The organism is Nonomuraea sp. SBT364 (genome assembly GCF_001083785.1).
Taxonomy (GTDB): Bacteria; Actinomycetota; Actinomycetes; order Streptosporangiales; family Streptosporangiaceae; genus Nonomuraea.
The window spans coordinates 1-54,333 of the sequence record NZ_LAVL01000008.1; the positions used below are offsets into that span (position 1 = coordinate 1).

Below are 54,333 nucleotides of genomic sequence, written 5' to 3' on the forward strand. Positions count from 1 at the left end.
CGGCATCCCGCTGGCCGCCGGGGCGACGGCCTGCGGGGCCGGGGTGGGAGCCGGGCCGGGGGCGCGTGACAGCCCGACGCCCACCACGGCCGCGACCACCGCCGTGACCGCGACCACCGGCACCGCCCAGCCCGGTGCCGTCCAGCCCGGCACCACCGCGGAGCCCCCCTTCCCCGCTCCGGCGGCGGCCGCTTTCCCCGCCCCGGCGGCGGCCGTGCCGTGAGTGGTCCAGGTGGCCGCTTCCCAGGTGAGGGGGAACAGGGCGATCGGGAGCGCGGACCGCAGCGTGGCGTTGAGGTCCAGCAGCTCGGTGTGCGCCCGGGTGCAGCCCGGGCAGGAGGCCAGGTGCGCGCGGAGCGTCCGGGGCAGGCGGCCGTTCTTCTTGCGGACGACCGTCGCCAGCGGCTCGGCGTACTCGCGGCACTCGGGGGCGCCGGTGACGTGGGCGGCCAGGTACGCCTTGCGCAGTCCTTCGCGGGCGCGGAAGGCCAGCACACCCACGTTGCCGGGGGTGATGCCGAGGATCTTGGCGACCCGCTCCGGCTCCTCGTCCTCGATCAGCGTGTGCCACAGCACGGTCTGCCAGCGCGGCGGCAGCGAACGGTAGGCGCGGGTGACGAGGTCGTCCGGCGGCTCGGGCCCGGCCGCCGTCAGCTCGTCCTCGCGGAACTCGCCGGTGAGGACCAGCCGCTGGTCGGAGCGCGCCCACTCCGCCGCGGTGTTGCGCGCCACCGCGTACAGGTACGGCCGCCACCCGCCGGTCGGGCCGGCCGCGCCGGTGCGGACCGTCCGCAGGGTGCGCGCGAACGCCTCGCTGGCCAGGTCCTCGGCGGTGTGCGGGTCGCGGCACAGGCGGCGGGCGAAGGCCAGGACGGCCGCGTGGTGCCGCTCGTACAGCTCGGAGACGGCACGGCTGTCCCCGGCCCTGACCTGGCGGGTCAGGGCCGCGTCCGCGCTTTCCGGTCCGTTCACTTACCTAATTATGAATTTGAGTGATTTCTTGGGATATGCAGCCTTCGCGTGCACGTTGGCGTTCTTCGTGGGGGAGGCGACGAGGCGGGTGGCCCTCGTGGTCGCGCTCTTCAGCGTCACGGCGCCGCCCGGCTGGCGTTCGAGCAGCCAGCGCTGTCCCTTGCTCGCCTTCCCGCACGCGGCCAGGACGACCGAGCGCTTGCCACCGTTGACCCGGCCCAGCGCCAGGCAGCGGTCCCGGTGGCGCACCTGCACGGTCTTGCCGACGGGCACGACCCGCCACGTCGTCCCGCACGAGCCGAGCCGGACCCGGGTCCGGGTGGCGGTCAGGCAGGTGCCGTACGAGCTCTTGAAACGGACATTGCGGGCGGGCGCGGGAGGCTCGACCGGGTCGAGCGTCCCGACCGGGGTCCGGGCCCCGTCCGGCGACGGCGTCCTGGTCGGCGACGGTGTCCCGGCCGGTTGCGGGGACGTGGCAGGCGTGGCCGCCGGAGCGCTCGTCGGGGCGCTCGTCGGGGCGGGGGAGGCGGCGGCCTTGACGCCCAGCAGCTCAGCCACGAACGCGGCCTTGCCCTCGCTCACCACCGGCGCGCCGTCCCGGTTGTCCTTGACGGCCAGCTTCCCGCCGGCGCGCGCGGCGAAGCCGGTCTGCTCCTGGCCCGCCTGCGGCAGCCACTGCTGTGACCGGTCCCGCTGCACACACGGGCGGGTCACCACTGTGCCGGCTCCTGTGCCGGGCGTCGTCAGGCAGTGGCCGGTCGCGGCGTTGCGGATCGTCAGGTAGCCGTCGGCGTCGATGCTCCGCTGCCACGTCTGCGCCGCGCTCGGCGCGCACGCGCGCTGCACGACCTGCGCCGCGCCGCCGTCCAGGCACCTGCCGCCGTCGACCACCCTGATGCGGAACTCCCAGGTGGGGCTCGGCCGGTCCTGGATCAGGTACGGGCTGAACGCGACGTTCCTGATCTTGTCCAGCGGCGGCTGCCGTACCGGCGTCGGCTCGAAGTAGCGGAAGTCGTCGATCCGGCACGAGTCGAGGTGGTAGTTGGAGGCCAGGTCGCTCGTGCATTCCTTCCTGCTGCCCATGTCGCGGCAGACCGGGTCGTTGCCGTTCGGGGCGCCTCCGTCGCAGTGCGAGAGGCCGAAGCTGTGGATGAGCTCGTGGGTGAGCCCGGCCTCGCTCCAGCACCAGCGCGGCAGGATGGCGTTGCCGGTGCTGAGCCCGGCGTTGGCGCCGCCGCCGGTGCACGAGTCGGTGATCTCGTTGTCCCGGACGAGATACAGCGGTTTGACCCGGTTGGTCTGCCACAGCTTGCGCACCAGAGCCGGCTGGGCGGCGAGGTTCTCGCCGAACGCCTTGCCCATCTCGGCCCGGTTGCGGCCCTTGGCGAACGGCAGCTTCGCCACGATCGGGCGGCAGTCGCCGTCCTGCGCGAACCGCAGCCGCCGCGAGACGCCGAACCGCCGCGCACTGGAGTCGATCGTCTGGTCGGTCTCCCAGATCGTGTTCAGCAGCGCGGCGCCGTCAGTGTCGTACGCGTCCTGTCCGGGCTGGTGGACGTAGATCGGCAGCACCCATCCCTTGTCCGGTGCGTCCGTTCCGTCGCAGGCGAACCGGGCCTGCGGCGCCGCCGCGGCGGCGGGCACGGGAATGGCCAGGGCGCCCGCCGCCATGGCCAGCAGCATCAGGATGGACCTGATCGCGTTCATCCGAACTCCTTTCACTCAACGAGGAAGGAGTCAGGCGGCCCGCCTGGATTACGCGACTTCGAGAATTATTTCGCGCCGCGGACCTTGGCGTAGTGGCGGGCGGCCCGGGCCCGGTTGCCGCAGCCGCCCGAGCACCATTCGCGCCGTGGGGCGTCGCGGACGAAGTACAGCACGCAGCCGGGGCCCTGGCAGGCGCGCAGGTCGTGGCGCGCCGGCCCGGCGAACAGGGCGACGGCAGCCTGGGCCAGCGCGGAGAGCGCGGCCGCGACCGGGCGGCCGGCGGTGTTCACCGTCAGGTGCGGCTCGGGGCCGGTGCGCAGCTCGCGCCAGTGCGGGGCGCGGGCGGCGTGGCGGTTGAGCGTCGCGACCGTGTCCGGGGCGGGGTCGTGGCCGGCCACCGTGGCGGCCGCGAGGGCGCGGATGACGTCCCGCAGCTCTCTGGCGTGGCGCAGATCGCCTTCGGTCACGTCCTGAAGGTCGGCGTCCGAGAGGGGGACGGTCAGTCTGGCGCGCAGGTCGCGCAGCCACGCGGCAAGGTGCTCGACGGTGTCCAGGCCGTCCTTGACCTGGCCGCGCACCGCGTAGGTCGTGTTGCCGAGCTCGATCGGCGGCAGCTCCCCGAGCTGGGGAGCGCCTCCACCGGTGAGGTGTGCCACATCCACTCTTCTAACGCTACCCGCCGCTTGACACCGTAAGAACCCTCCGCCATATTTCTAACGGTTACCAGAGCTTCCAATCGTTAGAATTGTCTCGGAGGACTCGTATGAGCGCACCGGCCCTGCGGACCGGGCATGTCGGCCTGAACGTCACCGACCTGGCCCGCTCCACCGCCTTCTACCGGCAGGTCTTCGATTTCGAGGTCTTCGGCGAGCAGACGGACGGGGACCGCAGATACGCCTTCCTCGGGCGGGACGGCACCCTGGTGGTCACCCTGTGGCAGCAGAGCGGCGGCACGTTCGCCGTGGACCGGCCGGGGCTGCACCATCTGTCGTTCCAGGTGCCCGACATCGAGGCGGTCCGCCGCGCCGAGGCCACGCTGCGCGGCCTGGGCGTCCAGCCGCTGCACGACGGCGTCGTGCCGCACGGGGAGGGCGCCTCGTCCGGCGGCGTGTTCTTCACCGACCCGGACGGCATCCGCCTGGAGATCTTCGCGCCGACCGGCGCCGACACCGCACCCGCGCCCACGCAGGGCGCTCCGACGTGCGGCTTCTTCTGACAGTCCGCATCCGGGTCCGGGCCGCGCAGTGCGGCCCGGCCGGTCACGAAAGGAAGCGACCGTGCTCCACCAGGGCGAACACGCGGTGCAGCGCAGGGCCGGTCTGACCACCGGCGGATGGGGATCGGCCGGAGTCGGCGCGGTCATCCCGCCGGTGGCCGCGGACTTCCTGCGCCTGCAGCGTCTTGCGGTGATCGCGGCCGCCGACGACACCGGCGCGGCCTGGGCCGGTCTGATCGCCGGTCCGCCCGGGTTCGTCACCGCCCCCGACGACCGCACCGTCGTCACCGACCGGCTGCCCGGCGCGGGCGATCCGCTCGCCGGCCTGTTCGAGGCCGAGCGGGACGTCGGCATGCTCGTGATCGAGCCGGCCGGGCGCAGGCGGATGCGGGTCAACGGCCGGGCCGTCAGGGACGGCGACCGGCTCGTGACGCACACCCAGCAGGTGTACGCCAACTGCCCGAAATACCTTCAGACCCGTACGTATGTCGACGAGCCGCCTCCGGCGGGCAGGACGGCGGCCGTCACCCACGAGCTGACCGCCGACCAGCAGCGGTGGATCACCGCGGCCGACACCTTCTTCGTCGGCACCTACGCGGCGGGACAGGGCGCCGACGCGTCCCATCGCGGCGGCAACCCCGGGTTCGTCGCCGTCACCGGCGACCGGCGGCTCACCTGGCCCGACTACACGGGCAACTCCATGTTCATGACGCTGGGCAACCTCGCGCTCGAACCCCGCTGCGGTCTGCTCTTCCTCGACTGGGACAGTGGGAACACGCTGCAGCTGACCGGCCGCGCCCACGTCGACTGGGACCCCGGCCGGGCCGCCGCCGTGCCCGGCGCCCATCGGCTGGTCGACTTCGACGTCGAGCAGGCCGTACAGATCACCGGAGGGCTGCCGCAACGCTGGTCGTTCGGCAAGTTCTCCCGCTTCAACCCGGCGCGGACCGTGGAGAGGAGACCGTGATGCGCGTCCACGTCGACATGGCCCTGTGCCAGACCCACGCCCAATGCGTGTTCGCCGCCCCGGAGGTGTTCGGCCTCGACGATGACGACGAACTGGTGTACGAGGCGGCGCCCGGTGACGACGCCTGGCCCGCCGTCGAGGAGGCCGCCCGCGCCTGCCCCGTACAAGCGATCTTTCCCGACGCGGACTGACCCCGCGCCCGGCGCCCACATCGAGGAGCACAGATGACCCGCCCGCCCGTCCCGCCCTTCACCGAAGAGAGCGCCCGAGCCAAGGTGCAGGCCGCCGAGGACGCCTGGAACACCCGCGACCCGCAGCGCGTGGCACTCGCCTACACGCCCGACTCGATCTGGCGCAACCGCGACGAGTTCGCCACCGGCAGGGACGAGATCGTCGCCTTCCTGACCCGCAAGTGGGACAGGGAGCTCGACTACGCGCTCCGCAAGGAACTCTGGGCCTTCACCGGTGACCGGATCGCCGTCCGCTTCCAGTACGAATGGCATGACGACGGCGGCCGGTGGTGGCGCAGCTACGGCAACGAGCTCTGGGAGTTCGACGCGGACGGGCTGATGCGGCGGCGCGAGGCGAGCATCAACGACCTCCCGATCACCGAGGAGCAACGCCGGATCTTCGGCCCGCGCCGGGACGACGAACGGGGCGTGTCCTTCCCGCTCGCCTGAATTTCATGAAATAGCCCGCATTTCCGGCTGGTTGACCTCGTGAAGAGATCACGCGAGTCAGGAGATGGGATGACATCACCGGGCGATCCGTTCAGCACAGGTGGCGACCAGGAACTCGGCCGGCTGCTGGACCGCTTCCAGCAGGACGTGGCCGCGATCGAGGGGTTGAGCGGCAGGATGGCGGCGGTCAAGGGCCGGGGCGAGGCGGCGCAGGGCCGGGTGGTGGCCGAGGCGACCCAGACCGGGGCGCTCTGCGGGCTCACCATCGACCCGCGCGCCATGCGGCTCGGCTCCGCGGAGCTGGCGGCGGCGGTCCTCGAAGCGGCGGGGAATGCCGCGCGGGCCGCCGAACGGGAGGCGGGTGACCTGGTGGCCCCGTTCCTCGCCGGCACCGTGCTGGACGGCGAGGACGGCGGGACGCGGCGATCTTGAGGGTCAACCCCGGCCGCGCGAGCATCTACGGGTTCGGCGCCCTCGGCATCGCGGGCTTCGTCTTCAAGATGCTGGCCGTCGACTACCCGGAGGGTGACCCGGCCAAGGCCCGCCAGGCCGCCGCGGTGTGGGCCCGGCTGGCCGAGCGCGTCGAGCAGAGCCCGGACAAGACGTTCGCCGCCGCCGGGTCGGTGTGGCGGAAGAACAGCGGGGACGGGGTGGACGCCTTCAAGACGGCGGTCACCTCGGGCCTGTATCCGCAGCCGCCCAAGGCCGGCTACGCCGCCCAGCTCGCCCAGCGTTGCCGGCAGAACAGCCGGGCCTGCGCCGAATACGCCGAGGTGATCGAGACGGCGCGGCACACGTACTGGACGCTGGCCCTGGCCAACTTCGCGAGCTTCATCTTCATCACCACCTTCCCCTGGCAGGCCGGGACGGCGTACCAGATCACCCAGTTCCTGATGCGGCGGGCGCAGGCGGGGATGCTGGCCAAGCTGCTGGAGCACAGCGTCGCCAGGATCGTGCTGAGCAAGCTGACGGAGTACACGATCGGCAGCGTCTTCTTCGCGGCCGGGGACGTGAGCGTGGTCGCCGGCGTGAAGGCGCTGCGGGGGGACGACCCCGGATCGCTCCAGGAGAACGCGACGCAGGCGCTCAAGGAGTTCGCCGCCTCCGTCGCCTTCTACGGCGCGTACGACGCCGCCGCGCCCCTGGCCGCCAAGATCAGCCAGAACGCCGACGTCCGGGCCTTCCTGAGCCGGCTGGCCGGAGGCTCGCTCGGCTACGGCCCCTCCTACGACGCCATGAACGGGCAGGAGGGCGCCGAGCTGATCCCGACGTGGAAGGAGACGCTGGGCCGGGCGCTCCTGTACTTCACGATGGCGCACAAACCCGCGGGCTGAGAGGACGGCATGGACATCCACAAGCATGTGATCCGATCGGCGGCGGAGGCGTTCGATCTTGAGCGGGAGGAGCTCGGGCGGTTCGTCGGCGAGGTGGCCGGGGAACTGGAGGCCATCGGCGCCTTCTGGGGCGACGACGACCTCGGCGTCACCTTCGTCAAGGGGGAGGGCGGCGGGTCCGGGTACGAGGCGGTCACCGGTCAGCTCATGGCGGGCGCCGACGTGCTCGTGAACGCGCACAGGGAGATCGCCGGGCGGCTGGGCCTCATGAAGGACAACGTCCAGGTGGGGGACTGGAACCTGGTCGCCGTCATCCTCTCGCGGCTGCCGCCCGCCGACCCGGACCGCCCCGTCTGGGGTACGCGCTGAACCGGCCGCCGGGTCAGCGGAGCGGATAGCCGTACCGGAGCATGCCCGGGGCGGTGAAGGCGGTGACGATGCGGCGGCGGCCCGGTCGCATCGCCGTCCGCCATTCCTCGTCCGCCTTGAGAGGCACCACGCCCGTTCGGATGCGCATCGGGTTGCCCGCCACGCTGTGGTCGGCGGGTAAGTCGATCGTGCCGTCACCGAGGAACGGCGTCCCGGCCGACGGCAGCCCGGCGAACTCCAGGACCCTGGCCAGTTCGCGGTGCGGCCGGGCGACGAAGTCCTCGTACCGCATGAGCGTCCACGGGGTGCTGGTCAGGCGGAAGGACTCGATGGCGGCGTTGAAGGCCAGCCACTCGGCGGCGGTCTGCGCGGGGGAGTGGGTGGCCATCAGCCGCCCGCCCTTGTCGGCGCGCCGGACCTTGCGCGACCAGGAGTGGACGACGCCGTGCGGGCCGCGGACGAGCTGCACGATCCGCAGGTCGATGCCCGGCACCCGGCGCAGCAGCAGCGCCGAGGTGGGGAACTTGGAGGAGTCCACGATCACCGAGCTGCCGCTCACCTCGCTGATGCCCCGGTAGACCGTGGCCATGGTGTCGGCGTAGCGCTGGACGCGCCGGGCGAAGGGGCCGTCGGCGCCGGGCAGCACGTGACGCGGGACGTGCCTGATGCGCATGACCGAGTGGTGCAGCCCGGCCATCTCGGCGGCGTCCACGTTCTGCCAGCCGTCGAACGCCGCCCGGCCGACCTCCTGCCAGAACTCGCATGTGGCGAACCGCCGCCTGCACCCGCAGAGCTGGTTCTTGGTCACGCCCTGGGTCCACAGGTAGCGCAGTTCGCCCACGCACGACGCGCCCTCGGCCGCGCCCAGCGCGCGGGACACCAGCGTGCTGCCCGACCTGCCGTGACCACCGAGGAAAAGGATGCGGATGGGGCGTTCAGCGGCCAAGGGGGTCATAAGGCCATAAACCTAAGGGATCAGCCGCCGGTTCACGGGACATGTGCTCCGTTAAGTCGGAGCTCCAGCAGCACGTTTCGGATCACGTACGAAACTTTCATCTCGATGTATGGCCAGGTTGTGCTGGCGAGCGTGCTGCCGGGACTGCGCGGCCACTCCGGGTTCATTGACAAGTTGTCAAGACCGAGCCGATACTTTCGCTAATTCTCCGATAGTTTCAAGGAGGAAGCGTCCCATGACCGACGCCCCCGCACCCCCCAGAGGCCGCATCAGACGGTTCGTCACCCGCGCCTGCGTCGTGGCGGTGGCCGCGGCCACGGCGATGCTGCCCGGCATCGCCCACGCGGCCATCACGACGAATCAGACGGGCACCAACAACGGCTACTTCTATTCGTTCTGGACCGACAGTTCCGGGACCGTCTCCATGGAACTCGGATCCGGCGGCAATTACAGCACCTCGTGGCGCAACACCGGCAACTTCGTCGCGGGCAAGGGCTGGAGCACCGGCGGACGCAGATCCGTGAACTACTCGGGCAGCTTCAATCCGTCAGGAAACGCGTACCTGACCCTCTACGGGTGGACGAGAAATCCGCTCGTGGAGTATTACATCGTCGACAACTGGGGCACCTACCGGCCCACCGGAACGTACAAGGGCACGGTCACCAGCGACGGCGGCACGTACGACATCTACCAGACGACGCGGTACAACGCCCCCTCGATCGAGGGCACCAGAACGTTCAACCAGTATTGGAGCGTCCGGCAGTCGAAGAAGACGGGCGGCACCATCACCTCCGGCAACCACTTCGACGCCTGGGCCCGTTACGGCATGAACCTGGGCAGCCATGACTACATGATCCTGGCGACGGAGGGATACCAGAGCAGCGGCAACTCCAACATCACCGTCGGCGGCTCCGGTGGCGGCGGCGGAGGCGGTGGCGGCGGTGGCGGCGGTGGTGGTGGCTGCTCCGCGACGCTGTCCGCCGGCCAGCAGTGGAGTGACCGCTACAACCTCAACGTCTCGGTCAGCGGCTCCAGCAACTGGACCGTGACGATGAACGTGCCGTCCCCGGCGAAGGTGCTGTCCACCTGGAACATCAGCGCCACCTATCCCAGCGCCCAGGTGCTGACCGCCAGGCCGAACGGCAACGGCGACAACTGGGGCGTGACGATCCAGCACAACGGCAACTGGAACTGGCCGACGGTCTCCTGCAGCGCGGGCTGACCCTCCGGACCCGTGGCGCGGCGGCCCACGCCGCCGCGCCACCTCCTTCCGCAACGGTCGTACGGGTCAGCCGCAGGTGTTCGCGCGTATCGACTCGACGGGCCAGCCGGTGATTCCCGTGTGCGAGGTCTGCCCGACCGGTACGCAGGGGCCGACGACGAGGATGGGCCCGGCGACGGGCGACGGATGCCGCTGGAGGACGACGACCTGGTGCTTGCCGGTGCCGGCGGAGCAGTGGCTGCTCGCCCACATCCCGGCGACGCTGTACTGGGTGGTGCATCCCAGCGGCGCGGCGGCGGCCGGGGAGGCGAGGAGGACGGCGGGGCCGAAGGCCAGGGCTGCGGCGCCCGCCAGAGTGGCGGCACGACGACGAAGGCTCATACGAGTCTCCTGGGGGGTGGGGTTTCTTTTAGGAAACTTTCCTAAAAGTGAGGCTAGATCGCCACCTGATCACCGTCAAGACCGCCCGCCTCCCGGGGTTCCGAACGCCCGCGCTCGAACGCGCCCGCGAAGCCCTCCTCGCCCAGCGCCCCGCGGGCGGCGGCGGTGATGCGGTCCACGTCGCCGCGTTCGGCCGGCGGCAGCGGCGCGCCGACCGACTCGCGCAGCGCGGTGGCCTCGCCCAGCAGCCGGGCCGCCTCGGCGGGCCGGCCGGCCAGCGCCTCTACCCCGGCCAGGCCCTCCAGCGCGAGCGCCACCGACCGCCTGTCGCCGGACTTGCGGGCCGCCGCCAGCCCGTCCAGATGCAGGGCCCGCGCGGCGGCCTCGTCGCCGCGCAACTCCGCGACGAAGCCCAGTTCGGCGAGGATCAGCGACAGAGCGATGTCAGCGCGCAGCCGCCGGTCCCAGTCGAGCCACGTGCGCAGGTGCGCCTCCGCCGCGTCGAGCTTGCCCTGCCGCCTGGCGCTCAGGGCCAGGCCCAGCCCGGCGAACTCCTCCCCGATCGTGTAGCCCTGCTCGGCGGCCTGCCGCCTGGCGCGCTCGTGCAGCTCGTCGGCCTGGGCGTGGTCGCCGGTGAGCAGGGCGATCCGGCCGAGCGACGACAGCGCGTCGGACACGTCCGTCCACAGTTCGAGCTCCTCCGCCATGCGCAGCGCCTCACGATGCAGCCGGGCGGCGCTGTCGTACGCGCCGGCGATCTCGGCGTGCCAGCCGAGCGCGAACGCGCTGTGAAGCTGACCCCAGCGGTCACCCAGCTCGGTGAACAGGGCCCTGCTCTGCTCGCCGTACGTCTTCAGCGCGGCCAGGTCGCTGCGGAGCAACGCCTGCCGGGCCTGGGTGCCCAGGGCGGCGGCCGTCCCCCACTGGTCGCCGATCGCCCGGAACAGCGTCAGCACCTCGTCGGCCGTGCACTGCTCGCCGATGCCGATCCGGGCGAAACGGTGGAACCACTCCGCCCGCGCCCGGCCGGTCAGCGCCTCCAGGTCGTGCGGCCGGGCGGGCTCGGGCTCCGGCTCCTGCGGCGGCTCGCCCATGCGCAGGGTGAAGGCGGCGTGCCAGAGGATCGCGGTGCCCGCGTCGTCGTCCGGGCCGCCGGCCGCGAGGGCGCGGGCGAGAGATCTGCGGCCCTCGCCGAGCCTGCCGCGCAGCACCCAGTACCAGGCCAGCGCGTTGGCCAGCCGCAGCGCACCGCCGTGCCGCACGGCGGAGTCGAGCGCGGCACGGAGGTTGGCGGTCTCGGCGTCGAGGCGGTGCAGCCATTCGCGCTGGGCCGGGCCGCGCAGGTGCCGGTCGGCGGTCACGGCCAGGCCGGTGTAGTAGTCGCGGTGCCGGGCCTCGATCTCCGCGAGTTCCCCGGCCTCGCGCAGCCGCTCCCCGCAGTAGTCGGCCACCGACGCGAGCAGCCGGTAGCGCAGCCCCCGCTCCCCGGCGGTGACGGCGACCAGCGAGCGATCCACCAGCCCGGACAGCAGGTCCAGCACGTCCAGGCCGTCCTGGCCGCACACCGCCTCGGCCGCCTGCAGCGTCCATCCGTCCGCGTGCACGGCCAGCCGGCGCAGAACCGCGCGCTCGTCCCCGGAGAGCAGCTCCCAGCTCCAGTCGATCATCGCCCGGAGCGTGCGCTGCCTGGCGGGGGCGTCGCTGTGCCCGGACCCCAGCACCCGGAACCGGTCAAGCGCCGGCGCCCCCGAGCCCTCCAGCGCGCCCAGCCGGGCGGCCAGCTCGTGGACGCCCAGCGTGCGCACCCGGGTGGCAGCCAGCTCCAGCGCCAGCGGGATGCCGTCGAGCAGCCGGCAGATGGCGACGACCGCCTCGGCGTTGCCGTCGTCGAGGGTGAAGCCGGGCAGCCCGGCGGCCGCGCGGGAGACGAACAGCTCGACCGCGCCCGGCTCCGCCAGCGGCGGCACATGCCAGAGGCGCTCCCCGGTCACCTCCAGCGGACGCTGCCCCGTGGCCAGCACGCGCAGGCCGGGCGCGGCCCGCAGCAGCGCGGCGGCCAGGTCGGCGGCCCCGGCGACCACGTGCTCGCAGTTGTCCAGGACGAGCAGCATGCGCTTGGCCCGCAGCGCCTCGGCCAGCTTGCCGGTCAGCGCCGTCGCGGCCTCGTCCCGGATGCCCAGCACGGCGGCGGCCAGCTCGGCCACCTCGTCCTGCCGGACCGCGCCCGCCAGCTCCACCAGCCACACGCCGTCCGGGTACGCCCCGGCCAGGTGGCGGGCCGCGTCCAGGGCGAGCCGGGTCTTGCCCACGCCGCCGGGACCGGTCAGCGTGACCAGGCGGGCGGCGCCGAGCAGCGCGGTCACCTCCTCCACCGCCTCAGACCTGCCGACCAGATCGGACAGCGGCGCGGGCAGGTTCGTGGGCGGCGCGGCGGGTGACGCGCCGAGCGAGGCGTCCTGTTCGAGGATCGCCTGGTGGAGCGCGGCCAGCTCGCGGCTCGGGTCCACGCCGAGCTCCTCGGCCAGGCGCTCGCGCAGGCTCCGGTAGCTGTCCAGCGCCTCGCTCTGGCGTCCCGCCCGGTAGAGGGCGCGCAGGTGGGCGGCGCGCAGCCGTTCGCGCAGCGGGTGACGGGCCACCAGGTCGCCCAGCTCGTCGGCCAGCAGGCCGTGCTCGCCCAGCTCCAGCCGGGCCTCGGCCTGCTCCTCCTGGGCGGTCAGCCGCAGCTCGGTCAGGCGGGTGATCTCCGGACGGGCCCACTCCTCGTCGGCGAAGTCGCTCAGCGCCGGGCCGCGCCACAGGGCCAGCGCGTCACCCAGCCGGGCCGCCCTGGCCTGCGGCGTGCCGTCCGTACGGGCCTGGGCGACGAGCGACTGGAACAGCCCGGTGTCGACGGCGCCCGGCTCGACGTCCAGCAGATAACCGGGCGCGCGGGACACCACCAGCGCCCGGGCGCCCGGCTCGGCGTCGTCCAGGGCGCGCCTGAGCTGGGACACGCGGGTCTGGAGCGCGCCCGCGGGATTGGCGGGCAGGCCCTCGCCCCACAGGTCGTCGATCAACCGGTCGGCGGGCACCACCCGCCCCGGGCTCGCCAGCAGCTCGGCCAGCAGCACGCGGACCTTGACCTCGGGGATCCTGACCGGCCTGCCGTCCGAAGCCCATACCGCCAGCGGGCCGAGCACCCCGAAACGCATGCGCCACACAGTACCCGGAGGCGATCCGAAGCCCGTCCGAAGGTGACCTGGAGCGCCGCCGCGCACAGTGCTCCCAGACGAAAGGAGCCGACCCGATAGAACGACTGCGGCTGGTGGTGCTCATCGGCGACGTACGCGCCGCGAACGCGGGCGACTGGCTGGCCGACCGGGCCTGCAGGCGGTGTGACGTGGAGATCGACCTCATCGATCTCGCCGCGGCGTGCCTGCCGGACGTGCGGCCGGACGTGCGGCCGGAGGTCGTGCCGACGCCGCCCGCCGTGCGCGACCTGGCGCCGTGGCTGGCCTCCGGTGACGGCTTCGTCGTGGTGGTCCCCGAACGCTCCCCGGGATCGCTGAGCAACGTCATCGCCTGGTACGGCCGCGAATGGCGGGGCAAGCCCGTGGCCTTCGCCGGCGGCGGCTGCGACCGGCTCGTCCGGCGGCTGCGCCCGGTCTTCGCCGACGCGCACACGGTGACCGTGCCGGGCGTCGCCCGCGTCCCCGCCGACGTGGACCGCATGCTCGACCAGCTCGTCTGGTGGGCCCGCCCGCTGCGCGAGACCCGCGTGACAACCCCCTATCCCCTCTGAACCAGAGAGAACCGATCATGTCTGTGCACGAATCGCCTCGCGCCGACGCCAGGGCCTGGCTCGGCCTGGCCGTCCTGCTCCTGCCCACGGCACTGCTGTTCCTGGCCATGACCGTGCTGTTCCTGGCCACCCCGCACATCGCCGCCGACCTGGGCCCGAGCAGCGGCCAGCTGTTGTGGATCAACGACATCTACGGCTTCATGATGGCCGGCCTGCTCGTCGCCATGGGAACACTCGGCGACCGCGTCGGACGGCGCAAGGTGCTGCTGTTCGGGGCGGTGGCCTTCGGGCTCGCCTCCGTGGCGGCGGCGTTCGCGCCCGGCGCCGAGCTGCTGATCGCGGCCAGGGCGGTGATGGGGATCGGCGCGGCGGCCGTGATGCCCTCCACGCTGTCGCTGATCAGCAACACCTTCCAGGACGCCAGGCAGCGCGGCACCGCCATCGGTCTGTGGGCCGCCTCCGTCTCGGTCGGCGTGGCCGTCGGCCCGCTGGTCGGCGGGTTGCTGCTGGAGTCGTTCTGGTGGGGCGCCGCCCTGCTGGCCGGCGTCCCCGTCATGGCCCTGGTGGTGGTCGCGGCGCCGCTGCTGGTGCCCGAGTACCGGGCGCCCCGGGCGGGATCGGTGGACGTGCCCAGCGTCCTGCTGTCGATGGGCACGCTGCTGCCGTTCGTCTACGGGATCAAGGAACTGGCCAAGTCCGGCCCGACCGCTGTCGCCGTCGCGACCGTCGCCGCCGGTCTGGTGCTCGGCGCGGTGTTCGTCCGCAGGCAGCTCCGCCTCGACAACCCGCTGCTGGACGTGCGCCTGTTCGCCGACAAGGTCTTCAGCGGCGCGCTCGGCGTCTTCCTGCTCTCGGCGATCGCCCTGGGCGGCGTCTACCTCCTGTTCACCCAGTATCTGCAGCTCGTGGCCGGGCTGTCGCCGCTGGCGTCGGGCCTGTGGATCCTGCCCGCCGCGCTCATGCTCGTCGTGGTCTCGACCGTGTCACCCATGATCGCCCGCAGGGTGCGGCCCGCGTACGTGATCGCCGCCGGGGCGGTGCTGTCGGTGATCGGGTACGCGCTGATGACGCAGGTCGACGGCAGCGCCGGGCTGCCGCTGCTGATCGCCGGGTTCTACGTGCTGTACCCGGGCATCGCCCCCACCATGGCGCTCACCACGAACCTGGTGATCGGCGCGGCTCCGCCCGAGAAGGCGGGCGCCGCGTCCGCGGTGAACACGACGGCCAGCGACCTGGGCGTCTCCCTCGGCATCGCGCTGCTGGGCAGCATCGGCGCCGCGGTCTACCGCGCCCAGGCGCCGGCCGTCGACGGCCTGCCCCCGGCGCTCGCCGCCGAGGCCGCCGACACCCTGCCCGGCGCGCTCGCCGCCGCCGGACGACTGCCCGCCGACACGGCCCGGGCCCTGCTCGAACCGGCCCGCGACGCCTTCACCGGCGGGCTCAACGTCGCCGCCGCCGTCGCCGCGGTGCTGGTCGCGGGCGCGGTCCTGCTGTCGGTCACCCTGCTGCGCCGCGTGCCGCCCACCGGCGCCCCCGCCCCGGCGCGCGGCAAGCGGGAGGAGCCGGTGCCCGTGCCGTGAAGCCGGAGGCCCCGTGCCGTATGCCCTGGGCGCTGACCCGGGGCATACGGCTATGTGCGACATTTCCCATCTTGCTTCACGCGTCCGGCCGACCCGGCATGATCTAACTCGGCCGGACGACTGACGATGGGAGCGATGTGAAAAGAAGATTCACCCTGCTGGCGACCGCCTTCGTCATGGTCGCAGCGGTTTTACCCGTCCAGGTGGCCGGTGCGACGGCCGTGGAGACGGCCCCGGCCATCGCCTGGGCGCCCTGTGAGGAGGAGCCGGCCGCCGAGTGCGGCACGCTGGCCGTCCCCGTCGACTGGTCCGAGCCGGACGGGCCCACCGTCGACCTCGCCCTGGCCAGGCGCAAGGCCACCGACCCCGCCGCCCGTATCGGCTCGCTGGTGATCAACCCGGGCGGACCGGGCGGGTCGGGCGTCGAGGCCGCCTACGGCGCCCCCGGCTTCTTCACCCCCGAACTGCAGCGGCACTTCGACATCGTCGGCTTCGACCCCCGCGGCGTCGGCCGCAGCAACCCGGTGGTCTGCTCGGCGTCGGTCTACAACGAGATGCCGTACGCGGTCATGACCAGCCAGGCCGACTTCGACCGGTGGACCGCCTACAACGAGCGGCTGCGCGCCGACTGCCGGGCCCGCACCGGCCCGCTGTACGACCACGTCGACTCGGTCAGCGTCGCCCGTGACCTGGACGCCATCCGCGCCGCGCTCGGCGAGGAGAAGCTCACCTACTACGGGATCTCGTACGGCACGCTGATCGGCCAGATGTACGCCGAGCTGTTCCCGGGCCGGATCCGGGCGCTGGCCCTGGACAGCAACATGGACCACAGCCTGCGCGTCAAGAGGTTCCTCGACACCGAGGCCGCCGCGGTCGAGGACGCCTTCGACCAGTTCGTCGGCTGGTGCGACCAGGAGCCGAGCTGCGTGCTGCACGGGCAGGACGTCCGCGCGATCTGGAAGGACCTGCTGGCCAAGGCCCGGCGCGGCGAGCTGTACTACCCGGGCGTCCCCGACCGCCCGATGACCGAGCTGCAGGTGCTGTGGCAGGGCGTGCTCGGCACCGAGGGCCCCGCCTGGCAGCTCCTGGCCGAGATGATCAACGCGCTGAACGGCGGCACGCCGCCCGAGTGGGTGCCCCCGCTGCCGGGCCGTCAGCCCGTGCAGGGCGAGCTCGCCCACCTGCCGACCACGATCCTCTGCCAGGACTACAACCTACGGGTGCGCGACTACCGCGAGTACGCCGCGCTGCTGCGCAGCTCCAACCGCCGGGCCCCCGACATGCGCTTCAACCCGATGCCGATCGAGGACCTGCCCGTCTGCCTCAACCACCCCGTCAACAACCCGCAGCATCGCCTTCGCTACAAGGGCAGCGCGCCGCTGCTGCTGGGCAACTCGCTGCACGACCCGTCCACCCCGTACAACTGGTCGGCCAACGTCGCCAGGCAGCTTGGCCGCAAGGCGGTGCTGCTCACGTACGAGGGCTGGGGTCACCGCATCTACGGCAAGGACGAGTGCAGCACCGTTCCCATCGACAACTACCTGATCTCCCTGGTCGTGCCCCCGCACGGCTTCCGCTGCCCCGTCGGCGGCCGGGTCGAGAACACGCTCAGGCGTCAGGCCGACCTGTGGCCCACGGACGGCCTGCCCTGGTCGTCCGCCCCGATCCGCTGACCGGTGGCCGGGTCCGGGGGCTCACCCCGGGCCCGGCCGTCAGTGCTCGGTCCGCCGGGCCTCGTACCAGGTCTCGCCCACCGGCTCGCCCGCCAGGTTCCAGCTCCAGGAGACCGCCGGAGTGATGCCGACGTAGAAACCCGGCCCCACCATCCCGGCCCGCTCGACCGGATCCCCGGCCCGGCCGTAGACACGGACGCCCCGCGCCACGAACGGCTGCAGGGACACCAGGTCGTCGACCACCAGCGCGACCAGCTCGTTCCCGGCGCTGACGTTGCGGAACTTGCGCGTCTCCAGCACCGACGGGCCCGAACCGCCGACCCAGAACCGCTCGCCGTCGAACTCGAACGCGACCGGGACCACGTCGGGCTGCCCGTCCGCCGCCAGGGTCGCCAGGCGCGCGAGCGGCTGCGACCGCAGATAGGCGATCTCCTCATCCGTGAACGCCATGACGCTCCTCCCTATGGCTCCATCCCTCCCACCGTCCCACAAGCCCTTGCCCAGCTCGATCAGGTGGGCGACACTGCAGCGTGGACTCCGAAGATCGACTCTGGCAGTCGGCCGACGACCTGATGGGACGCGTCTACACGGCGACGCGTGGCGGCACCCTCGACGCCGCCCCCGTCCTGGAGCTGGCCGCCGTGCTGCGGGAGCTCGGCAGGGTCGGTCCGGCCGCCCGGAAGCTCCTCGAACGCCCCGCCGCCGAGCTGTCCGCCGACGAGGTGACCCGGCTGGGCGCCGCCCTTCTCCGCGACGCGAACTTCGAGCCGACCTTCGCGGTCGACCCCACCCTGTGGACGACGCTGGAGCGCGCTCTGGCCATCGTGGAGCGGGATGTCCGGGCAGCGGGGATCACCGGGACGCTCAGGCTGATCAGGAACGACTGCAACGGCGGCGAACGTCGCCGAGGCGGCGCAGGAGACGATCATGGAGCTGGTGTGGAAGGTCTGGCCCGTCTGCGTGACGCACGACCGCGGCGCGCACGTCGTCGCGCCGATCGGTGAACTCGCGGGATCACCGCACCGCTGAACCGGGGCCACGGGGCGGGTGCGGGCCGCGGGTCCCGCTGGTGGTCAGGACGGCGTCATGGCCGGCTCCGAACGCCGGACCGTCGCCCGGACGGGCTCCCGGTCGCCGGTCGCGGACCGTACGAGGACGCGGCCGTCGTGGACCTTCACGTCCCAGCGCGGCGCGTCGACCGTCGCCGGCCCGCGCTTCACCTTGCCGTCGGCCAGCCGGAAGACGCTGCCGTGCCAGGGGCAGCGGACGCAGTCGTCGCCGACGACGGCGCCCTCGTCCAGCGGGCCCCCAGCGTGGGTGCAGGTGGCCGAGAGCGCGTGCAGCACCCCGTCGGCCTGCACGAGCATCACGGGCACCCCGTCCGCAGTGACGCGGAGCGGCCGCCCGTCGCCGAGCGCGGACAGCGCCGCGACGTCGGTCCACTCGGTGATGGTCCCCTGGAACGCGGTGTGGTTGACGCCGACGCCGTGCACGAGCGACAGCCGCCCGCCCAGGTACGAGCCGACCGCCGTCATGGCGAGCCCGGCACCGCTCAGGACCATCCCGGCCCGGCGCCGTCCCCGGCCGCGGGCCACCCAGGACGCCGCCTGCATGACGGTCGCCGTCACGTTGCACAGGGCGTGCACGAACCCGGCCCGCTGCGCCGGCCCGTAGGTGTCGGACCAGTCGGACGCCCCCGCCGCCGCCGTCGGCACCGTCGCGATCAGCCCGACGCCGACGAGACGGCGCGCCGACTCGGCCCCGGCCGGGCCCGCGGTCACGTCCAGGAACGAGGCGGTGGCCCAGGCGCCGATGGGCAGGTCCGTCAGCACGGGATGCAGTGAGTGCCCCAGCCAGGTGCCCGACAGCGCGTTCTTGATCGCGGTGGGACGGGTGGCCCGCGCCACCCAGCCCGAGACCTTGTGACAGGCGCCGTCGAGCGCACTCCAGTCCTCGACCTTTTTGCTCATGCACGAGTGCCTGCCCCGGGACCGCAGGGTCATGCCTGGCCTCCGTCCGGGAAGCGCCGGGCGTGCTGCTTGACCGCCCCGGCGGTGGCGGCATGGGCACCGTGTGGCGCGCGACCGACCGGCTCCTGGGGCGCACCGTCGCCGTGAAGGAGATGCACGTGCGTGCCACGGGCGAGCAGGCGGCCCGGGTCCGCCGGGAGGCGCACACCATCGCCCGTCTGCCGCACCCGAACGTCGTCGACGTGCACGACCTCGTGTCCCAGGACGCGCGGCGGCGGCCGAGACGTTGCGGCGGCTCACCACGGCGCCGCAGACCGCGTACGTGCGTCCGGCCAGGCGCCGCCCGGTCGGCCTGACGGCGGTCGCGGCCGCTCTCCTGCTCGCCGCCGTCGTCACCGCGGGCACGCTGATGAACCGCCCGGAGGGCGGCGCCGGTTCCCCCGAGGCGGCCCGCCGCGGCAGAGCCCGCAGGGGCGTGGGACGACCTGCCGGGGTTCCGTGACGGGATCGACGCGACCCTGCGCGTTCCGGGCTCCCGCGACGAGTACGACGTCTTCGGCGGCCTGCCCGACGGCGGCATGGACGCCGTCATACGGACGCCGGACGACCCGGCGCGATACCGGGTGTTCGCCGGCGACCAGTACATGAAGATCCGCGTCACCGACGTGGCCTACGACGACACGGTGCTCGAAGGGCCCGCGCCGCTCCGCTGACCGGGGCTACGAGGCGGGGGTGATGCGCAGGAAGCCCACCGCGTTCTTGCGCAGGGAGACCACGCGCTTGAACACCTCGGGCCGGTCCATGCTGAAGACCGCGTCGCGGGTGAACTCGGTGGTCCCGTCGTAGGTGTGGTTGTTGGTGGTCGCGTCCACCAGCCAGATCTCCACGCGGATCCGGTCGCCGAAGACGCCCTCGGGGATGTTGCGGATCTCCAGCTTGGTCTGGTGGTTCTTGGTGCCGGTCTCCGCCTGGTAGTTCCAGTACATCACCGTGAGCGCGTGCGAATCGGCGTGCGCGACCGCGCCGAGCCCCCGGCCGCCGGTCCTGGAGGCGTCGGGGGTGATCGTGGTGCCCAGCCGCTCGCCGTCGTCGTGGCGGTCCTTCAGCATGCCCTGCATGACGACGATGTGACCGAACGGCAGGCGGACCCCGTTCTTCCCTGGCTGGAACATGTCCTTGCGCAGGTTCTCGCCGTGGTGGATGACCCAGTGGAAGGGCCGGTTCATGCCGCTCTCGATGTAGTAGCGGCCCAGGGCGGCGACGCCGCACGCCTGGACCAGCTGGTCGTGCGCGAGGTCGGCCGCCGCGGAGCGACCGCCGGTCTCCCCGGCTTCCGCGCCGGGGTAGACGCCGTACTCCGTGACGTAGGGCGGCAGGTTCTGGTTCAGGCCCGCGTCGCGCAGCAGGGTCCGGATCGTCGTGCGCTGGTCGATCGCCTGGCGGGGGTTGTCCCGGTTCATGCTGTAGAGCTGGACGGAGAGGAAGTCCAGCCGCTTCCTCGCGTCGGTGTCGGCCCGGTAGAGCTTGAGGAACCCGGCGAGCCACGCCACCGGCAGGTTCGACGTCGCCGGGCCGCCGTACGTCAGCGGCACGCTCGGCTTCAGCCGGTCGTTGACCGCCGCCACGGCCCGGTAGCCGGCCGCGTAGAAGGCGTAGAACTCCCGTGGCGTCAGCGCCGCCCCGGCCGGGGTGCCGCCCACCTTGCCCAGGTCCGGCTCGATCCACGGCATGACGCAGTCGATCTGCGGATAGCGCGCCTTGTGGTCCAGGAGGGTGTCGAGCATGATCTTCTCCCAGAGCTCCGGGGTCTTCTCCATGCTCGTGGACGAGGTGAAGTTCAGCAGCAGCCGGTTGGCGTACGAGGCCGCCTGGTCGAGGTAGGGGTAGTTCCTGGTGAAGTCGTACTTGCCGGTGGCCTGGTCGCGGTAATACTCCACCCTGACGGTCACCCGGGCCCACCGGACGTTGAAGTCGTCACGGAGCTGTTCGATCGTCCGGTCCGGCAGCAGGCCCTTGGAGAAGTACCAGTGCGGGTGCGTGTGGTTGACGTACCACCCGGGATTGAAGAACGTGCCCAGGCGCTTGGCGGCGTCGACGACGACGGTCGAGTCGTAGGCCGCCGCCGACGCGGGCCGCGCCAGGGCGGGCGCCATTCCCGCCGCCACCGAACCGCCCAGCACGACCAGTGCCCGCCTGCGTTCCATACCGCCGTCGCTCATGGCCGGTGACCGTAATGGCCGGCGGTATAAGCCGGGTATGCCGGCCTGCGGTCGTCGTCCATATGTGACCGGAACCCCGGTGTACAGGCACTTGCGCGCGCAAAGCGGAGGTGTAAGACTGGCGGCCCGCCTTAATTGGAAAGATTCTTTCCAATCACGGGTCAACCCCTGTCGTGTGTCCTGGAGGTAGGCCCATGACTACCGATCACGTGGTCGCGGGCCGCTCCCGTGTGCTGTCGTCCGGCCAGGAGCGGCTGTGGTTCCTCAACCAGCTCGATCCGGGCAACGCCTCCTACAACATGTTCGTCACCGAGCGCCTGCGCGGGCCGCTCGACCCGGTCGCGCTCGAACGCGCGCTCGTCGCGGTCGCGGCCAGGCACGAGGTGCTGCGCACCCGCTACGCCGACGAGGACGGCGGGCCCGTCGCCGTCGTCGACCCGCGTCCGCGCGTCACGCTGGCCCGGATCGACCTCGACGGCCCCGATGCCGAGTCGCGCGCCGCGCGACTGGTGACCGAGTGGACCGGGCGGCCGTTCGACCTGGTGGAGGACCAGCCGCTGCGCGCCTGCCTGATCCGCCTCGGCCCGGACGAGCACGTGTTCGTCGTCGTGCTGCACCACATCGCCGCCGACGGCTGGTCGCTGGGCATCCTGCTGCGCGAACTCACCCTCTGCTACAACGGCGAGCCCGGCCCTGCCCCGCCGGCCCTGCAGTACGCCGACTACGCGCGCGAGCAGCGGGAGGAGGACATCCGGCCGCCCGAGGCCCTGGTGAGCCGCCTCGCGGGGGCGCCGGCCCTGGAATTGCCCACCGACCGGCCGCGTCCGCTGGTCAGGACCACGGCGGGCGACCGCGTGGTCCTCACGCTGCCCGCTGGGCTGAGCGACCGGATCGGCCTGCTGGCCAGGCGGGAGCGGTGCACGCTGTTCATGACCCTGCTGGCCGCCTTCCAGGCGCAGTTGTCGCGCTACACTGGCCGGCAGGACGTGTGCGTGGGCACCCCGGTCTCCACCCGCGACAGCGAGGAACTGGAGCCGCTGATCGGCTTCTTCCTCAATACGCTGGTGATGCGGACCGACCTTTCCGGCGACCCCACGTTCCGCGAGCTCATGCACCGGGTGCGCGGCGTCGCGATGGAGTCGCTCATGGCCTCCGACGTGCCCTTCGACCGGCTGGTCGAGGCACTGGACCTGCGCCGCGACCTGAGCCGCACGCCGCTGTTCCAGGCCGAGTTCGTGATGGGCGCCGAGACGGCCGGCGAGCTCGCCCTCGACGGCGTGACGGCCGAGCCCTACGACCCGGGGACCGCGCGGGCCAAGTTCGACCTGGCGCTGGAGGCCGTCGCGGGGACAGAGGGGCTGCGGCTCTTCCTCGTCTACAGCACCGACCTGTTCGACCGCGCCACCGCCGAACGCTTCTGCGGCCACTTCGCCAACGTGCTGCGCCAGGTGGCCGACGACCCCGGCGTACGGCTGTCGGAGCTCGAACTCGCCGGGCCGGAGGAACGCGCCCTGCTCGACGCGTGGAGCAGGGCCGAGCCGGTGCCGCCGCGGGCGCGCACGCTGCACGGGATGGTGGCGGAGACCGCCGCCGCGCGGCCGGCGGACGCGGCCGTCGTCCAGGGCGGCCGCACGCTGACGTACGCCGAGCTCGACGGCCGGGCCAACCGGCTCGCCGGGCTGCTCCGGGACGCCGGCGTGGGGATCGGGGACCGGGTGGCGATCTGCCTGGAGCAGTCGCCGGACCTGGCCGTGGCCGTGCTCGGCGTGCTCAAGGCGGGTGCCGCGTACGTGCCCGTCGATCCCGAGCAGCCCGCCGAACGACTGGCGTACCTGCTGTCGGACTCGGGCGCGGCGGCGCTGGTGTCGGACGGGCCGGTGGCCGGCTTCGGCGGCCCGCTGCTCGGGGTCCCGCAGGAGAGCGCCGGGCCGGTCGGACCGGTGGCCGGGCCGGACGACCTGGCGTACGTGATCTACACCTCCGGGTCGACCGGGCGGCCGAAGGGCGTGGCCGTCCAGCATCGGCAGGTCCTCAACTACCTGTCCGACGTGCGCGAACGCTTCGGCGTCGGGCACGGGGCCAGGTTCGGGCTGCTGCAGTCGCTCTCGTTCGACTTCGGGATCACGGTCTTCTACCTGGCGCTCATGACCGGCGGGACGCTGGAGCTGTACCCGTCGCGGATCTCCGGCGCCGAGTTCGCCGGCCACGGGCTCGACTACCTGAAGATGACGCCGTCCCACTTCGGCGCGCTGGCCGCCGAGGTGCCGCCGGAACAGCTGCTGCCCAGCCGTACGATGATCTTCGGCGGTGAGGGGTCGAGCTGGGAGCAGACCAGGGAGCTGGCGGCGCTGGGCTGGTGCGAGATCGTCAACCACTACGGCCCGACCGAGACCACCGTCGGCGTCACCACCTACACCGTCAGGCCCGACGACGAGATCCGAGGCCCGGTCACGCCGATCGGCCGTCCGCTGGGCCACGCCCGTGTCCACGTGCTCGACGCCGCCCTGCGCCCGGTGCCGATCGGCGTGCCCGGCGAGCTGTGCGTGGGCGGTGACCGGCTGGCCCGCGAATACCTCGGCCGGCCGGACCTGACCGCCGAGAAGTTCGTGACCGTCCGGGGCGAGCGCCTGTACCGCACCGGCGACCTGGCCCGCTGGCTGCCCAGCGGCGACCTGGAGTTCCTCGGCCGCCGCGACCTCCAGGTGAAGATCCGCGGCTACCGGGTGGAGCTGGGCGAGATCGACGAGGCGCTGCGCAAGCTGCCCGGCGTGGCGCACGCGGTGGCCGACGCCCGTGGCGCGCCCGGATCGCTGGAGCTGGTCGCGTACCTGGTGGCCGGCGGCGAGCGCGTCCCGGTCGGCGAGCTGCGGCGCGCGCTCGCGACCGCGCTGCCCGAGTACATGGTCCCGACCCGCTACGTCTGGCTGGACCGGTTGCCGCTGAAGTCCCACGGCAAGGTCGACCGGGCCGCGCTGCCCGAGCCGGAGGCCGGGCGCCCCGAGCGGGACGTGGCCTACGAGCCGCCCGCCGGGCCGGTGGAGGAGGCGATCGCGGCCGCCGTGGCCGAGGTGCTCGGCGTGCCGAGGGTCGGCGCGCTCGACGACTTCTTCGACCTGGGCGGGCACTCGCTGCTGGCCACCCGGGTCGTCGCCAGGCTCCGCCGCGACCTGCCCGAGGAGTGCGCGCCGGTCAGCGTGATGGACCTGTTCCAGCATCCCACCGTGCGGAGGCTGGCCGCCGTGGCGGGCGCGCCGTCCGCCCGGCGCGGGCTGCTGTACCTGCTCACCCCGCCGGGGCCGGCCACGCGCACGCTCGTCTGCGTCCCGTACGGCGGGGGCAGCGCGGTCGTCTACCAGCCGCTCGCCGACGCCCTGCCCGAGGACACGGCGCTGTACTCGGTGGCGGTGCCCGGCCACGACCTGGGCCTGGCGGAGGAGCCCCGGCCGCTGGCGCAGGTGGCGGCCGAGTGCGCGGCGGAGATCATGGAAAAGGTCGGCGGCCCGCTGTCGCTGTACGGGCACTGCGGGGTCGGCGGTGCGCTGACCGTGGCGATCGCCCGTCTGCTGGAGGAGGCCGGCCGCCAGGTGGAGATCGTCTACCTGGGCGGGATCTTCCCCTTCGCCCGGCCGACACGCGGGCTGCTGGGCCTGTGGGCCAGGGCCACCGGCGGCGACCGGTGGCGCAGCGACCGGGGCCAGCTCAACTGGCTGACCTCGATGGGCGCCGACCTGGGCGACCTCGACGAGGAGCAGCGGGCGTTCATCGTGCGCAACATGCGGCACGACGCCCGGCAGGCCGAGGAGTACTTCACCGGGCTGCTGGAGGCCGACGCGCCGCCGCTGCGCGCGCCGATCGTGTCGATCGTGGGCGAGCAGGACCCGACCACGGAGTACTACGAGGAGCGCTACCGCGAGTGGCACTTCATGACCGGGCGCACGACGCTGGCGGTGATCAACGAAGCCGGTCACTATTTCTTGAAATATCGTGCGGACGAGCTGGCCGCGATCCTGTCACGTGACCCACTCACCCCCGGCGACAGCGGTCCGGGCTGGAGCGTCGACGCCGTCTCCGACCGCTCCCCCGGGGCCCCCGACGCCCCCGGGGCCCCGGAGTCCCCGGAAGTGCCCGCCGGGCCCGAGCCGAGCGTGAGCCGGTTCCTGGCCGTGGCGCTCGGCCAGATGGTGACGATCACCGGCGCGACGATCACCGAGTTCGCCATCCCCATCTGGATCTACCTCAGCACCGGGCGGCTGGCGCAGATGGCGCTGATGACCGTGCTCGCCGTGATCCCGGGCGTGCTGGCCGCGCCGCTGGTCGGCGCCATCGTCGACCGGTCGAGCAGGCGCGCGGTGATGCTCGCGAGCAGCCTGGCCGGGCTGGGCATCCAGTCGGCCGCGGCGGCCCTGCTGTTCACCGGCGGGCTCGACACCTGGACCCTGTACCCGCTGCTCACGATGCTCTCCGTGGCGCTGGCCTTCCAGCGGGTCGCGTACTCCTCGGCGATCCCGCAGCTCGTGCCCAAGCGCTACCTCGGGCACGCCAACGGCGTCGCGCAGATGACGGCGGGCGTGGCCCAGTTCGTCGCCCCGCTCGCCGCCGTCGGGCTGATGTCGGTGATCGGCCTGGGCGGCATCCTGATCGCCGACATCGCCGGATACCTGGTGGCCGCGATCGTGCTGACGTTCGCGCGCTTCCCCGCCACGCTCGCCCACCAGCGCAGGGAGAGCGTCGGCGCGGAGATCAGGGCCGGCTTCCGGCTGTCGATCGGCAACCGGGACTTCCGGGCGATGGTCGCGTTCTTCGCACTGCTGGCGATCGTGCTGTCCCCGGTCTTCATGCTCTACTCGCCGCTCGTGCTCTCCTTCGCCGGGCTGCCCGAGGTCGGCGTGGTGGCGCTGTGCGGCGGCGCGGGCGCGGCCGCCGGCGGCCTGTGGATGAGCCTGTGGGGCGGCCCGCGCCGCAGACGCATGATCGGCATGCTGCTGCTCACCCTGGTGATCGCGGTCTCGTGCGTGGTCGTCGGCCTGACCCGGTCGCTCGTGCTCATCGGCATCGGCGCGTTCGGCGTGTCGCTGGGGCTCGCCCTGGTCAACGGCGTGTACGCGACCATCATCCAGGTCAAGGTGCCCCAGCGCTACCACGGCAGGGTGTTCGCGCTCAACCAGATGGTGGCCTGGTCCACGATCCCGCTCGGCGTGGGCGTGCTGACGCCGATCGCGGAACGGGCGCTCGAACCGCTCATGCTCCCCGGCGGCGCGCTGGCGGGCACCGTCGGCGCGGTGCTCGGCACCGGCCCCGGGCGCGGCGTCGCGCTGATCTACGTGATCTTCGGGCTGTTCATCGCGCTGCTGGTGGCCGGTGCGCTCAGGACCAGGGTGCTGTCCCGCTTCGACGACCACGTCCCCGACGCCACCCCCGACGACCTCGTCGGCGTGGCCCGGCTCAAGCAAGGGGACTGACCGGGCGCCCTTCGCGGACGCCCGGTCAGGGATCGCTACTGGACGTTGGTGTTGTACTTCTGGATGGCGGCCTGCAGGCCGGTGGCCGCGTTCTGCATCGCCTGGTCGGCCGACGTCTTGGCGTCCTGTCCGGCGCCGGCCGGCACGGCCTGCTCCAGCCCGACCTCAGCCGCCTTCCTGGCCTCCGGCATGATGCCGAGCAGGCAGCCCGACGTGGCCGGCGACGGGCTCTGCGCGCGCAGCTGCGTCACCGCGACCTGGAAGTTCGGGTTGTCGTTGGACTTGGCCTGCGGGTTGACGGGCACGTACCCGGTGGCCGCGTGCCACTTCGCCTGCTGCTCGGGCGTGTTGGCGAACTTGACGAACTCCCAGGCGGCCCGCTTCTCCGCGTCGGTGTGCCCGACCGCGTTGATCCACAGGGAGGCGCCGCCGATGATCGTGCCGCCGCTGGAGGTGGCCGACGGCTTCGGGAACGGCGCGGTCTTCAGCTCGAACTTGCCCTTCGCCGCCTCGGTGTATCCGCCGAGGGCCGAGGTCGACTCCAGGTGCAGGGCGATGGTCCCGGTCTTGAACGCGTTCTGGGCCTGGTCGGTCGGCCGGCCGGTGTTGGTGGCGTAGCCCTCCTTCACCAGGTCGCCCAGCCACTGGGCGAACTTCGGCCCGGCGCCGGAACCGAAGTTGACCTTGGTCGCCAGGCCGTTCCTGCCGTTGCCGTTGTCGCAGTACTCGGCGTTGTCCTGGGCGGTGAGCTGCTCGACGAACCAGCCGTACAGTGCGGCGTTGAAGCCGTACTGCTTGACCGTCCCGCCTTCCTTGACGGTCAGTTTCTCGGCCCACTCGCCGATCTCGTCGAGGGTCGCCGGCGGCTTGTCCGGGTCCAGGCCGGCCTTCTTCACGGCGTCCGCGTTCATGTAGAGCAGCGGCGCGGAAGAGTTGAACGGCATCGACCAGAGCTTGTCCTTAATCGTGTAGTAGCTGGCGATGTTGGGCTCGATGTTCGCGTTCTGGTCGAACTTGTCCGCCTCGATGAACTTGTACATCGGGACGACCTGCTTGGCGTCGTACATGAACCGCGAGCCGATGTCGTAGATCTGGACCAGCGGCGGCGTGCTCTCCTGCTGGACGGCCTGCTTGTAGGCGACGACCATCTGGTCGTAGTCGCCCTTGAAGACCGGCTTCACGGTGATCTTGTCGTTCACCTTCTTGAAGTCGTCCACCATGGCCTTGATGGCCAGCTCGTTCTTCTCCTTCATCGAGTGCCAGAACTCGATCTCGATCGGCTCGGTGATCGCGTCCGCGCCGGGCGCCGTGGCGGCCTCGCCGCCCTCGCCGGAGCCGCTGCCGCCTCCGCAGCCCGTCAGGGCGAGGGACAGCGCGGCCGTGACAGCCAGCCCGCCGCGCATCCGCCTGGATCGGGATTGTGTCATCAGGGGAACTCCGTTTCTTTGATCACTTCACCGCGCCCGCGGTGAGGCCGCGGATGATGAAGCGCTGCCCGAAGATCACGAGCGCGAGTGTGGGAAGCAGCGCGAGGGTGACGCCGGCCAGGATCAGCGTGGGACTGGACGACTCGGCGTCGTTCAGCATGGACACGCCGATCTGCAGGGTCTTGTACTTGTCGTCGTTGCCGAGGATCAGCGGCCAGAAGTACTGGTTCCACGTGGTCATGAACACGTACACGCCGACCGCCGCGATGGCCGGCTTCGACAGGGGGAGCAGGATCCGCCACAGGAACCGCAGATGGCCGCATCCGTCCATCACCGCGGCGTCGCGCACTTCGAGCGGGAACTGCAGGAACGACTGCCGGAGCAGGAAGGTGCCGAAGGCGTGGGCCAGGAACGGCAGGGTCAGCCCGAGATAGGTGAGCGGCCCCTTGGTCAGCCCCAGGTCCGAGATCAGCAGGTAGTTGGGCAGGATGATCGCTTCCCACGGCACCATGAGCGTCACCATGAACAGCGCGAACATCGCCGTCTTGGCCCACATGCGCAGGAACGCGAACGCGTAGGCGGCCAGCACGCTCGACAGGAGCTGGCAGATGGTGACGATGCCCGTCTGGATCGCCGAGTTGAGATATTGCCTGGCCAGCGGGATCGTGTCGAGCGCCGAGGAGTAGTTGCCGAGGTCGATCGCCGTCGGGACGAGCTTCGGCGGATAGCTCGACAGGTCGCCCGGCGTCATGATGCCGCCCACGAACGCGTAGTAGAGCGGGAAGACCACCGGGAGCGCGCACACGACGAGCACGAGATACACAACGATCTTGCTCGTGACCGAACCCGTGACGGAAGAGGAAGTGCTCATCGGTAGTGGACTTTCCTTTCCAGCACGCCGAACTGGATGCCCGTGCACGCCAGCACGATCACCAGGAGCACGATGGCCGCGGCGCTGGCCGTGCCGAAGTCGGACGACCCGTAGCTGAACGCCTTCTCGTAGATCCAATAGACCAGCGTGGACGTGGCGCCGTCGGGGCCGCCCTTGGTGAGGATGTGGATCTGGCCGAAGCTCTGCAGCGCGTGGATCGTGGAGATCACGATGAGGAAGAAGAGCTGCGGCGACAGCATCGGGATGGTGATCCGGCCGTGCAGCCGCCACCCCGTCGCGCCGTCGAGCCTGGCCGCCTCCAGCACCTCCGTGGGGATCGCGCCGATTCCCGCCGAGAGCACGAGGACGTTGTAGCCGAGCGTCATCCAGATCGTGGTGATCGAGATCGAGATCAGGGCCAGGTCCGGCTCGGTGAGCCAGCCGATCCGGTCGACGCCGAGATAGCTGAGGGCGCCGTTGGCCATGCCCACGGCCGGGTTGTAGATGAGCGCGAAGATCACCGACGCGGTCGCCACCGAGAAGGCGAACGGGAGCGCGAACACCGTACGGAACATCCGCTGCCCGCTGATCCGCGACTCCAGCAGCAGGACGACGACGAGCGCGCCGGCGATCGCCGGGACCACCGTGAACAGGACGAACAGCGCGGTCGTGCCCAGTGCCTTGAAGAAGCCCGGGTCGGAGAACATGGCCGCGAAGTTGTCCAGCCCGACGAACTTGTTGGCCCGGCCGATGATGTCGGTCCCCATCGTGGACAGGTAGAACGTCCTGCCCAGCGGATAGAAGACGAAGATCATGAAAATGATCAGCGAGGGTGCCAGGAAGAGCAGCGACAGCCGACGCTCGCCCGTAGGTCCCCGTTCCCTGGTAGCGCGAGCTTCCATCGTGGTGCGGTCCTGCTTTCGTTAACCGTTCGTTCACACTCGTGCCTGCCGGATTCTGCCTACTGGAGTCAGGTTTCGGTAGACCTGCAGATAGGGCGTCCGCTGAACGTTCACGGAACGTTATTCATGGAGGCGGAGTCGCGCGGTGAGCCGGGTGCGTTCGCGGGCAGGGGGCGACCATGGACAAGAAGCTGCTGCTGAGGACGGCTCTCGGGGTCACCGCCGCCGCCGTCGCCGGAACGCTCGGCACCGACGCCCGCTCCGCGTGGTACCGGCGGCTCCGCAAACCGCCGTGGCAGCCGCCGCCCCAGGCGTTCCCGCTGGTCTGGACCCCGCTGTACGCGCTCATCACCTACGCGGGCGCGCGGGCGCTGAGCCGGGGGGACCAGGACGAGCGCCAGGGTCTTCAGCGTGCCCTGACCGTCAATCTGCTGCTCAACGCCGCCTGGCCGGCGCTGTTCTTCCGGAGTCGGGCGCCGCGCCTGGCGCTGGCCGAGATCGTCGCGCTCAACGCGTCCAACGCGATGCTCGTCAGGCGGGCCTGGGCGGCCGACCAGCGGGCCGGGCTGCTGCTCCTGCCGTACGCGGGATGGACGGCGTTCGCCACCGCGCTGAACGCCGCCATCACCCGCCGCAACCACGGCTCCCGGCGCTGACCTGGGGCGGGCCATGAACCGGATGGTGTGGGAGGACGCACCGTACCCCATGTGGGCGCTCGGCACGGCAGGCGTCGTCCAGCAGGCGAACCGGGCGGCCCGGTCGCTGCTCCCCGGCGCGGTCCCGGGCGCCCACCTGCCGGAAGTGGCCCCCGCGTGGCTGGCGCGGGCGCGCCCGGCGTGCGGGCGGGAGGCGCCCTCCGGGCCGATCGGCGACCGGGTGTACCAGGCGCACGCCGTCCACGCCGACGGCGACCGCGTCATCTGGTGGCTGGTCGACGTCACCGGCTGCCGGCAGGACGCCGACGCCCTCCGGGCCGAACGGGAGTGGGTCACGTTCCTGGCCGACGCCTCCGACCAACTCCTGTCGTCCCTGAACCTCGACCGGTGCATGGAGGTGACCGCGCGCCTGGCCGTGCGGTGCCTGGCCGACGCCGCGCTGGTCGTGATGCCGGTGCCCGGTCACAGGTACGTGGCCGCGTACTGCGGCCCGGAAGGCGAGGCGGCGTGCGGGACCGAGACCGTCGACCCGCGTACGGTGCCGGAGCTCGCCGAGGTGCTGCGGGGCTTCCCGCCGTCGCCGGTCCGCTGGATCGACCCGGCCTCGGTCCCGGAGTGGATGATCCGCGAAGGAACCGGCGAGGTGGGGTCCGTGGCGCTGGTCGGCCTGCCCGGGCACGGCCTGCCCGCGGGGGCGCTGGTGCTGTTGCGCCGTTCCCGGCGGGCCGGGCTGACGGACCGGGAGCGGGTGTTCGTGCGGCTGTTCGCGGTGTGGGCGGGTGCGGCGATCTCGGCCGCCCGCATCTACACCGAGCAGGCGGTCATCACCGAGACCTTGATGGCCGAGCTGCTTCCGCCCGCGCCCCCGCGCCTGGACGGCGTGGAGCTGGCGGCGCTCTACCGGCCCGCCGGTCCCGGCGAGCAGGTCGGCGGGGACTTCTACGACGTCTACCCCGTCGCCGGCTCGGGACGCGAGTCGTTGGTGGTGCTCGGCGACGTGTCGGGCAAGGGGCTGGAGGCCGCGGTCCTCACCGGGAGGATCCGCAACACCCTCCGGGCCCTGCTGCCGCTGGCCGACGATCACCAGCGCGTGCTGGAGTCGCTGAACGGCGTGCTCGTCGCCGACAGTGACGCAACCCGCTTCGTGACCCTGGTGCTGGCCTCGTTCGAGCGCCGCGGCGCCCGGGTGGCGCTGCGGGTCACCGCCGCCGGGCACCCGTCCCCGATGGTCGTGCGCAACGACGGCCGGGTCGAGGACGTCGGGGCCGACGGGACGCTGATCGGGATGCTGGAGGACGTCACCAGTGTCACCGGTGCCGTCATGCTCGATCCGGGCGAGACCTGCCTGCTCTACAGCGACGGCATCATCGAGGCCAGGGGCGGCCCGCTCGGTGACGAGTTCTTCGGCGAGGACCGGCTGCGGGAGCAGCTCCGGCAGTGTGCCGGCATGCCTCCGGAGGCGCTGACGGAGCGCGTCCAGATGCTCGCCTCCGAGTGGGTCGGCGACGGCGAGCACGACGACATGGCGGTCGTCGCCATCACCGCCGGCCCGGCGCAGGGGGAGGACGGGTGCCATGAGTGAGGCCATCGAGGAGTACGTGGAAAGGCTGTGGACGGCGGCGACCGGCGGCGACGAGTACGCCGCGGCCGAAGCGGCGCTGGCCGCGCTCGACGACGGCGTCCCCATGGAGACCCTGCTGCTGGACGTCGTCGCCGCCGTGCAGTCCCGCGTGGGCCGCGAATGGGCGGCCGACCGCCTCTCGGTCGCCCAGGAGCACACCGCGACCGCCATCAACGAGCGGGTGGTCGCCGCCCTGGTCCACCATCCGTCGCAGCGGGAGCGGCCGGCGCCGGGCAGGGGACAGGTCGAGGTGGCGTGCATCGACGGCGAGTGGCACGCGTTCCCCGCGCGGCTGCTGGCCGAGGTGCTGCGGGTGCGTGGCTGGCGCGTCGACTACCTGGGCGCGCAGGTGCCCGCGCCGTACCTGGTCGCGCACCTGCACCGGAACAACCCGGACGTGGTGGCGCTGTCCAGTTCGCTGGCGATCCGGCTGCCCGCCGCGCACTCGACGATCACCGCGTGCCAGGCGGCGGGCCTGCCGGTGCTGGCCGGTGGCGCCGCCTTCGGCCCGGACGGCCGCTACGCCCGGCTGCTGGGGGCCGACGCCTGGGCGCCCGACGCCCGCTCAGCCGCCGATCTCCTGGCCGCCGGGCCGCTGCCGCGTCGGCCGGCGCAGGACGAGGCGAACCTGGGCGGCCACGAGTACGCCCACGTGACCCAGGCCGCGCCGAACCTGGTGAGAGCCGTCCTGGACCGCTTGCAGGCCCGTCCGGAGCAGCGGCTCGGGCCCACCGCGGAGAACGTCGCCCACATCGTCGACTATCTCCGGGCCGCCCTGTACGTGCACGATCCCGAGCTCTTCTCGTCCTTCGTCTCCTGGATGGCGGACGTGTCCACGGCGCGCGGATTCCCGGCGGGTGTCCTGCTCTCCGCTCTGGAGGCGCTGGCCGACGGTCTCGGCGGCCTTCCACACGCCCTCGCCATGGTGGCCCGGGCGCGCTCCGAGCTGAACCGCCCGGAAACCGGCAGCGCCGCCTAACGCGCTCTTTCTCGACAATTGCGGACTGTGTATATCGAATACCTGCATCTGCTCCTTTCTTGATGGGTTGCGTTTCATCGGCAATACCGGTGATCGACGCTCGGGTACCGCCTTTCGCCAGAACATTGTGTTCGCGGCGACGTGCCCGCAGGGTGGCCGGGAGCGTGGGAGCGGGAGGCGTGAATGGAACTGAGGCATGTTCGCTCTTTCGTGGCGGTAGCCGAGGAAGCGGGTTCACCCGGGCGGGCATCCGGCTCACGCCCGCCGGCGAGGTGTTCGACGACCGCGTCAAGGCCGTGCTGAGCGCGGTCGAGGAGGCCGCCAGGGCGGCGAGGGCGCACTCCGGGTCGGCATCTCGCTGCCGCTCCCCGACGAGCTGCACTTCGCCGTGCTCAGCGCCTTCACCTCGGCCTATCCGAAGGCGCGGACGAGCTGGCGGCAGGTGTTCATGCCCGTCGGCTCCGAGCGGCTGACCCTCGAACCGCTCAGGGCGGTGCCCAGGGCGCTCGCCGTGCCGATCGGCCATCCGTTCCGGGACGCCGCGAGCGTGCGTTGCACCGACGTGCTCGACCAGCCGCTCGTGCCGGTGGCTCCCGCCGTCCCCGGCAGGGGCGCCCGCTGGGTGGCACCCCCGACGAGCTGCTGATGGCCGTACGGCTGAACCGGGCCACCGACGGCTGCGCCGACGATCAGGTGCCCGAGGGGCAGCGCGACGGGCTCCGCGGCCTCGCCGACGCCTGCGGCTCGCCCGAGCCTCGGTTCGTGAGCTCCGCGGACGAGCTCGACGTGGTGCTTCGCGAGCCGGTGATCCCCGATGACGGCCCGGCCGACCCCGTGGACGTGCCCGCCGAGCGGAAGCCCCAGCCCAAGGAGCACGAGTTCATGGCCGCCCTGCTCACCGGCGGGTCCGCCTCGTCGCCAAGGTCCGGGGGCCGCCGCTCCCGGACTGATCGTCCGGTCGCGCCTCCACGACGCGGATCCGTCGACCGGCGGCGGGCCCGCGAGTAATATCCGCGTCAGGGGTAGGGTCATCCGGCCTCCACCAGATTTCTCACGACGGCACGGTGAGCCATCTTCTGTGAAACGACCGCGGCGCGCGTGCACGGCCGCGTTCCCCCGGCGTACGGGCCCCCGCCATGAGCGCCTTCCGGCGCTGGGCCGGCCGGGCGGCGGCAGGCTGGAGGCGGGCGAGGAGCAGGCACGGCTGGCTGGACCACACGGTGCGCGCCCTGGTCCGCTACGACCAGGCCGACGCCGGCCGGCTGTCGGCCGCCCTCACCTACTACGCCTTCTTCGCCACTTTCGCCCTGGCGCTGCTGGGGTTCGCCATCCTCAGCCGCTTCCTGGACTATCCGGCGGCGCTGGCCGAGGTGCAGCTCTACCTGAGCGACACCTTCCCGCGCCTGGACGTGCAGGCACTTCGCAGCGCGGGAGGAACGGCCGGGCTGGTGGCCTGCGTGGCGCTGCCGCTGACGGGCTTGTTCTGGATGGACACGCTGCGCTCGGCCACCAGGGCGATCTGGCGGCTCGACCAGTACCCGGGCAACTTCTTCCTGCGCCAGATCATCGACCTGGGCGTGGTGGCCGGGCTTGGGGTGCTGCTCTCCCTGTCGCTCTCCGTCGTCATCGCCGCCGATCGGGTGCTGACCTGGATCGTGGTGAACACCGTGGGCATGGAGGCCGCCCCCGCCCGGTGGGTGCTGTCGGTGGCGGCGTTCGTGCTGGGGATCGGCGTCAACACGTTGCTGGCCATGGCGCTGCTGACCGCGCCACCACGGCTGCGTCTGCCGATGCGCCGGGTGATCGGGCCGGCGCTCGTCATCACGATCGGCCTGGAGATCCTCAAGACCCTCGGCCAGGCCGTGCTCAACCTCACCGCCGCCAACCCCGCCTACCAGGTCGTGGCGGGAGCCGTGGCGATGCTGCTCTTCCTCAAGGTGCTCAACCAGCTCATCCTGTTCGCCACCGCGCTGGTGGCCACCAGCACCACCGGAGACGTCACCGACCTGGCGGCCCGGCCGGGTCCGCGTGACCTCGAAGCCACGGGCGTCCGCGTGGGCGCTGACTGAATGCCGCCGGGGATGGGCGACGTGCTCGCCGCTGACGAGGCCGGGAACCTGCTGACCGCGTTCCACCCGGTCGCCGAGGAGACCCGCTTCGACGACGGGCCCCTGCCGCTGGCGCTGGTGGCGGTGTGGCGGGACGAGCGGCTGCTGCTGGTTCTCAACCGCGTGCGCCGATGCTGGGAACTGCCCGGCGGCATGATCGACCCGGGCGAGACACCGCGCCGGGCGGCCGTGCGCGAACTGCGGGAGGAGACCGGGCTGGCCGTCGCGGACCTGCTGTTCGCCGGGTACGCGCGCTTCGTGCTCGGGCCCGGGCGGCGCGTCGAGTACGCGGCCCTCTACACCGCGCGCGCCACCTCGCAGCCGGACTTCACTCCCGGCGAGGAGATCAGCGCGATCTGCTGGTGGGACGGGGTCCAGCCCCTCGCGGACCGGGTCCAGCCGCTGGACGCCTGCCTGGGCGAACTGACCAGGGCCCGCCGGCTCTGAACGACGGTGCAGCTGCCGGCCGCGCCGCTACCAGGAGGCGGGCAGGTCGATCGCGGTGGCGGCGCGGTGGATCGGCTCGACGACCTTGGCCATGATCCGGTCCTTGCCCGGCAGCAGGTTCACCAGGCGCAGCATCACCATCGACATGCGGACCTGGAACGGGCTCGACAGGACCATCCGCTTGATGTTGCCGGTGCCCAGAGCCTGGTTGGCCGCGACGAAGGGCCGCATGCGCGCCTCGTAGGCGGGGAAGGCGGTGGCGTGGTCGCCCGCGGCCCGCTTGAGCTCGCCCGCCAGCACGTACGCGCCGACCAGCGCCAGGCTGGTGCCCTGCCCCGAGGCGGGGGAGGCGCAGTAGGCCGCGTCGCCGACCAGCGCGACCCGGCCGGCGTGCCAGCTGTCCATGCGCACCTGGCTGAGGGAGTCGCAGTAGAAGTCGGGCGCCTCGGCCATGGCCTCCAGCAGGCGCGGCACCTCCCAGCCTGACCCTCGGTAGGCGTCGGCCAGCGCCCGTTGCTGCCCGGCCCGGTCGCGTGCCGTGCTGCCGGCCGCCCACAGGAACATGGCCTTCGCGCCGGTGTCCTGCCGGGTGCTGTAGAGCAGGGCGGTGCGGCCGGGGCCGACGTAGGTGAGCTCCTCGCGGTCGAGCCCGAGGTGGTTGGGCACGCTGAAGATCGAGACGTTGTAGCCCAGGTCGTGGACGAAGCGCTCCTCGGGGCCGAAGGCCAGCGCGCGGGTGTTGGAGTGCAGCCCGTCGGCGCCGACGATGAGGTCGAAGTGGCGAACCAGCCCGCTGTCGAAGGTCACCCGGGTGCCGTCGATGGAGGCGATCGAGTCGCCGAAGACGTGCTCGACGCCGCCGGTCGCCTCGTGGAGGAGGCGTGCGAGGTCGCCGCGGTGCAGCTCGGCGTCCTGGTGGACGCGCCCGCCGAAGCTGTCGCCGTCCATGCCGGCCACCTGGCGACCCCCGCCGTCCACCACGGAGCCGGTGCGCACGTCGGTGCGCAGCGTGCGGATCTTCTCAAGCAGCCCCATCCGCTCGACGACCTCCAGGGCCGCGCCCCGGATGTCGACCTTGTAGCCGCCTTCGCGTACCTCGGTGGCGCGCTCGACGACGGTGACGGTGAAGCCGTGCTCACGAAGCCAGTAGGCCAGGGTCGTGCCCGCGATGCTCGCGCCGGAGATGAGGATACTCGTCATGTCCCGAATGGTACGCATGTGTTAGACATATGTGCAAGACGACTGTGTAAGATTGGCCGCATGGGCAATCGTGAAGATCTTCTGCATGGGGCCAAGCGCTGCCTCTACGAGAAGGGCTACTTCCGCACGACCGCGCGCGACATCGCGACGGCGGCCGGGGTGAGCCTGGCCGCGATCGGCTACCACTACGGCACCAAGGACGCTCTGCTGAACGAGGCGCTGGTGGAGGCGATGCAGGAGTGGGCGCAAGACCTCGGCCGGACGCTGGCCGAGCCGGGGGACTTCGAGGCGACGTGGGCGCGGGTCATCGAGTCCTTCGTCAGGGCCAGGCCGCTGTGGGCCATCCAGTTCGAGCTGGTCGCGCACATGGCGCGCACCCCTGAGCTGCGCGAGTCGTTCGCGGAGGCCGGGCGGGAGGCCAGGCTCGGGCTGGCGGAGCTGTTCGGCTCCGACTCCGAGAGGGTGGGAGCCGTCGTCCAGACCCTGGTGGGCGGCCTGGCGGCGCAGTGGCTCGTGGACCCCGAGGGCAGCCCGACCCCGGCGGACCTCCTGGCGGGCCTGCGCATCCTGGTGGCGCCGCCCCCGGACGCGGCCGTGGGCCCGTGACCTCACATTCCACCTGGCCGCTTCGTCGTACCTGTGAGGAGCCAAGATTCCACGCAAGGAAGGCTGGGAAGCGATGTCCGTGCGACGCGAGGTGGCCGAGGCCGAGATCCGGCAGCAGCTCGGCAAGGTCGTCGAAGGGATCCGGGCCAAGGATCTCGAAGGTCTGAAGCGGCTTTACGCGACCGACGTGGTGTCCTTCGACATCGATCCGCCGCTGCAGCATGTGGGGGTCGAGGCGAAACTGAAGAACTGGACGAACGCGTTCACGTTCTTCGAGGACCTGGCCTATGAGGTTCGCGACCTGACGATCACCGCGGGCGACGACGTGGCGTTCGGGCACTGCTTCGGCCGGCTCAGCGGCACGCTGAAGAACGGCACGGCGACGAGCGGCATGTGGGTCCGGGCCACCTTCTGCTTCCGGAAGGTCGACGGCGACTGGCTGATCGCGCACGACCAGGCCTCCGTGCCGCTCGACATGTCCAGCGGCAAGGGAGTGACCGACCTCCAGCCCTGACGCGGCCCGCCGATCTGTCAATACCTCTCGCGTCTTGTCGTCGGTGGACCTGGTGCGGACGCGGTCCGCCGGGCCGGGGCGGCATCGTCGCAGGCATGAGAGTTTCCGGACTACAGGTGGCCGCGACGGCCGTGTCGCTGCTGACCCTCGGCGTGGCCGTGGCCACGTCGGGGCTGCCCGCGCCGTCCTACACGGCCGGCTTCGCCCCGCATGCGGTGACGGCCGCCGCCGCGCTGGTGGGGGCGATCTTCGCGCTGTTCCCGAAGGCGGCGCCGCTCGGGTGGCCGGCCGCCGTGCTGCTGCTCTGGTCGGCCGGGGGGCTGGTGCTGGACGCGTTCCGGGCGTTCTTCGCGGTCACCGGCATCCCCGCGGGCGACTTCGCGCGGGTCGACTGGCCGGGGATGGCTGGCCGGGCGCTCGCGCTGGCGGCCACGGCTCTCGTGGGCGCGCTCCTGCTGCGGCGTGCCCGGGTGCCCCGCGGGCCGTGGCTCGGATATACCGCCTTCGCGCTGGGATTCGTCTATCCGGCCGCCAAGCTCTACTGGTCGTTCGGCGGCGCGTTCCTGCGCCCGGCGGTGTACGAGGAGGGATTCCCGTACGGTGAGTTGATCATGCTGGCCGTCGGGGCGGCCGGGTCGCTGGCCCTGGTGCAGAGGTGGGGGCGCCGGCTGCCGCGCGGGCTGGTGGTGGCCGGTGGTTGGACGGGAGCCGCCATGTTGGCCACTATGGGGAGTATGTCCGTATTTGGCACGCTTGCGCAGCTCCTGGGGGTGACTGACGGCCCGGTTCCGCTCGGTGACGTCCCGGCGGTCATCACGGTCTCCGTGGTCTACGGGAGCTGGCTGCTGTTCGGGCTCGCCGTGGGTGGGGCCACGCTGGCCTTCCAGCGGAGATGAGCCAGGCCCGCAGGTTCGACGTGGCCGTCGCGTTCGTGCTCGGACTGCCCGTGTTCCTGCTGTCCGCCGTCGTGGCCGTGCTGTCGGTGCCGGGCTCGCGGGCGATCATCCTGGTGGCGGCGTGCCTGGTGGCGCACGTGGCGTTCGCCTTCCGCCGGGAGCTCTGGGCGTTCGCCGTGATCGCCGGGGCGATGGCCGTCCAGGCGGCGGTCACCGGGCTCTTCATGGTGCTGCCGACGGTGGCGCTCTTCCCGCTCGTGCTGTATTCCCGCACCGCGTACGGAAGGCCGTACCCGCCGCTGGTCGTGGGGGCGGCCGGGGCGGCGCTGGCGGCGGCCAGGTTCGCCACCGACGGGAGCGTCGCCGCCGCCAGCCTCGGGCCGGGCCCGTGGATGCTGCTCGGCCTGCTGCTGGCCGTCGTGGTGGCGGCGTGGGGGCTCGGCCTGCACCGCAGGAGCCAGCTCGGCTACGTCGAACTGCTCAAGGAGCAGGCCAGGATGTCGGCCGCGCAGGCCACACTGGCGGAGCGGGCCAGGATCGCCCGCGAGATGCACGACGTCGTGGCGCACGCGCTGGCCGTCATCGTCGCCCAGGCCAGAGCGGGACGGGTGGTCCCGGAACGCGCCCCCGAGGTGCTGGCCACCGTGGAGGAGACCGGGCGGCAGGCGCTCACCGAGATGCGCGGCCTGGTCGGTGTCCTGCGCGCCGAACCGGCCGCGCTGCGGCCGCAGCCCGGCCTCGGCGACCTGCCCGGCCTGCTCGAACGTACGCGCGCGGCCGGGCTGGAGGTCACCATGGCCACCTCCGGCCAGGCCCGGCGGATCGGCCCGGGAGCGGAACTGGCGCTCTACCGGGTGGTCCAGGAGGCGCTGACCAACACGCTCAAGCACGGCGGCGGCGCGGCGAGCTCGACGGTGGAGCTGTCGTGGGGCTCCGGCGCGCTGGAGGTGACAGTCACGGACGACGGCCGGGCGCCCGCGCGAGCCCCGGACGCGGCCCCGGGGCACGGGCTGGCCGGGATGCGCGAGAGGATGTCGGCCGTCGGCGGCACCGTGTCCGCCCGGGTCGCGGGGGAGCGGGGTTTCGTGGTGACGGTCCGGCTGCCGTACCGGGAGGGCACACTGGAGGGCACACTGGAGGGCACACCGTGACGATCAGGGTGTTCGTGGTCGACGACCAGGATCTAGTACGCACCGGTACGAGCATGGTCATCGACGCGCAGGACGACATGGAGGTCGTCGGTGAGGCGCGCGACGGAGTCGACGCCCTGGCGGGGCTGGCTCGCGTCACCGCCGACGTCGTGCTCATGGACGTGCGGATGCCGCGCCTCGACGGGGTCGAGGCCACCCGCCGCCTGCTGGCCGGCGGCGGGCCGAAGGTCATCGTGCTGACCACGTTCGACCTGGACGAGTACGCGTTCGCCGCGCTCCGGGCCGGCGCCTCGGGGTTCCTGCTCAAGGACGCGCCGGCCGACGAACTCGTGGCCGCGGTGCGGACCGTGCACGCGGGCGACGCGGTCATCGCCCCGTCGACGACCCGGCGGCTGCTCGACCACGTCGCCCCCACCCTGCCGCGCCCCGCGAACCCGGCCGTCGAGCTCACCGAGCGCGAGCGGGAGGTCCTGCGGCACATCGCGCTGGGCGAGACGAACGCCGAGATCGCCGGTGCCCTGTACATGGCTGAGGGGACGGTCAAGACCCACGTCGGCCGCATCCTGGCCAAGCTGCGGCTCCGCGACCGCGTCCAGGCGGTCATCTGGGCGTACGAGCACGGCTACGCCAGGGCGGCGGACGGGCGCTGACCCTCGTCACGGCGCGGCGGCGAGCTGCCCGCGGAGTTGGTCGGCATAGGCGCGGGGGTGGGTGGTGTTGCCGTTGTGGCCGCCGGGGAACTCGACGGGCTCCGTGCCCAGCAGCCCGGCCAGCTCCTGGGCGCAGCGGTAGTCGAAGACGGTTCGCGGTGTGGTGCGGCCTACGGCGGGCACGATCCGCGTCGGGGTGCCCGCCAGTTCGGTGACCGGCAGGTCGTCGTCGATGACGGCGGTGAAGTCGTGCTCGATGAAGAAGCCGAAGTTGGCGATCCTGGACGGGGTCATGGGCTGCGGGGTCAGGCCGGGTTCGGCCTGGGAGCCGGCCGGGTCGATGCCCAGCACCCCGGCGATGGCCTTGAGCGCCGGTGCCAGCCCCTCACGGCGATACAGCCGCTGGATCTCGGCCAGCTCCGCCTCGTGGTGCGCGCGTCCGGCCGCCGGCAGCAGGCGGGGCGCGACCGGCTCGTGGGCGACGAGGACGCCGAGCTGCCCCGGGTGCCGGACGGCCACGTGCAGGCCGATGACCGCGCCCAGGCTGCAGCCGAGCATCAGGGCGGGCTCGTCGGTGAGCGCGGCGAGCAGGCGGTGGACGTCGTCGCCGTGCTCGGCCATCCGCACGCCGCGAGCGGGGTCGTCCAGCGTGCTGCGGGACAGGCCGCGCCGGTCGTAGGTGACGACGGTGTAGTCGTCGGTGAGCCGGCCGACCAGGTCGGCGCTGCGCCCGGCGTCGCCCTCGCCGCTCTGGGAGATCAGCAGCACGGGGCCACGGCCGCGTACTTCGTAGTGGAGGGTGGCGCCGGGAACGGCCAGCCGGCCTGTCGTCGTGGTGGTCATGGGCACGACCATAATCCATCAATTCTGATACATCAAATGAGATGTATTATGAGCCACATGAATGGAATCGACCTGTTCCTGCTCGGGCGCACGCTGATGAAAATCGGCGAGGACACGCTGCCCACCGAGGGGCTGGGGGAGCAGCCGGGCAGTGTCCGCACGGTGCTGATCGTGGTCAGCGACGTGCGCGAGCACCCGGACAGCGCGATCAGCGAGATCGTGACGCGTACCGGCCTGCCGCAGAGCGCCGTGTCGGCGGCGGTGGCCCGGCTCCGCGAGGCCGGCGCCGTCAGCACCGAACCGGACGCGCGCGACCGCCGCCGCCTCCGCGTCCGGCCCGCCCCGGAGATCTCCGGCCGGGTCGAACAGGTCCGCTCGGCCTCGATCGACGCCGCCCTGGCCAAGGCCCTCGGCACCGGCGACCCGCACCGCGTCGCCGAGGTCGTCTCACTCCTGGAGGAACTGGGGAGGCACCTGTCCCCTCAGGCCGTCACCCGCCTGCGCGACTGATCGGGCCCACCAGCCGGTGATGCAGGGTCTTGCGCTGCCCGACCGGCATGGTCGACGTCTGGGAGGCCGTCTCACCCGGGATCGTCGAGCAGCTCACCGCGCGTACCTCTCTGCGGCGCGCGGTCACGCCCGGGGAGATCGCCGAGACCGCCGCGTGGCTGCTCAGCGAGCGTTCCTCCTACGTGACCGGGGTGGTGCTGCGGGTGGACGGCGGCCTCGGCTGAGCCCGGCGAACGGCCGTCAGCGCTCACCCGCGGCCTGCGAGGCGACGCGCCGGATGGCCTGGACGGCCACATCGGGCTGGTCGACGTAGATGTAGTGCCCGCTCTTCTCGGCCGTGCTCAGCTTGCTGCTGCCGGACACCGCCAGCCACTTGCGCTGGCCGGCGGTCCACGCCTGCTCCAGGCGCGGCCCGTACGTGGGGACGGCGGCCAGGTACGGCTGCCCGTGCTTGATCACCTCGACCGGGATGTCCCCGGCGGAACGCACCTTCCCGTCGGTGATGACGAGCTTCTCCGGGTTCTCGCCCCGGAAGATCGCGACGTTCTGGGCGAGCAGCTCGGCCGCCGGGCCCGTGGCCGACTTGGGGATCGTCTTCGTGATGTCCTCGACCATCGTGGGCGGCGTGGCGTCCATCAGGACCAGCCCCTTGACCCTGTCCTGATGGGCGGGGGCGTACCTGGCGGCGATCAGGCCGCCCAGCGAGTGACCGGCCAGGACGACCGGGTTGTCACCGGCGACCCGGTCGAGCACCCCGGTCAGGATCTTCCCGGTGCTGGAGAAGCTCTGCGGGCCCTCCGGCTGGTCACTCGCGCCCGAGCCGAGCCGGTCGTAGGAGCAGACCCGGTTCTTCTCGCCCAGCGTCTTCTGCAGGGCGGCCAGCTTGTCCAGCCCGTCACCCGCGCCGTGCAGCAGGACGACGACCGGCTCGCCTTCCGCCACGTCCCCCGAACAGGACACGTTCACCGACCGGCCCGCGACCTCGATCTTCTGGGGTCCGGAGATCGGGGCGGCCTCGGCCTTCCGCGTGGCGGGGGCGAGCGGGTCCCAGTTGTCCATCGAGTCGCTGTCGCAGCCGGCGAGGCCCGCGCCGGCCACGGTGATGCACAGTGCGGCCACGACGGTTGCCTTGAGCCTGCGGGGCAAGAGGTCCTCCAGTGAGAGATTCGACGCCGGGTCGGCCACGCGGCGTGGCCATGCCGAAACGCTAGGGAATCGGCGGTTCCGGAATCATCACCGCACGGAGGACAATCGGCTGTAGCTCGCACGGGGGACACGACCGCTAAGATCGCCCGATGAGCGATCTCCGCCGGGTCCAGGACCTGTGGCGGCGGTGCGACGTCACGGTACGTGATCTTCCGTTAGCGCTGCTGCTGACCGTCGCCTCGCTCCTGCCGGCGTTCCAGGGCAACGGGACCGAGATGGGCGGCCTGCCGACCCGGCCCTACGACGTGCTGGCCGTCGCTGTGGTGGCCCTCGAATGCCTCCCCCTCGCCGTACGCCGGCGGTGGCCGGCCCTCTGCCTCGTCCTGGTGTCGCTCGGCTTCGCCCTCGACCAGTTCTTCGCGTATCACGCGCTGGCGGGCACCGCCCTGCCGATCGCGCTCATCAGCGCCGGTGCCCACCTGGAACGCCGCCGGCGCCTCACCGCGATCCTCATGTCCGCCGCGTACCTGCCGTTCCTCTTCGTGCTCGACCGGCTCGGCTCGAACGAGGTGCCGGCCGACCTCGCGGTGTTCTACCTCGCGCTGGTGCTCGCCTGGGGCATCGGGGCCTGGCTGCGCTCCACCCGGGCCGCCGAGGCCGAACGCCGCCGCCACGTCGCCGAGGCCACCCGCGCCGCCGAACGCACCCGCATCGCCCGCGAGTTGCACGACGTCGTCACCCATCACGTGACGGCGATGGTCGTGCAGGCCGAGGCGGCACGCTACCTGACGGCCTCGCCCGATCGCCTCGACGCGACCTTGAGCGCGGTCACCGACACCGGCCGGCGAGCCATCGGCGACCTGCGGCACCTGCTCGACCTGCTCAAGGCCGACCACGACAGCGACGCCACGACCCCGTCCGCCGGCGACCTGCGCACGCTCGTGGAGCAGACGCGCCGCACCGGGCAGCCACTGGAGTTCACCGAGGAGGGCGAGCCCGCGGAGCCGGTGGGCAGCGCCGAGTTCGTGGCCTACCGGGTCGTGCAGGAAGCCCTGACGAATGCCCTCAAGTACGCCCATGGCAGTCGCACCGAGGTCCGTGTGCGCCATGGCGACAAGGAGATCAGCGTGGCGGTCAGCACCGATGGTTCCGGCTCGCGGACCCGCTCCGCCGGTGGGAGCGGGCGGGGCCTGGCCGGGCTCCGCGAGCGGGTCGACGCCCTGGGCGGTGAGTTCAGCGCCGACCCGCAGGCGGACGGCGGCTTCGTGGTACGGGCCCGCATCCCCGCGGGGAGCCCGTCATGAGCGCCCCGGTCAGAGTCCTGGTCTGCGACGATCAGGCGCTGATCCGCACCGGATTCTCCACGATCATCGACGCGCAGCCCGACCTGGAGGTGGTGGGGGAGTGCGGCGACGGCCGCGCCGCGGTCGAGCTCGCCCGTGAACTGCGCCCCGACCTCGTCGTGATGGACGTGCGGATGCCGGTGCTCGACGGCATCGAGGCGACCCGCCTGCTGGCCGGCGCCGGGGTCGCGGATCCCGTCAAGGTGCTCGTGGTGACGACGTTCAACCTCGACGAGTACGTGTACGAGGCGCTGCGCGCCGGGGCGAGCGGGTTCCTGCTCAAGGACGCCCCGCCGGCGCAGCTGCTGCACGGCATCCGCACCGTCGCCACCGGCGCCGCGCTGCTGGCCCCCGAGGTGACGCGGCGACTCGTCGGCAGGTACGCGGCGCGCATCCGGCCCGCCGACGACACGCCGGCCGACCCCGCGCTGACCCCCCGCGAGCTGGAGGTGCTGCGCCTCCTCGCCGACGGCCGGTCCAACAGCGAGATCGCCGCGACGCTGGTGATCAGCCAGGAGACCGTGAAGACGTACGTGTCGCGCATCCTCACCAAGCTCGACCTGCGTGACCGCGTGCAGGCGGTGGTCTACGCCTACCGCCGCGGCCTGGTGACCTGACACGCGCCGCTCTCGATGGTCAGCCGGCCGGGGGCAGGATGCTTCCCGCACCGAACTGCCGGCGCAGGACGGGCGCGAACGCGTGGCGGGTGATGACCCGGTTGGCCACGTTCTGGGCGGTCAGACCGGCCCGGGTGGCGGGCAGCAGCATCCGGGCGAACAGGAGCGCATTGCGCTGGCGGCGCCGCACTTCGGGACGCATCCGCGCCTGGTAGCGGGCGAACGCCCGCTCGTGCCCGGGCTCCGCCGCCAGCGCTTCGGCCAGCGTGTACGCCCCGGCCATCGCCATGGACACGCCCTGAGCCGACACCATGGTCATGCAGCCGCAGGCGTCTCCGACCAGGGCCACCCGGCCGCGATGCCAGGCGGGCATCACGACCTGGGACATCGCGTCCATGAAGATGGACTCCCCGGCGGGGGCGTCGGCCAGCAGCGACGGGGTGAGCCAGCCCGCGCCGTCGAACAACGTCCGCAGCAGTCCCGGGCGCCGGTCGCGCGGGACGCTCGCGCCACGCGGCGAGCGGAACAGCAGCAGGGTGACCAGCCGGCCGGGCTCGCCGCCGGGGTAGACGACGACCTGGCGCCCGGGCTCGGTGTAGTGGGCTCGCACGCGGCCCCAGCCGTAGCGGTCGGTCACCGGGTAGGAGGCCAGGTGGCAGCCGAGATGGCGGACGAACCGCGGCTCCGGGCCGAACACGAGCTCCCGCGTCCGCGAATGGACGCCGTCGGCCCCCACGAGCAGATCGAAGCGTTCGCTGCCACCGCCGGTGAAGCCGACCTCCACAGCCGCGCCGGTGTCGCGGACCTCGGCGATGCTGTCCGCGAAGCGGAGCTCCACCTGGCCGGCGACGGCGTCGAGCAGGGCGCCCTCCAGCGTGGTGTGCATCAGCGGCAGGTGTGGCCCCTGGATGACCCGCTCCAGCAGCGCCGCCGTCAGCCGGGCCGCGGGGCGGCCGGAGGCGTCGACGAACTCGACCGAGTCGATCGGCAGCCGGTGCGGCGTCAGCCGGTCGAGGAGACCCATGCGGGAGGCCACGTCGTGGCCGGTGCCGAAGAAGTCGACCCCGTAACCGCCCAGGCGGCCGTGCGGCGCGCGTTCCACCACCACCGGCTCGATGCCGCGGCGCCGCAGCCAGTACGCCAGCGTGAGCCCCGCGATGCCGGCGCCGCTGATGAGGACCCTCACGTCCCCTCCCCCGGCAGGAGACGCTCCGTCACGGCCAGGGCCTCGTCCACGGGCAGCTCGCCATCGATCATGTGGTGCAGCATCAGCCCGTCGATCGCGGCGACGATCAACGTGGCGATCCCGATCGACTCGGCCGGCGACCAGCCGGGGTGCAGCAGGCCGAGGCGGTCGGCGATCTGCCGCCGGGCCCGGCGGAGCTCGTCGCGCAGCACGGCCCCCAGGGCTGGGTCGCGGGTCGCTCCGGTGATCAGCTCCGCGGCCAGCCGGGACGCCGGCTCGTCTCCGGGGGTGCGCGGCAGCAGGGTCCGGACGGTGGCCAGCGCGGCCCGTTCGTCGCCGGCGCCGAGCAGCTGCTCGACCAGCGGGTTGACGAGCTGATCGGTGGCCCGCCGGAAGATCGCCGCGTGCAGGCCGGGCAGGCCGCCGAAGTGGTAGTGGATCAGGCCGGGATTGGTGCCTGCGCGCTCGGCCACGGCCCGCGCGGTGACGCCGGGCCACCCTTGCTCGCTCAGGAGAGCGATGCCGGCCTCCATCAGCTGGTCGCGGCGCCGGTCACCGCGAGGCGAATTTGGTCGCTCGGCCAAGTTGGTCATACGGCCAACTTAGCACCCGCCCTGCCATGCCTCGACACAGTGGGAATTCCGGCCCGGCGATGGGGCATAGTGATGGGCCATGGCGAGAAAGCTCGGCCTCGTGCTCGTGTCGCTGGCGCTCACCGGCTGCTCCGCCTCCGGCCCGGCCGCCTCCCCTCCCGCCACGTCACCGCCCGTACCGTCGGCGTCCGTCACGTCGCCGCCCGCCACGCCAGCGCCTGTGCCGTCCGACGTGCCTCCGCCGGTCGCGGTCACCCCGGCCGTTTCGCCGCCCTCGCCGCCTCGGTGCGACGGTGAGGCGGAGCCCGGCGATCTGAACGGCGACGGGTATGCCGACCTCGCCTTCATCTGGAGGGGTGAGAAGGGCGAGCCGCTGGAGCGGAGTCAGCTCGTGGTGGTGCACGGATCGGCGCGCGGGCCCGACCCGTCCACGGCGCACGTCGCCGGTGCGGGCAGCATGTCCGGCGAGGTGGTCCCGCAGCTCGCGGATCTCGACGGCGACGGTTGCGCCGACGTCGTCATTCCGGACGGCACGCTGTCGATCTTCTGGAGCGGCCGGGGCCGGGCGACCGTTCTGCCGTACGGTCACAACTCCGGCGTGGCCGACCTCGACGGGGACGACGCGATCGACATCCTGACGGTCAGGTCGCCCGACGACGGGAGCACGGCCGGCTCCCGGCTCGTTCTCCTGCACGGTCCCTTCACCAGGTCCGGCGAACCGGCCCGCGAGACGAGCCGGCCGCTTCCCGAAGGCGAATGGCCCGGCCGGATGGTCACCGATCGGCACGGGTCCGGCGCCGTGCTGTACGGGCCCGACGACGGTGAGCAGGCGCCCGCCTGGCTCCTGACCGGCGACGAGTTCCGTGAAGTGGGCAGGGGGAGCTCGGCCGTGTTCGGCGACTTCGACGGCGACGGACGCCGCGACGTGGCGATCGGCGACAGCGGGGCGCGCAACAACGAGCCCGGCTACGAGACGGAGGCCCCGTCGGTCGAGAGCATCACCCGCGTCTTCTACGGCCGTGACCGCGAACCGCAGGTGCTCACCGGTGTCCGGGGCAGCCTGGCCGCCGGTGACCTGAACGGCGACGGCCTGGACGACCTCGTCTCCGGCGAGGTCGTCGGCAAGACCGCCCGGATCACCGGCAAGGCGGAGATCCTCACCGGCTCCCCCGAGGGCCTGCGCCGCCCCGGCGTGTTCGCCACCCACCAGGGACCCGACCGGACTCCCGCCGGCAAGCGCCTCAAGGAGTGGCAGCGCGGCGCCGTGCAGACCTGGTCGATCGCCGACCACGACGGCGACGGCAAGGACGAGCTGCTCCGCGTCTGGCGCGGCGGCCTCGACCTCGCCCGCTTCTGGCGGCTCGACGCCGAGGGCGTGACCCGGCAGGTCTTCGACCTGGAAGCCATGGCCGGCCGGGGCAGTCAGGGCCCGGCGAGCCGGTGGTAGGCGCGTCCGGCGTACACCAGCGGTTCCCCGGTGGCGCGCAGGTGGTGCACCTCCTCGACGCTGCCGAGGAAGAGCGTGTGGTCGGCGGCGGGCACGGTCCCGGTGACCGTGCAGTCCATCGCGGCCAGCGCGCCGGCCAGGACCGCGTTGCCGGAACGGGGGGAGGGCGACCATCCCACGCCGGTGAACTCGCTCTCCCCGACGGGACGCTCCCCGGCGAAGTGCGCCGCCAGGGTGCTCTGGCCGGTGGCGAGCAGGTTGGCGGTGAAGCTCCGGTTCTCCATGATGAGCTGGTGGGTACGGCTGCGCCGGCTCAGGGACACCAGGAGCGTCGGCGGTTCCAGCGACACGGACAGGAGGCTGCTGATCGTGACGCCGTGCGGTCCCGTGGCGGACCGGGTGGTGACGACGGCGACGCCGGTGGGCCACTGCCGCATCACGGCCCGCATCCGGGTGCTCACCACGCGGCTGCCTGGGGCGCGGCGGTCCCCAGGGCCGGGAAGTGGGGCAGCACCTCCTCGCCGAGCTGGGCGATGACCTCGCCGGCGGGCCGCCTGCCGTGCTGCACCCCCAGGGCGCCGTGGTTGACGCCGGCGTCCTGCCAGCGTCCGAGAAGTTCCAGCAGGCCCTGGGTCCCGGTACGCAGGACGAAGCCGCCGCGCAGCGGGGTGGGCGGGTGCAGCGGATCTTCGGCCAGGTCGATCCATTCGTTGGTGGCCACCGGCTTGAACGCGCCCGAGGGGATCAGGCCGCGCCAGGCCGCCGCCTTCTTGCCCAGCGCGATCGGGCCGTCAGCCGTCGCGGTGGCGCCCGGGTAGATCAGCCACCCGTCGGCGTGCTCGGCGATCCACTCCAGAGGCTGCTGGGACGAGCCCGTCACCAGCAGCGGGATGTGCCCGTGCACCGGTTTGGGAAGCAGCTCCACGCCGGACGCGGAGGGCCGGAGCAGGTCGCGGAAGGAGTCCACCGCGTCCCTGTATCGCCGGCCGCGGCCGTCGAAGTCGACACCGTAGGCGGGGAACTCGCTGGGCCGGTCGCCGGACGCGGCCCCGAGCACCAGGCGGCCTCCGGAGAGATGATCGATGGAGGCGGCCTGTTTGGCCAGGTCGATGGGATGCCGCAGGCTGAAGATCACGCTGCCCGTGGCCAGGGTGATCCGCGAGGTGTGCGCGGCCAGCCAGGTCAGCGCGGACCAGGGGTCGTACACCTGCCCGACGTCCCCGAAACTCGTGTCCGCCAGCGGGATGTCCCTGACCCATACGGCGGCGAAGCCCGCCCGTTCGGCCTCCTGGACCAGCGCGCTCTGCCCGCGCAACGCCGCCATGTCGCCGGTATAGGGCCACAACGGCAGGAACAGCCCGACCGTCAGCCGGCCGTGCGCGAACATGCGGTCGAAGCCGACGTGGGCAGTTCGGTCACTCATGACGACCCTCTCTGGTTGGAACGTTCGATCCAGAGCATAGCCCGACTGGATCGAACGTTCCAACCAGGTAGGGTGAAGTCATGGACTCCCGGGACACGCGCACGCGGATCGTGCGGGCCGCCGCCGAGCTGTTGCAGCGGCAGGGCTACGAGGGCGCCTCCGTCAAGCCCATCGCGAAGGCGGCCGGCGCCTCGGTCAGCTCGGTGTACCACTTCTTCCCCGGCGGCAAGCAGGAGCTCGCGGTCGAGGCCCTGCGCCACGGCGCCGCCGAGTACGCCGACCTGCTGAGCGAGGGCATGGCCGCCAGCCCCGATCCGGCCGAAGGCGTCGCCGCCTGCGCCCACCTGATGGTGGCCTCGCTGAAGACCTCGTCCTGGGTCGACGGCTGCCCGGTGGCCGTCACGGCACTGGAGACCGTGGGGCGCGTGCCCGGTATCCAGCAGGCGGCCGAGGAAGCCCTCGCGCAGTGGCAGCGGCTCGTCAGCACCGCGATCCAGCGCTCGGGAGTCCCCGCGGACACGGCGGACGAGCTGGCCAGCACCATCATCAGCACCCTGGAGGGCGCCGAGCTGCTCAGCCGGGTCCGGCAGGACGACCTGCCGCTCCGGCGCGCGGCCACCCACCTGTCCCAGCTCGTCCGCTTCGCCGTCGCCGAGCACGTCCCCTGAACGGGGGAGCCGATTCACCCGGGTAGGGGAGCTCCGGCCACCGATTCGGTAGAAGCATCGAACAGGTGAAGGCGCAGACGACAAGTCAGACGGTGATCGCCAAGGGCACCGAGAGGCCCGTTCCACTCTGGGCGGAGAGGTTCGCCCACCTCGTTCCGCTGATCGCTCTGCCGGTGTGCCTGTGGCGGCTCCCCATCGGATTCGGATTCATGATGGGGACGGGCCTCCCGCCCATGGATCTGCCGCTGTGGTTGTCCCTCTCCTATGTCGGCGTGCTCAGCGTGCTATCCGAATTGTTCGCGCTGGCATGCTTCGCCCTGGTGCGCCCGTGGGGTGAGGTCGTACCCGGATGGGTGCCGGTGTTCGGCGGCAGGCGTGTTCCGCCGTACCTGGTGATCGCGCCCGCCGCTGTCGGCGGTCTTGTCATCACCGGGGTGCTGGTCACCTGGGTCCTCACCACGTTCGAGATCGCCGGATTCGGGCGCGACCGGTTCGACAATCTGTGGTGGGAGATCCTGGCGGTGTCGACCAGCGGACTCTTCACCCTGTGCGGCCCCATGGTGCTGGCCCTGACCTACGCCTACCACCGGCGCCGCGCTGCTGACGCCGGTCGCCGTGGCGCTCCGTGAACGCCAGCGTCGGCCGGCTGATCAGGTTCGTCATGCCGTAAGGCCGGTCAGCATCCCTCGATCGAGCAGGCCGGGGCCGGGGCAGGGTGGTCGGCCTGCCCGGCCTCGGCCCTGTCGATGGCCTCGCTCAGGGCGTCCGGCCGGGGCATGCCCTCGATCCTGTGATCCTCGACGAGGATCGTGGGTACGGCGGTGACGCGGTGCGCGGCGGCCTCGGCCAGCGCCTCCCGGTGGGCCCGCGCGTACCGGCCGCTCTCCAGCGCGGCGCGGTACGCGGCGGCGGGCAGGCCGAGCTCGCCGGCCAGCCCGTGCAGCACGTCGAGGTCGCCGATGTCGAGCCCGTCCTGGAAGAAGGCCCGCAGCATGCGGTCGTTGTAGGCGTCGGCCAGGTCGTGCTCCTTGGCGAACTGGTAGCCCTCGAAGGCCAGACGCGTGTACGGCTGCGGCGAGACGTCCGGCAGCCGGAGGTCCACGCCCATGCGCGCGGCCATCGGGTACACCACCCGCGACCAGATGCCGCGCAGGTAGTCGCCTTCCGGGCGCAGCGTCGGGGCGGGCTCGGGCCGCAGCTCGAACGGCATCCACTCGACCTCGACGTCACGGCCGGCGGTGGCCTCGGCGAGCGGCTGCTTGGCCAGCAGGCAGAACGGGCAGACGTAGTCGGACCAGACCTTGATGCGTACAGTCATGACGAGTTCCTCTCAGCGGCGGGCGAGCCAGGCGCGGAACGGCTCCTGCGCGCCTTCGACGGGCAGGTGCAGGGGGGACAGCCGCCACTGCTCGACGGGGACGGCGAACAGGTCGTAGGCGGAGGCGTAGTCGAAGCCGGCGGCCGAGGCGGCGTGCCGGTCGGCGGCGAAGACGATCCGGCCGACGCCGGACCACAGGGCGGTCACGTAGCAGAGCGGGCAGGGCTCTCCCGAGGCGAGCAGCGTGGCGCCGGCGACGGCGTGGGGCCCGTGCGCGCGGGCCGCCTCGCGCAGGGCGACGATCTCGGCGTGGGCGGTCGGGTCGCGGTGTGCCCTGACCCGGTTGACGCCCGAGCCGAGCACGGTCCCCGTGTCGTCCACGACGAGCCCGGCGAACGGGATGCCGCCGGCGTGTACCTCGGCGGTGGCCAGGGCGACGGTCCGGGTCAGGAGGTCGGCGAGCCAGGCGGGCTCGGTGGTGTTCCGCATCGTGGATCAGATCCCGGCGGCGATCTTGAGGAGGGCGACCCCGCCGATGATCGCGGCGAACGAGCCGAGCTTGGCAGGAGTGATCTTCTCCTTGTAGACGAGGGCGCCGAGGATGACGGTGCCGATGGAGCCCACGCCGGTCCAGATGGTGTAGCCGACGCCGACGTCCAGCGTCTTGAGCGCCAGGCTCAGGGTGAAGATGCCGCCGGCGGCCGACAACAGTGTGAAGACCGACGGCCAGAGCCTGGTGAAGCCCTTGGTGGCGTTGGTGCCGAGGGCGAAGCCGATCTCGAAGACGATCGCGATGGAGAGGTAGATCCAGGCCATGATGACGTTCCTTCGGGTAGTGGTGGTGGTCAGGCGGCGGACGGCGTGCCCGCGGACGCGCGGTCGGAGAGCTTGAGCCCGAGCACGCCGCCGATGATCAGGACGAAGGCCAGCGCCTTCCAGAGGTTGATCTCCTCACCGAAGATCAGCGTGCCGAGCACGACCGTGCCGACAGATCCGATGCCGGTCCAGATGGTGTAGCCGACGCCGACGTCCAGCGTCTTGAGCGCGAGGCTCAGGAAGAAGATCCCGGTGGCCGCCGCGCCCGCCGTGAGCAACGACGGCCACAGCTGGGTGAAGCCCTCGGTGGCGTTGGTGGCCAGAGCGAAGATCACTTCGAACACGGCTGCGATGAGCAGGTAGATCCAGGCCATCAGGCGCTCCTATTTGTATGTACGTGCAAGTAGTGATGGAAGGATGTTGCATGTACATGTATGCTTCTGTCAAGCCGGTCTCAAGGACGAAGAGGTTCCATGGCTCCCACCGCACCCGCCCCGCCCGCGTCCGACCTCGCCGCCGCCTGGCAGCAGGTTCTCCTGCTGCACGCCCACGTCGAGAACAAACTCGCCGCCGCGCTGCAACGAAAGCACGGCATCGGCCTGTCGGAGTTCCGCGCCCTCGGCCACCTCGCCGCCTCCCCCACCGGCGAGTTGCGCATGCAGGAACTGGCCGACAAGGTCGGGCTCAACCAGAGCTCGGTCACCCGCCTGGTGGCACGGCTGAACGCCGCCGACTTCGCCTACCGCGATCTGTGCCCCGACGACAAGCGCGGCGTCTACACCGTCATCACCGAGACGGGCCGGACCAGGCACGCCGAGGCGAGCCGGAGCTACGACGAGACGCTGGCGGCCGCCCTGGAGGAAGCGGGACGGGCCGACCCCCAACTCGCCACGGCCCTCGCGATGCTGGTCACCGGACGCCGGACGGCCGAACATGGATAACTCACAAGAATTCCATGAACGGCGCACTGCACGGCAATCATGAGGTGGCGCCATACTCCCGAGGCGGAACCCGGAAAGGAGCCGGGGTTCACCGAGCCGACCGCCGCGTTGCGCCTGGCACGGCTCGTCGTCGTCCGCTCGCCCCGCGAGCCGTCATCAGAGTGCGACGCACCACGGGCCTGACAGCGCTGCGGACCCATTCCGGTGAGCACGGGCCTGAGCACGGCCTGAGCCCGGCCGGGCCGCCGTACGTGCGCTATCACACCTCCGGCGAGACCGACTCGGACGTCGAGATCGGCGTTCCCGTGCAGGGCGCGGCCGAAGACGGCGGAGAGGTCGCCGCCGGCGAACTTCCGGGCGGGCCTGCCGCCGCCTACTGGCATGCCGGCGCACATGACCGGCTGGGCGACGCGTACAGCCGGCTCCGGGCGGCGGTCCCGGACCAGCCTCTCGGCCACAGCCTGGCCAGTACCGCGGGCGAGGCGTTCACCTCCGGGCTCAGTGTCATCGCGGCGGTGTGCGCGGTAGCGTTCGCCGGGACAGCGGTGCTCTCGCCGGCGGCCCTGCGGCACATCAAGCCGTTCGGGACCCCCGCCACCCCGGAGAAGGGAGAAGAACCGGGACATGACCTCCACCAGTGACGCATTCACCGAGCGGCTGATGGCCTTGCCCGTGCCGGAGACGCGCGCGTACCGCTCCTCCGGGCCCGGCGTCGTGCTGGGCATCCGCATGCGGGACGTCTTCGCGCTGGCCAAGGAGTTCATCGACCTGGAGCCGAGCGAGATCGTCAAGCTGCTCGGCAGCGACGTGCACGAGATCAGGGTGGGCGCGTGCAGCGTCATGGACAAGCAGGCCCGCCGCAAGCGCACCCCGGACGCGCACCGCGCGCGGTTGTACGACCTCTACCTCGGCCACCACGACCGCATCAACACCTGGGACCTGGTGGACCTGGCCGCGCCGTACGTCGTG

General features: G+C 72.3%; 60 protein-coding genes (1 of these 60 only partly in view). 37 read left to right on the forward strand and 23 right to left on the reverse strand.

Annotated elements, in window-relative coordinates; all coding sequences use genetic code 11:
• The 3 genes from ADY59_RS06050 to ADY59_RS06060 form a co-directional block, all read right to left on the reverse strand.
• A partial coding sequence (locus ADY59_RS06050) for an RNA polymerase sigma factor (RefSeq protein ID WP_049558743.1) occupies window positions 1–972 on the reverse strand: 972 nt, incomplete at its 3' end.
• The gene (locus ADY59_RS06055; RefSeq protein WP_049558745.1) at window positions 973–2,679 is read right to left on the reverse strand and encodes an RICIN domain-containing protein; all 1,707 of its coding nucleotides are present in this window, start codon (window positions 2,677–2,679) and stop codon (window positions 973–975) included.
• 65 nt (window positions 2,680–2,744) lie between these two features.
• The gene (locus tag ADY59_RS06060) at window positions 2,745–3,341 is read right to left on the reverse strand and encodes a CGNR zinc finger domain-containing protein (protein WP_231618571.1); all 597 of its coding nucleotides are present in this window, start codon (window positions 3,339–3,341) and stop codon (window positions 2,745–2,747) included.
• 101 nt (window positions 3,342–3,442) lie between these two features.
• Here ADY59_RS06060 and ADY59_RS06065 point away from each other — a divergent pair, with 101 nt between their 5' ends.
• The 7 genes from ADY59_RS06065 (at window position 3,443) to ADY59_RS06095 (ending at window position 7,245) form a co-directional block, all read left to right on the forward strand.
• Window positions 3,443–3,895: a VOC family protein gene (locus ADY59_RS06065; protein WP_049558749.1), complete on the forward strand. Its 453-nt coding sequence runs from the start codon at window positions 3,443–3,445 to the stop codon at window positions 3,893–3,895.
• Window positions 3,896–3,956: 61 nt separating this feature from the next.
• Complete coding sequence (locus tag ADY59_RS06070; protein WP_049558751.1) at window positions 3,957–4,862, forward strand: pyridoxamine 5'-phosphate oxidase family protein; 906 nt, start codon at window positions 3,957–3,959, stop codon at window positions 4,860–4,862.
• A complete protein-coding gene (locus ADY59_RS06075) occupies window positions 4,862–5,053 on the forward strand; it encodes a ferredoxin (RefSeq protein ID WP_049558753.1) in 192 nt (63 codons plus the stop codon). The genes ADY59_RS06070 and ADY59_RS06075 overlap by 1 nt, the downstream gene beginning before the upstream one ends.
• A 33-nt stretch (window positions 5,054–5,086) precedes the next feature.
• Window positions 5,087–5,542 carry a nuclear transport factor 2 family protein gene (locus tag ADY59_RS06080; RefSeq protein WP_049558756.1) on the forward strand — a complete coding sequence of 152 codons (456 nt, stop codon included), beginning with the start codon at window positions 5,087–5,089 and terminating at the stop codon, window positions 5,540–5,542.
• A 69-nt stretch (window positions 5,543–5,611) separates the two neighbouring features.
• Window positions 5,612–5,974, forward strand: a complete 363-nt coding sequence (locus tag ADY59_RS06085; protein ID WP_049558758.1) for a YbaB/EbfC family nucleoid-associated protein — start codon at window positions 5,612–5,614, stop codon at window positions 5,972–5,974.
• Window positions 5,971–6,876 (forward strand): WXG100-like domain-containing protein, encoded by a 906-nt coding sequence (locus tag ADY59_RS06090; protein ID WP_049558760.1) that lies wholly within the window; start codon window positions 5,971–5,973, stop codon window positions 6,874–6,876. Before ADY59_RS06085 ends, ADY59_RS06090 begins: the two co-directional genes overlap by 4 nt.
• Before the next feature lie 9 nt (window positions 6,877–6,885).
• Window positions 6,886–7,245 (forward strand): hypothetical protein, encoded by a 360-nt coding sequence (locus ADY59_RS06095; protein WP_049558762.1) that lies wholly within the window; start codon window positions 6,886–6,888, stop codon window positions 7,243–7,245.
• A gap of 13 nt (window positions 7,246–7,258) precedes the next feature.
• Here ADY59_RS06095 and ADY59_RS06100 read toward each other — a convergent pair whose 3' ends face one another.
• Complete coding sequence (locus ADY59_RS06100; RefSeq protein ID WP_197093467.1) at window positions 7,259–8,191, reverse strand: sulfotransferase; 933 nt, start codon at window positions 8,189–8,191, stop codon at window positions 7,259–7,261.
• Between the two features lie 244 nt (window positions 8,192–8,435).
• Here ADY59_RS06100 and ADY59_RS06105 point away from each other — a divergent pair, with 244 nt between their 5' ends.
• Window positions 8,436–9,422, forward strand: a complete 987-nt coding sequence (locus ADY59_RS06105) for a glycoside hydrolase family 11 protein (RefSeq protein ID WP_049558766.1) — start codon at window positions 8,436–8,438, stop codon at window positions 9,420–9,422.
• 66 nt (window positions 9,423–9,488) lie between these two features.
• On the opposite strand, the gene ADY59_RS06110 is transcribed toward ADY59_RS06105, so the two are convergent.
• On the reverse strand, window positions 9,489–9,803 hold the full coding sequence (locus tag ADY59_RS06110) for a hypothetical protein (protein WP_049558767.1): 315 nt from the start codon (window positions 9,801–9,803) through the stop codon (window positions 9,489–9,491).
• A 53-nt stretch (window positions 9,804–9,856) separates the two neighbouring features.
• Window positions 9,857–12,994 (reverse strand): BTAD domain-containing putative transcriptional regulator, encoded by a 3,138-nt coding sequence (locus ADY59_RS06115; RefSeq protein ID WP_049558770.1) that lies wholly within the window; start codon window positions 12,992–12,994, stop codon window positions 9,857–9,859.
• Between the two features lie 113 nt (window positions 12,995–13,107).
• Here ADY59_RS06115 and ADY59_RS06120 point away from each other — a divergent pair, with 113 nt between their 5' ends.
• From ADY59_RS06120 to ADY59_RS06130, 3 genes are all read left to right on the forward strand, one after another.
• On the forward strand, window positions 13,108–13,584 hold the full coding sequence (locus ADY59_RS06120; RefSeq protein ID WP_053174480.1) for an NADPH-dependent FMN reductase: 477 nt from the start codon (window positions 13,108–13,110) through the stop codon (window positions 13,582–13,584).
• Between the two features lie 17 nt (window positions 13,585–13,601).
• On the forward strand, window positions 13,602–15,164 hold the full coding sequence (locus tag ADY59_RS06125; protein ID WP_049558771.1) for an MFS transporter: 1,563 nt from the start codon (window positions 13,602–13,604) through the stop codon (window positions 15,162–15,164).
• 137 nt (window positions 15,165–15,301) lie between these two features.
• Window positions 15,302–16,837 (forward strand): alpha/beta fold hydrolase, encoded by a 1,536-nt coding sequence (locus ADY59_RS06130; protein WP_063780571.1) that lies wholly within the window; start codon window positions 15,302–15,304, stop codon window positions 16,835–16,837.
• Between the two features lie 39 nt (window positions 16,838–16,876).
• On the opposite strand, the gene ADY59_RS06135 is transcribed toward ADY59_RS06130, so the two are convergent.
• The gene (locus ADY59_RS06135) at window positions 16,877–17,287 is read right to left on the reverse strand and encodes a PPOX class F420-dependent oxidoreductase (RefSeq protein WP_049558773.1); all 411 of its coding nucleotides are present in this window, start codon (window positions 17,285–17,287) and stop codon (window positions 16,877–16,879) included.
• 80 nt (window positions 17,288–17,367) lie between these two features.
• Here ADY59_RS06135 and ADY59_RS06140 point away from each other — a divergent pair, with 80 nt between their 5' ends.
• Window positions 17,368–17,841 carry a hypothetical protein gene (locus ADY59_RS06140; protein ID WP_049558774.1) on the forward strand — a complete coding sequence of 158 codons (474 nt, stop codon included), beginning with the start codon at window positions 17,368–17,370 and terminating at the stop codon, window positions 17,839–17,841.
• A gap of 69 nt (window positions 17,842–17,910) precedes the next feature.
• Here ADY59_RS06140 and ADY59_RS06145 read toward each other — a convergent pair whose 3' ends face one another.
• Complete coding sequence (locus tag ADY59_RS06145) at window positions 17,911–18,807, reverse strand: Rieske 2Fe-2S domain-containing protein (protein WP_063780572.1); 897 nt, start codon at window positions 18,805–18,807, stop codon at window positions 17,911–17,913.
• A gap of 62 nt (window positions 18,808–18,869) precedes the next feature.
• Between ADY59_RS06145 and ADY59_RS06150 the strand changes: the two genes are divergently transcribed.
• Complete coding sequence (locus tag ADY59_RS06150) at window positions 18,870–19,163, forward strand: protein kinase domain-containing protein (protein WP_049558776.1); 294 nt, start codon at window positions 18,870–18,872, stop codon at window positions 19,161–19,163.
• A gap of 222 nt (window positions 19,164–19,385) precedes the next feature.
• The gene (locus tag ADY59_RS53255) at window positions 19,386–19,520 is read left to right on the forward strand and encodes a hypothetical protein (RefSeq protein ID WP_269433555.1); all 135 of its coding nucleotides are present in this window, start codon (window positions 19,386–19,388) and stop codon (window positions 19,518–19,520) included.
• 6 nt (window positions 19,521–19,526) lie between these two features.
• Here ADY59_RS53255 and ADY59_RS06155 read toward each other — a convergent pair whose 3' ends face one another.
• Window positions 19,527–21,026 carry a glycosyl hydrolase gene (locus tag ADY59_RS06155; protein WP_156325329.1) on the reverse strand — a complete coding sequence of 500 codons (1,500 nt, stop codon included), beginning with the start codon at window positions 21,024–21,026 and terminating at the stop codon, window positions 19,527–19,529.
• A gap of 194 nt (window positions 21,027–21,220) precedes the next feature.
• Between ADY59_RS06155 and ADY59_RS06160 the strand changes: the two genes are divergently transcribed.
• Window positions 21,221–26,485 (forward strand): non-ribosomal peptide synthetase/MFS transporter, encoded by a 5,265-nt coding sequence (locus ADY59_RS06160; RefSeq protein ID WP_049558781.1) that lies wholly within the window; start codon window positions 21,221–21,223, stop codon window positions 26,483–26,485.
• A 35-nt stretch (window positions 26,486–26,520) separates the two neighbouring features.
• Here ADY59_RS06160 and ADY59_RS06165 read toward each other — a convergent pair whose 3' ends face one another.
• From ADY59_RS06165 to ADY59_RS06175, 3 genes are read right to left on the reverse strand one after another with little or no spacing between them, the layout of a single operon-like run.
• The gene (locus ADY59_RS06165) at window positions 26,521–27,912 is read right to left on the reverse strand and encodes an ABC transporter substrate-binding protein (protein ID WP_049558783.1); all 1,392 of its coding nucleotides are present in this window, start codon (window positions 27,910–27,912) and stop codon (window positions 26,521–26,523) included.
• A 22-nt stretch (window positions 27,913–27,934) separates the two neighbouring features.
• A complete protein-coding gene (locus ADY59_RS06170) occupies window positions 27,935–28,783 on the reverse strand; it encodes a carbohydrate ABC transporter permease (protein ID WP_049558785.1) in 849 nt (282 codons plus the stop codon).
• The gene (locus ADY59_RS06175; protein WP_231618572.1) at window positions 28,780–29,598 is read right to left on the reverse strand and encodes a carbohydrate ABC transporter permease; all 819 of its coding nucleotides are present in this window, start codon (window positions 29,596–29,598) and stop codon (window positions 28,780–28,782) included. Before ADY59_RS06175 ends, ADY59_RS06170 begins: the two co-directional genes overlap by 4 nt.
• A 266-nt stretch (window positions 29,599–29,864) precedes the next feature.
• Here ADY59_RS06175 and ADY59_RS06180 point away from each other — a divergent pair, with 266 nt between their 5' ends.
• The 7 genes from ADY59_RS06180 to ADY59_RS06210 all read left to right on the forward strand — a co-directional run bounded on the left by ADY59_RS06180 (window position 29,865) and on the right by ADY59_RS06210 (window position 35,496).
• Entirely contained in the window at window positions 29,865–30,341 is a 477-nt protein-coding gene (locus ADY59_RS06180; RefSeq protein WP_053174485.1) for a TspO/MBR family protein, read from the forward strand.
• A gap of 13 nt (window positions 30,342–30,354) precedes the next feature.
• Window positions 30,355–31,923, forward strand: a complete 1,569-nt coding sequence (locus ADY59_RS06185) for a PP2C family protein-serine/threonine phosphatase (RefSeq protein WP_049558789.1) — start codon at window positions 30,355–30,357, stop codon at window positions 31,921–31,923.
• Window positions 31,916–32,941, forward strand: a complete 1,026-nt coding sequence (locus ADY59_RS06190; protein ID WP_049558791.1) for a cobalamin B12-binding domain-containing protein — start codon at window positions 31,916–31,918, stop codon at window positions 32,939–32,941. The genes ADY59_RS06185 and ADY59_RS06190 overlap by 8 nt, the downstream gene beginning before the upstream one ends.
• A gap of 388 nt (window positions 32,942–33,329) precedes the next feature.
• Window positions 33,330–33,587: a hypothetical protein gene (locus ADY59_RS06195; RefSeq protein WP_049558794.1), complete on the forward strand. Its 258-nt coding sequence runs from the start codon at window positions 33,330–33,332 to the stop codon at window positions 33,585–33,587.
• Window positions 33,587–33,949 carry a hypothetical protein gene (locus tag ADY59_RS06200; protein ID WP_049558797.1) on the forward strand — a complete coding sequence of 121 codons (363 nt, stop codon included), beginning with the start codon at window positions 33,587–33,589 and terminating at the stop codon, window positions 33,947–33,949. Before ADY59_RS06195 ends, ADY59_RS06200 begins: the two co-directional genes overlap by 1 nt.
• Window positions 33,950–34,077: 128 nt before the next feature.
• Entirely contained in the window at window positions 34,078–35,010 is a 933-nt protein-coding gene (locus ADY59_RS06205) for a YihY/virulence factor BrkB family protein (RefSeq protein WP_049558799.1), read from the forward strand.
• A 21-nt stretch (window positions 35,011–35,031) separates the two neighbouring features.
• Window positions 35,032–35,496 carry an NUDIX hydrolase gene (locus tag ADY59_RS06210; RefSeq protein ID WP_269433556.1) on the forward strand — a complete coding sequence of 155 codons (465 nt, stop codon included), beginning with the start codon at window positions 35,032–35,034 and terminating at the stop codon, window positions 35,494–35,496.
• Window positions 35,497–35,523: 27 nt separating this feature from the next.
• Here the strand turns inward: ADY59_RS06210 and ADY59_RS06215 are convergent, their stop codons facing one another.
• Window positions 35,524–36,696 carry an FAD-dependent monooxygenase gene (locus ADY59_RS06215; RefSeq protein WP_049558802.1) on the reverse strand — a complete coding sequence of 391 codons (1,173 nt, stop codon included), beginning with the start codon at window positions 36,694–36,696 and terminating at the stop codon, window positions 35,524–35,526.
• 60 nt (window positions 36,697–36,756) lie between these two features.
• On the opposite strand from ADY59_RS06215, the gene ADY59_RS06220 reads away from it, so the two are divergent.
• From ADY59_RS06220 to ADY59_RS06240, 5 genes are all read left to right on the forward strand, one after another.
• On the forward strand, window positions 36,757–37,302 hold the full coding sequence (locus tag ADY59_RS06220; protein ID WP_049558805.1) for a TetR/AcrR family transcriptional regulator: 546 nt from the start codon (window positions 36,757–36,759) through the stop codon (window positions 37,300–37,302).
• Window positions 37,303–37,375: 73 nt separating this feature from the next.
• A complete protein-coding gene (locus ADY59_RS06225) occupies window positions 37,376–37,816 on the forward strand; it encodes a YybH family protein (protein ID WP_049558806.1) in 441 nt (146 codons plus the stop codon).
• 95 nt (window positions 37,817–37,911) lie between these two features.
• Complete coding sequence (locus tag ADY59_RS06230; protein WP_156325330.1) at window positions 37,912–38,712, forward strand: hypothetical protein; 801 nt, start codon at window positions 37,912–37,914, stop codon at window positions 38,710–38,712.
• Window positions 38,709–39,863, forward strand: coding sequence for a sensor histidine kinase (locus tag ADY59_RS06235; protein WP_049558810.1), 1,155 nt, complete (start codon window positions 38,709–38,711; stop codon window positions 39,861–39,863). The genes ADY59_RS06230 and ADY59_RS06235 overlap by 4 nt, the downstream gene beginning before the upstream one ends.
• The gene (locus ADY59_RS06240) at window positions 39,860–40,513 is read left to right on the forward strand and encodes a response regulator (protein WP_049558813.1); all 654 of its coding nucleotides are present in this window, start codon (window positions 39,860–39,862) and stop codon (window positions 40,511–40,513) included. The genes ADY59_RS06235 and ADY59_RS06240 overlap by 4 nt, the downstream gene beginning before the upstream one ends.
• Window positions 40,514–40,519: 6 nt before the next feature.
• On the opposite strand, the gene ADY59_RS06245 is transcribed toward ADY59_RS06240, so the two are convergent.
• On the reverse strand, window positions 40,520–41,356 hold the full coding sequence (locus ADY59_RS06245) for an alpha/beta fold hydrolase (protein ID WP_049558988.1): 837 nt from the start codon (window positions 41,354–41,356) through the stop codon (window positions 40,520–40,522).
• 57 nt (window positions 41,357–41,413) lie between these two features.
• On the opposite strand from ADY59_RS06245, the gene ADY59_RS06250 reads away from it, so the two are divergent.
• Both ADY59_RS06250 and ADY59_RS48445 read left to right on the forward strand, forming a co-directional pair.
• The gene (locus ADY59_RS06250) at window positions 41,414–41,866 is read left to right on the forward strand and encodes a MarR family transcriptional regulator (RefSeq protein ID WP_197093469.1); all 453 of its coding nucleotides are present in this window, start codon (window positions 41,414–41,416) and stop codon (window positions 41,864–41,866) included.
• Window positions 41,867–41,913: 47 nt separating this feature from the next.
• The gene (locus tag ADY59_RS48445; RefSeq protein ID WP_082309899.1) at window positions 41,914–42,090 is read left to right on the forward strand and encodes an SDR family oxidoreductase; all 177 of its coding nucleotides are present in this window, start codon (window positions 41,914–41,916) and stop codon (window positions 42,088–42,090) included.
• Window positions 42,091–42,106: 16 nt separating this feature from the next.
• Here the strand turns inward: ADY59_RS48445 and ADY59_RS06255 are convergent, their stop codons facing one another.
• On the reverse strand, window positions 42,107–43,012 hold the full coding sequence (locus tag ADY59_RS06255) for an alpha/beta fold hydrolase (RefSeq protein ID WP_197093470.1): 906 nt from the start codon (window positions 43,010–43,012) through the stop codon (window positions 42,107–42,109).
• 149 nt (window positions 43,013–43,161) lie between these two features.
• Between ADY59_RS06255 and ADY59_RS06260 the strand changes: the two genes are divergently transcribed.
• Window positions 43,162–44,316, forward strand: a complete 1,155-nt coding sequence (locus ADY59_RS06260) for a sensor histidine kinase (protein WP_049558815.1) — start codon at window positions 43,162–43,164, stop codon at window positions 44,314–44,316.
• The gene (locus ADY59_RS06265; protein WP_049558817.1) at window positions 44,313–44,972 is read left to right on the forward strand and encodes a response regulator; all 660 of its coding nucleotides are present in this window, start codon (window positions 44,313–44,315) and stop codon (window positions 44,970–44,972) included. Before ADY59_RS06260 ends, ADY59_RS06265 begins: the two co-directional genes overlap by 4 nt.
• Before the next feature lie 19 nt (window positions 44,973–44,991).
• On the opposite strand, the gene ADY59_RS06270 is transcribed toward ADY59_RS06265, so the two are convergent.
• A complete protein-coding gene (locus tag ADY59_RS06270) occupies window positions 44,992–46,158 on the reverse strand; it encodes an FAD-dependent monooxygenase (RefSeq protein WP_049558820.1) in 1,167 nt (388 codons plus the stop codon).
• Window positions 46,155–46,751: a TetR/AcrR family transcriptional regulator gene (locus tag ADY59_RS06275; protein ID WP_049558821.1), complete on the reverse strand. Its 597-nt coding sequence runs from the start codon at window positions 46,749–46,751 to the stop codon at window positions 46,155–46,157. Before ADY59_RS06275 ends, ADY59_RS06270 begins: the two co-directional genes overlap by 4 nt.
• Before the next feature lie 79 nt (window positions 46,752–46,830).
• Between ADY59_RS06275 and ADY59_RS06280 the strand changes: the two genes are divergently transcribed.
• Window positions 46,831–48,198, forward strand: a complete 1,368-nt coding sequence (locus tag ADY59_RS06280) for an FG-GAP repeat domain-containing protein (RefSeq protein ID WP_049558824.1) — start codon at window positions 46,831–46,833, stop codon at window positions 48,196–48,198.
• Here ADY59_RS06280 and ADY59_RS06285 read toward each other — a convergent pair.
• Entirely contained in the window at window positions 48,174–48,659 is a 486-nt protein-coding gene (locus ADY59_RS06285) for a flavin reductase family protein (RefSeq protein WP_156325331.1), read from the reverse strand. The genes ADY59_RS06280 and ADY59_RS06285 overlap by 25 nt on opposite strands.
• Window positions 48,656–49,621 carry an LLM class oxidoreductase gene (locus tag ADY59_RS06290; RefSeq protein ID WP_049558829.1) on the reverse strand — a complete coding sequence of 322 codons (966 nt, stop codon included), beginning with the start codon at window positions 49,619–49,621 and terminating at the stop codon, window positions 48,656–48,658. Before ADY59_RS06290 ends, ADY59_RS06285 begins: the two co-directional genes overlap by 4 nt.
• An 80-nt stretch (window positions 49,622–49,701) precedes the next feature.
• Here ADY59_RS06290 and ADY59_RS06295 point away from each other — a divergent pair, with 80 nt between their 5' ends.
• Together ADY59_RS06295 and ADY59_RS06300 are read left to right on the forward strand one after the other, a co-directional pair.
• Window positions 49,702–50,289, forward strand: coding sequence for a TetR/AcrR family transcriptional regulator (locus ADY59_RS06295; protein ID WP_049558832.1), 588 nt, complete (start codon window positions 49,702–49,704; stop codon window positions 50,287–50,289).
• A 65-nt stretch (window positions 50,290–50,354) separates the two neighbouring features.
• Entirely contained in the window at window positions 50,355–50,918 is a 564-nt protein-coding gene (locus ADY59_RS06300) for a hypothetical protein (RefSeq protein WP_049558835.1), read from the forward strand.
• A gap of 47 nt (window positions 50,919–50,965) precedes the next feature.
• Here ADY59_RS06300 and ADY59_RS06305 read toward each other — a convergent pair whose 3' ends face one another.
• The 4 genes from ADY59_RS06305 to ADY59_RS06320 are packed head-to-tail and all read right to left on the reverse strand — an operon-like array spanning window position 50,966 to window position 52,797.
• Window positions 50,966–51,607 carry a DsbA family oxidoreductase gene (locus ADY59_RS06305; RefSeq protein WP_049558836.1) on the reverse strand — a complete coding sequence of 214 codons (642 nt, stop codon included), beginning with the start codon at window positions 51,605–51,607 and terminating at the stop codon, window positions 50,966–50,968.
• Between the two features lie 12 nt (window positions 51,608–51,619).
• Window positions 51,620–52,096 (reverse strand): nucleoside deaminase, encoded by a 477-nt coding sequence (locus tag ADY59_RS06310; protein WP_049558839.1) that lies wholly within the window; start codon window positions 52,094–52,096, stop codon window positions 51,620–51,622.
• 6 nt (window positions 52,097–52,102) lie between these two features.
• Window positions 52,103–52,423 (reverse strand): DMT family transporter, encoded by a 321-nt coding sequence (locus ADY59_RS06315; protein ID WP_049558841.1) that lies wholly within the window; start codon window positions 52,421–52,423, stop codon window positions 52,103–52,105.
• Between the two features lie 29 nt (window positions 52,424–52,452).
• Entirely contained in the window at window positions 52,453–52,797 is a 345-nt protein-coding gene (locus ADY59_RS06320) for a DMT family transporter (RefSeq protein WP_049558843.1), read from the reverse strand.
• Window positions 52,798–52,896: 99 nt separating this feature from the next.
• Here ADY59_RS06320 and ADY59_RS06325 point away from each other — a divergent pair, with 99 nt between their 5' ends.
• The 3 genes from ADY59_RS06325 to ADY59_RS06335 form a co-directional block, all read left to right on the forward strand.
• Complete coding sequence (locus ADY59_RS06325; protein WP_049558846.1) at window positions 52,897–53,364, forward strand: MarR family winged helix-turn-helix transcriptional regulator; 468 nt, start codon at window positions 52,897–52,899, stop codon at window positions 53,362–53,364.
• 161 nt (window positions 53,365–53,525) lie between these two features.
• A complete protein-coding gene (locus tag ADY59_RS06330; RefSeq protein WP_156325332.1) occupies window positions 53,526–54,005 on the forward strand; it encodes a GyrI-like domain-containing protein in 480 nt (159 codons plus the stop codon).
• On the forward strand, window positions 53,989–54,333 hold the 5' portion of the coding sequence (locus ADY59_RS06335) for a DNA alkylation repair protein (RefSeq protein WP_053174491.1). It continues 360 nt past the right edge of the window; only the first 345 of its 705 coding nucleotides appear in the window; it begins with the start codon at window positions 53,989–53,991; its stop codon lies off the right edge, out of view. Before ADY59_RS06330 ends, ADY59_RS06335 begins: the two co-directional genes overlap by 17 nt.

Coding starts and splice junctions, on each gene's coding strand:
- ADY59_RS06055 (WP_049558745.1), bottom strand. CDS start 2,679: ATGAACGCGATCAGGTCCATCCTGATGCTGCTGGCCATGGCGGCGGGC.
- ADY59_RS06065 (WP_049558749.1), top strand. CDS start 3,443: ATGAGCGCACCGGCCCTGCGGACCGGGCATGTCGGCCTGAACGTCACC.
- ADY59_RS06075 (WP_049558753.1), top strand. CDS start 4,862: ATGCGCGTCCACGTCGACATGGCCCTGTGCCAGACCCACGCCCAATGC.
- ADY59_RS06080 (WP_049558756.1), top strand. CDS start 5,087: ATGACCCGCCCGCCCGTCCCGCCCTTCACCGAAGAGAGCGCCCGAGCC.
- ADY59_RS06085 (WP_049558758.1), top strand. CDS start 5,612: ATGACATCACCGGGCGATCCGTTCAGCACAGGTGGCGACCAGGAACTC.
- ADY59_RS06095 (WP_049558762.1), top strand. CDS start 6,886: ATGGACATCCACAAGCATGTGATCCGATCGGCGGCGGAGGCGTTCGAT.
- ADY59_RS06105 (WP_049558766.1), top strand. CDS start 8,436: ATGACCGACGCCCCCGCACCCCCCAGAGGCCGCATCAGACGGTTCGTC.
- ADY59_RS06110 (WP_049558767.1), bottom strand. CDS start 9,803: ATGAGCCTTCGTCGTCGTGCCGCCACTCTGGCGGGCGCCGCAGCCCTG.
- ADY59_RS06115 (WP_049558770.1), bottom strand. CDS start 12,994: ATGCGTTTCGGGGTGCTCGGCCCGCTGGCGGTATGGGCTTCGGACGGC.
- ADY59_RS06125 (WP_049558771.1), top strand. CDS start 13,602: ATGTCTGTGCACGAATCGCCTCGCGCCGACGCCAGGGCCTGGCTCGGC.
- ADY59_RS06135 (WP_049558773.1), bottom strand. CDS start 17,287: ATGGCGTTCACGGATGAGGAGATCGCCTATCTGCGGTCGCAGCCGCTC.
- ADY59_RS06145 (WP_063780572.1), bottom strand. CDS start 18,807: ATGAGCAAAAAGGTCGAGGACTGGAGTGCGCTCGACGGCGCCTGTCAC.
- ADY59_RS53255 (WP_269433555.1), top strand. CDS start 19,386: ATGGACGCCGTCATACGGACGCCGGACGACCCGGCGCGATACCGGGTG.
- ADY59_RS06155 (WP_156325329.1), bottom strand. CDS start 21,026: ATGAGCGACGGCGGTATGGAACGCAGGCGGGCACTGGTCGTGCTGGGC.
- ADY59_RS06160 (WP_049558781.1), top strand. CDS start 21,221: ATGACTACCGATCACGTGGTCGCGGGCCGCTCCCGTGTGCTGTCGTCC.
- ADY59_RS06165 (WP_049558783.1), bottom strand. CDS start 27,912: ATGACACAATCCCGATCCAGGCGGATGCGCGGCGGGCTGGCTGTCACG.
- ADY59_RS06170 (WP_049558785.1), bottom strand. CDS start 28,783: ATGAGCACTTCCTCTTCCGTCACGGGTTCGGTCACGAGCAAGATCGTT.
- ADY59_RS06175 (WP_231618572.1), bottom strand. CDS start 29,598: ATGATCTTCGTCTTCTATCCGCTGGGCAGGACGTTCTACCTGTCCACG.
- ADY59_RS06180 (WP_053174485.1), top strand. CDS start 29,865: ATGGACAAGAAGCTGCTGCTGAGGACGGCTCTCGGGGTCACCGCCGCC.
- ADY59_RS06185 (WP_049558789.1), top strand. CDS start 30,355: ATGAACCGGATGGTGTGGGAGGACGCACCGTACCCCATGTGGGCGCTC.
- ADY59_RS06190 (WP_049558791.1), top strand. CDS start 31,916: ATGAGTGAGGCCATCGAGGAGTACGTGGAAAGGCTGTGGACGGCGGCG.
- ADY59_RS06200 (WP_049558797.1), top strand. CDS start 33,587: ATGGCCGTACGGCTGAACCGGGCCACCGACGGCTGCGCCGACGATCAG.
- ADY59_RS06205 (WP_049558799.1), top strand. CDS start 34,078: ATGAGCGCCTTCCGGCGCTGGGCCGGCCGGGCGGCGGCAGGCTGGAGG.
- ADY59_RS06215 (WP_049558802.1), bottom strand. CDS start 36,696: ATGACGAGTATCCTCATCTCCGGCGCGAGCATCGCGGGCACGACCCTG.
- ADY59_RS06220 (WP_049558805.1), top strand. CDS start 36,757: ATGGGCAATCGTGAAGATCTTCTGCATGGGGCCAAGCGCTGCCTCTAC.
- ADY59_RS06225 (WP_049558806.1), top strand. CDS start 37,376: ATGTCCGTGCGACGCGAGGTGGCCGAGGCCGAGATCCGGCAGCAGCTC.
- ADY59_RS06230 (WP_156325330.1), top strand. CDS start 37,912: ATGAGAGTTTCCGGACTACAGGTGGCCGCGACGGCCGTGTCGCTGCTG.
- ADY59_RS06235 (WP_049558810.1), top strand. CDS start 38,709: ATGAGCCAGGCCCGCAGGTTCGACGTGGCCGTCGCGTTCGTGCTCGGA.
- ADY59_RS06245 (WP_049558988.1), bottom strand. CDS start 41,356: ATGACCACCACGACGACAGGCCGGCTGGCCGTTCCCGGCGCCACCCTC.
- ADY59_RS06250 (WP_197093469.1), top strand. CDS start 41,414: ATGAATGGAATCGACCTGTTCCTGCTCGGGCGCACGCTGATGAAAATC.
- ADY59_RS48445 (WP_082309899.1), top strand. CDS start 41,914: ATGGTCGACGTCTGGGAGGCCGTCTCACCCGGGATCGTCGAGCAGCTC.
- ADY59_RS06260 (WP_049558815.1), top strand. CDS start 43,162: ATGAGCGATCTCCGCCGGGTCCAGGACCTGTGGCGGCGGTGCGACGTC.
- ADY59_RS06265 (WP_049558817.1), top strand. CDS start 44,313: ATGAGCGCCCCGGTCAGAGTCCTGGTCTGCGACGATCAGGCGCTGATC.
- ADY59_RS06275 (WP_049558821.1), bottom strand. CDS start 46,751: ATGACCAACTTGGCCGAGCGACCAAATTCGCCTCGCGGTGACCGGCGC.
- ADY59_RS06280 (WP_049558824.1), top strand. CDS start 46,831: ATGGCGAGAAAGCTCGGCCTCGTGCTCGTGTCGCTGGCGCTCACCGGC.
- ADY59_RS06290 (WP_049558829.1), bottom strand. CDS start 49,621: ATGAGTGACCGAACTGCCCACGTCGGCTTCGACCGCATGTTCGCGCAC.
- ADY59_RS06295 (WP_049558832.1), top strand. CDS start 49,702: ATGGACTCCCGGGACACGCGCACGCGGATCGTGCGGGCCGCCGCCGAG.
- ADY59_RS06305 (WP_049558836.1), bottom strand. CDS start 51,607: ATGACTGTACGCATCAAGGTCTGGTCCGACTACGTCTGCCCGTTCTGC.
- ADY59_RS06310 (WP_049558839.1), bottom strand. CDS start 52,096: ATGCGGAACACCACCGAGCCCGCCTGGCTCGCCGACCTCCTGACCCGG.
- ADY59_RS06315 (WP_049558841.1), bottom strand. CDS start 52,423: ATGGCCTGGATCTACCTCTCCATCGCGATCGTCTTCGAGATCGGCTTC.
- ADY59_RS06320 (WP_049558843.1), bottom strand. CDS start 52,797: ATGGCCTGGATCTACCTGCTCATCGCAGCCGTGTTCGAAGTGATCTTC.
- ADY59_RS06325 (WP_049558846.1), top strand. CDS start 52,897: ATGGCTCCCACCGCACCCGCCCCGCCCGCGTCCGACCTCGCCGCCGCC.